This window comes from Acrocarpospora macrocephala (assembly GCF_009687865.1).
GTDB classification, from domain to species: Bacteria; Actinomycetota; Actinomycetes; order Streptosporangiales; family Streptosporangiaceae; genus Acrocarpospora; species Acrocarpospora macrocephala.
This window is the reverse complement of sequence record NZ_BLAE01000016.1, coordinates 115344-173014: the sequence shown is the minus strand read 5'-3', so window position 1 is coordinate 173014 and position 57671 is coordinate 115344. Positions and strand designations below refer to the sequence as shown.

The window sequence follows — 57671 nt, the reverse complement described above, 5'->3', positions numbered from 1 at the left end:
TGCCGTCCAGGGAGTCGGCGTCGCGGAGCAGCTCGTGGTGGGGCGAGTCCTGCTCGTCCGCGCCCTGCACGGTGGCCTGCAACGGCGTGTACCGCGCCTTCACCAGGTGGCCGGGACCCACCGGATCTTGTGGCAAACGGTCAGGAATCGCCACCACCATGGCGTAACCTCCCGTACCGAGGCCCATCGCGAGTGCGGTCGTGTTCAGGAGCACCGCGTCGCCGGGCTCCGGACGGCCCACCAGCGGGGGATAGGCCAGCGCCCGGCACTGGGTTCCGTCCTCGACGGACACCTCCAGTTCCACCGCGCCCGGCCAGTCACGCCTGATCCCCAGGACCTCGCCCTTGCGCCATCTGATCACCTGGAAAAGGGTAGCGTTCTTCATCGGAGAAGGAGGGGAGGGGCCATGTCCCGGCGGAAGACCGAGCGATTGCTCAATCTGGTGATCTGCCTGCTCTCGACCCGGCGGCCGCTGAGCGCGGAGCAGATCCGCCACGTCGTCCCGGGCTACGACCCGGACAACGACGAAGCCTTCCAGCGCATGTTCGAGCGGGACAAGAACGAGCTGCGCGAGATCGGCATCCCGATCGAGGTCAACAAGGACCCGTGGGAGGACGATCCCGGCTACCGCATCGTCCGGCAGGCCTACGAGCTGCCCGAGATCACCCTGGAACCCGACGAGGCCGCCGTGCTGGGTCTGGCCGCGCAGGTCTGGCAGCGGGCCAACCTGGCCGAGGCGGCCAGCGGCGCGATGCTCAAGCTGAAGGCGGGCGGGGTGGAGACCGATCTGGTGGAGGGCCCGCTGGAGCTGCGGGTGGACACCAGGGACGCCTCCTTCCCGACGTTGTGGGAGGCGGTCAGGGACCGGCGGGTGGTGGCCTTCGACTACCGCTCCTCCGGCAGCGAGTCGGTGCTGCGCCGGGTGGTCGAGCCGTGGGGCGTGGTCAGCCGCCGCGGCCGGTGGTATCTGGTCGGGCACGACCGCGGCCGCGACGACACCCGGGTGTTCCGGCTGAGCCGCATCGCCGGCCAGGTCGCCCCGGCCGGGCGGCCCGGCGCGGTCCGCGTGCCCGACGGCATCGACCTGCGCGCCCAGGTGGGTTACGCGGGCGAGGAGTTCCCTGAGCGTACGGCGCTGCTGCGGGTGCGCCCCGGCACCTGCCAGGGGTTGCGGCATCTGGCCAGGGTGGTCCGGCCGGGAGCCGAGTGGGACGAGGTGGAGCTCGCGTTCACCGACGCGGAGCGGCTGGCCGGGTGGATCGCCAGCCTCGCCGCCGACGCTCAGGTGATCGACCCGCCGGACGCGCGGGAGGCCGTCATCCGCCGCCTGAAGGGGGCTCTGCAGTGAACGACCGGCTGCCGCGGCTGCTGGCGCTCGTGCCGTACCTGATGTCCCATCCCGGGGCGCAGGTGCCGGAGGTGGCGCGGCTGTTCGGGCTGAACGAGAAGCAGCTCATCGACGACCTGCAGCTGGTCTGGATGTGCGGGCTGCCGGGGCACACCCCCGGCGACCTCATCGACGTCTCCTGGGACGGCGGCGAGATCCTCATCGACAACGCCGAGACCATCGCGCGGCCGCTGAAGCTGGGCGTGGACGAGGTCAGCGCCCTGCTGGTGGCCCTGCGCATGCTGGCCGAGTTGCCGGAGTTCGCCGGGACCGAGGCGCTCGGGCGGGTCATCGCCAAGCTGGAGCAGGCCGCCGGCGACGGCGCGGCGGCGGTCAGCAACCAGGTCGCGGTGGAGGTGGACGCCGCGCCCGGCGCGCTGGCCACCGTCACCACGGCGGCCAGGCACCAGCGGCGGGTGTCGCTGCGCTACTACGTGCCCGGCCGCGACGAGGTGACGCCGCGCGAGGTGGACCCGCTCCGGGTGGTGCTGGTGGACGGCCACCACTACCTGGAGGGCTGGTGCTACCGGGCCGAGGCGATGCGCATGTTCCGGGTGGACCGGATCCTCGCGGTGGACATGCTGGACGTGGCCGCCGACCCGCCCGCCGAGGCCGAGCCCATGGACGTCGCCGACGGCGTGTTCCGGCCGTCGGAGAGCGACGAGCTGGTGGAGCTGGAGGTCACCCCGGCCGGGCGGTGGGTGTCGGAGTACTACCCGGTGGAGAGCCTGGAGGAGCTCGGCGAGGGCCGCCAGCGCGTCACCCTGCGGGCGCGTGACCAGACCTGGCTGGTACGGCTCGCGCTCCGGCTGGGCGACTCCGGCCGCGTGATCAGGCCCGAGTCGCTGGCCGAACGCGTGACGGAGACCGCCAAAGAGGCCCTGGCCAACTATTACTGAGGGGCGTCATGTTCTGGATCTATGCCGCGGTCGGGCTGGGCGTGGCCGGGCTGGCCGTGCTCGGCGTGCTGACCGCGCGGGTTCTGGTGGCCGCGCGCGGGCTCGGGCGGGAGCTCGACCGGGCCAGGAAGCGTATCGAACCCGCGCAGGCCCGGTTACGCGCCGAGATCGGGAATCGTCCTTCCGAAGGATGACATAGCCGCTGTTGGAAGGGCAGGGTGATGAGTACTGCCCGCACGGCGTACCATCGGGCTGAGACGTGCAGGCGCACCATCGGCCCCGTAAGGAAGTGTCATGCCAAGCTTGGGACCCACTGAGCTGATAATCATCGGGCTCATCGTCATCCTTCTGTTCGGCGCGAAGAAGCTTCCGGACACCGCGCGGGCGCTTGGGCAGTCGCTGCGGCTGTTCAAGAAGGAAACCAAGAAGATGAACGACGAGGACGAGGAATCGACGGTCGTGAAGGCTCAGGCCGAGACCGTGCCGCCGCCCGCGGCGCAGATTCCCCCGGCCGTCCCCGCCGCCGCCAACCCGGCGACTCCCTCGGTCGAGGACCGGCTGCGCACGCTTGAGGAAGAGAACGCCAAGCTGCGCGCCGCGCAGGCCGACAAGCAGAACTGAACGCTCCTTCCCCTAGCCCAGGAATCGTCCAATGGCGCTGCTGAAACGGTCGACTCCCACGGCCGCGAGTGACGACGACGGCCGAATGTCGCTCATGGATCACATCCGTGAGCTGCGCAACCGCATCGTCAAGATCATTCTTGGCATTGTGGTGGGGACGATCGTCGGGTTCATCTTCTTCGACCCGATCTGGGATTTCATGACCGGGCCGTTCTGCCGGCTGCCTTCGAACCTCCGGCTGGGCAACAGCACCAGCACCGACTGCAACCTCAACCTCGTAGTCGGCAGCGTGACCGGGGGCATCTTCATCAACCTCAAGGTCGCGTTCATGTTCGGCCTGGTGGTGGCCGCGCCGATCTGGCTGTATCAGGTTTGGGCGTTCGTGACCCCGGGTCTGTACCGCAACGAGAAGAAGTACTCCTACACCTTCCTCGGCCTCGCCGTGCCGCTGTTCCTGGCCGGGTCCGCGCTGGCGTACCTGACCATGGACAAGGGCCTGTCGCTGCTGCTGGGGTTCGTGCCGGAGAACGCGGTCCCGCTGATCGATGTCAACGACTATCTGTCGTTCCTGATGCTGATGCTGGTCATCTTCGGCGTGTCCTTCCTGCTGCCGCTGCTGATGGCCTTCCTGAACATCATCGGCGTGCTGCGCTTCGCCGCCGTGGCCAAACACCAGCGCATGGTCATCTTCCTGATGTTCGTGTTCGCGGCCATCGCCACCCCGAGCCAGGATCCGTTCACCATGCTGGCCCTGGCCATGCCGATGATCGCGCTGTTCTACCTGGCGCTGGCGTTCATGTACTTCCGTGACCGCAGGCAGGACGCGCTGGACGCGCAGCGGGCGCGGGCGCTGGAAGAGGAGCTCGACGGCCCCAGCGTTCCGGCCGACGATTAGTGGCCGGCGAGCTCGTCGTCGTGGTGAACCCGGCCGCGCGTGGCGGGCGGGGGATCCGGTCGCTCGACCCGGTCCTGGCGCGATTACGGGCCGGTGGCCGGGAGGTCTCGGTCCTGATCGGAGATTCGGCTGAGGACGCGCTGGCCAGGGCCCGTACGGCTGTCGCCGCCGGGCCGGCCGCCCTCGTCGCGTTCGGCGGGGACGGGCTGGTGCATCTGGCCGTCCAGGCGGTGGCCGGCACCGGCGTGCCGCTGGGGATCATTCCGGCCGGGACCGGCAACGACATCGCCGACGCGCTGGGGATCCCGCGCCGTGACCCGCTGCGGGCCGCGGACGCGGTGCTCGGTGGCCGCGTGCGGGTGATCGACGCGGGCCGGATATCTCCGGGCTCGCGGTGGTTCGCCGGGGTTGTCGCGTGCGGCTTCGACTCCCGCGTCAACGAGCGCGCCAACCGGATGACCTGGCCGCCCGGCATGTCGAAGTACATCCTCGCCCTGGTCGAGGAACTGCGCTCGTTCACCCCGATCCCGTTCACGATCACGATCGACGACCAGGTGATCAAACGGGAGGCCATGCTGGTGGCGGTGGGCAACACGCGCTCGTACGGCGCCGGGATGCGGGTCTGCCCCGACGCGGCACCCGACGACGGCCTGCTGGACGTGATGATCCTGGCGGCCATGCCGAAGACCGCGTTCCTGCGCGCCTTCCCCAGGGTCTACAAAGGCACCCATACCGCCCTCCCGGCGGTGCACCTCCTGCGCGGCCGCACGGTCACCCTCGACGCGCCGGACACGATCGCGTACGCCGACGGCGAACGGGTCGGTCCCACGCCGCTCAGCTGCTCCGTGGAAGCAGGGGCGTTGCGGGTGCTGGTGCCGTGAGCATGCCGTACAAAAGGAATCTACTTTGTAAAGGCGCGAGGCCGGGCGCGGGACGGCCGTAACGCGGATATCGGTAGGGTTGACGGCATGAGCACGCCTGCGGAACGCTACGCCGTCTTCCGAGAGCAGCAGAGCGAGAGCGGCCCGGCGCTCACCTCGTTCCGCGAGCTGTACGACTTCGGCCTCGACGAGTTCCAGGTCGACGCCTGCCAGGCGCTGGAGGCGGGCGACGGAGTGCTGGTGGCGGCCCCCACGGGCTCGGGCAAGACGGTGGTCGGGGAGTTCGCCGTGCACCTGGCCCTGGAACAGGGCCGCAAGTGCTTCTACACCACGCCGATCAAGGCGCTCTCCAACCAGAAGTACAACGACCTGGTCCGGCGCTACGGCGCGGCCAAGGTCGGCCTGCTCACCGGCGACAACAGCGTCAACGGCGAGGCCCCGATCGTGATCATGACGACTGAGGTGCTGCGCAACATGCTCTACGCCGGGTCCGGCACCCTGGCCGGGCTCGGCTACGTGGTCATGGACGAGGTGCACTACCTGGCCGACCGGTTCCGCGGCGCGGTCTGGGAGGAAGTGATCATCCACCTGCCCGAGTCGGTGCGGGTGGTGGCGCTGTCGGCGACCGTCAGCAACGCCGAGGAGTTCGGCGAGTGGCTCGGCGAGGTGCGCGGCGACACCACGGTGATCGTGGACGAGCACCGCCCGGTGCCGCTCTGGCAGCACATGCTGGTCGGCAACCGCCTCTACGACCTGTTCGCCAACGAGGACGGCGCGACCAGGATCAACGCCAGCCTGATGCGCCTGTCCCGGGACGAGCAGCGGCTGGCCAACACCCGCGGCAAGCGCGGCTACCTGCGGCCGCGCCGCAACGGCCACGACCGGGCGACGACCATCGAACGGCTGGACGCGGAGGGGCTGCTGCCCGCGATCACGTTCATCTTCTCCCGGGCCGGGTGCGACGCCGCCGTCCAGCAGTGCCTGGCCGCGGGGCTGCGGCTGACCAGCGACAAGGAGCGGCACGAGATCCGCCAGCTGGTGGACGAGCGGACCGCCCACCTGCCGGACGAGGACCTGGCCGTGCTCGGCTACCTGGAGTGGCGGGACTGCCTGGAGCGCGGCCTGGCCGCCCACCACGCGGGCATGCTCCCGGCCTTCAAGGAGGTCGTCGAGGAGCTGTTCACCAACGGCCTGGTGAAGGCGGTGTTCGCGACCGAGACGCTGGCGCTGGGGATCAACATGCCCGCCCGCTCGGTGGTGATCGAGAAGCTCGACAAGTGGAACGGGGAGACGCACGCCGACCTGACGCCGGGGGAGTACACGCAGCTGACCGGGCGGGCCGGGCGGCGCGGCATCGACGTGGAAGGCCACGCGGTGGTCGTCTATCAGCCGGGCATGGATCCGATGAGCGTGGCCGGTCTTGCCAGCACCCGGACCTATCCGCTGCGGTCGAGCTTCCGGCCCTCGTACAACATGGCGGTCAATCTCGTCGGCCAGGTCGGGCGGGAACGCGCCCGCACGCTCCTGGAGGACTCCTTCGCCCAGTTCCAGGCGGACCGGGCGGTGGTCGGCCTGGCCCGGCAGCTGCGCAAGTCGGAGCAGGCCCTGGAGGGCTACGCGGAGGCGATGACCTGCCATCTGGGGGAGTTTCCCGAGTACGCGGCGATGCGCAGGCGGCTGTCGGACCGCGAGGCCGAGATGGCGCGGCAGCGCGGGGCCGCCCGGCGGGCGCAGGCCGTGCAGAGCCTGGAGGAGCTGAAGCCCGGGGATGTGATCCGGATCCCCGGGGGGCGGCGGGCCGGGCTCGCGGTGGTGCTCGATCCGGGGCTCGGGCCGCGCGGGGAGGGGCCCACGCCGACGGTGCTGACGGTGGGGCGGCAGGTCAAGCGGCTGGCGGCGGTGGACTTCCCGGTGCCGGTGGAGCCGGTGGACCACATCCGCATCCCGAAGAACTTCAACGCGCGCAGCCCGAAGGAGCGGGCCAACCTGGTCTCGACCATGCACGCCAAGCTGGGCGACCGGGATCTGGGCAAGCCGGCCCGGGCGCGCGACCACGCCACCGAGGACGAGGAGATCAACCGGCTGCGCCGGGAGCTGCGCCAGCATCCCTGCCACGGGTGCGACGAGCGGGAGGACCACGCGCGCTGGGCGGAGCGGTACTACAAGCTCCAGCGGGAGACCGAGACGCTGCGCCGCCGGGTGGAAGGGCGGTCGCACGTGATCGCCCGGACCTTCGACCGGGTCTGCGGAGTGCTGGACCAGCTCGGCTACCTGGACGGCGAGACCGTCACCGACCAGGGGCGGCGACTCGCCCAGCTCTACACCGAGCTCGACCTGCTCACGGCCGAGTGCCTGCGGGCCGGGATCTGGGAGAAGCTGGATCCGGCCGAGCTGGCGGCCTGCGTCTCCTCGCTGGTGTTCGAGTCCCGCCAGTCCGACGACACGCGCAGCCCGAAGATCCCGGCCGGGGGCGCCAAGGAGGCGCTGGCCGCGATGCTGCGGCTGTGGGGGGAGCTGGAGGGCATCGAGGAGGACCACGGCCTGTCGTTCATCCGCGAGCCCGACTTCGGGTTCGCCTGGGCGGCGTTCCGGTGGGCGAAGGGGCACACCCTGGACGCGGTCCTCACCGACGGCGACCTGGCGGCCGGGGACTTCGTGCGGTGGGTCAAGCAGCTGCTCGACCTGCTCGGGCAGCTGCGGGACGCGGCGCCGAAGGGCAGCAAGGTGCGCGACAACGCGGGCAAGGCGGTCGACGCGCTGCGGCGGGGCGTGGTGGCCTACTCCTCGGTCAGCTGATCCTGGTGAACCGGACCTCGCGCTTGTTCGGGTCCGCGCGCACCAGCCGGACCCGGATGCGCTCGCCGAGGGGGAGCCCGTCGCCGTCGCAGCGGGCGATCACGGCCGGGTCGGTGACCTGGACGTGGCCGCCCGGCTTGTCCTCGGCGACGTCGACCACGACCGCGTCGAACTCCTCGCCGACCCGCTCGTGCAGCACGAACGCCTCGACGAGGTCCACGCAGGCCCGGTCGGCCCCGCCGGTCCTGCGCCCGGCCGCCCGCATCTGGTCGGGCAGCACCACCAGGGCCTCCTCGACCCGTTCCGGCACGGGTTCCCCGGCCGCGACGGCCAGGCACACCTCGGTCGCGTAACGGTCCACCAGGCGGCGCAGCGGCGCCGTCACGTGCGCGTACGGCCCCGCGATGGCGGCATGCCCGGCCAGCCGGGGCGGTTCCCCGTTGAAGGAGACATACGCCGCGCCGCGCAGCAGCACCGTGGATTCATGCAGGAAGGCCGCGTGTCCGGGAATCTTCGGATCGAGGCCGTGCACGACCTCGCCGTAGGTCGCGCCCTCCGGCCAGGAGACGCCCAGCGCGAGCGCCACCCGGCGGATCTTGGCCAGGTCGCGCGGGTCGGCCGGGGGCAGCACCCGGAGCAGGCCGATTTCGGCGTCCAGCATCAGCTGCGCCGCCGCCATGCCGGTGAGCAGCGAGATCTGCGCGTTCCACGCCTCGCACGGCAGCGGCGTCCGGAACTCCAGCCGGTAGCCGCCGCTCTCGTGCACCACTTCCTGGTCCGGCGTGGGCAGGCTCACCCCGCCCCTGGCCCGTTCGAGCGCCAGCCGGAGCGGGCCGATCTCGGCGAGCAGGCGCAGCGTGCCGTCGGCCCGTCCGGTGTCGACCACGGTCTGCACGTAGTCGTAGTCGAGCCGCTCCCGGCTGCGGACCAGCGCCCGCCGCACGTCCACGCCGACGGTGCGGCCCTCGGCGTCCAGGTCCAGGCACCAGAGCGCGGCCGGGCGGACCTCGCCGGGCAGCAGGCTGGCCGCGCCCTCCGACAGCACGGCCGGATGCAGCGGGATCCGGCCGTCCGGCAGGTAGACGGTCTCGCCGCGGGTCCTGGCCTCCAGATCGATCGCGCCGCCCGGGCGGACGAAGGAGCCGACGTCGGCGATGGCGTACCAGACACGGTAGCCGCCTCTGGGGCGTTCCTCCAGGCAGAGGGCTTGGTCCAGGTCCATCGAGCCGGGCGGATCGATGGTCAGGAATGGCAGGTCGGTGCGGTCCTCGCCGGCCGGAGGGCGGGAGGCCACCTGTTCGGCCTCGGCCCGGACCGGCGCGGGGAAGGCGGCGGGGAGGTCGAATTCATCGCGGATCCGCTCGAACCCGTCGACGAGCCGTGGTTTCTGCGCGTCCGGGACCCGGATCGTTCTGTGCGGCACGCCCATCAACGTAGCGGAGCGCGGACCCCGGGCGGGCGCGTTGCCTCGCCGGGGATGGTCCGAGCCGGGCTTCGGGCCTCCCCGTTCGCCCTGGGCTGGGGCCGGAGAACGTGTCGGAGCCCGGAATTCAGCCGTGCGAGTTCCGGCCCGGGACGGTCGGGTGTGGCGGAGCCGGGATGCCGGGCGTGACCGCCTGGGTACGTGTTTACCCGGCCTGGGCTCGGGCCAGCACGGGCAGCAGGCGGTTGAGCGGGCCGTCCAGGCCGTAGCGGTCGGCGAGTTCGACCAGGCGGGCGGGGTCTTTGGGTTCGGCCGGGACGCGCAGGTCCACGTCCGGGATCGGGGCGTCGTGGGCGACCTGGACGACCGCGGGCGCGACCGCCAGGTAGTCGCGGGCGGCGGCCAGCTTGTTGCGGGCGCCGGCGGGGAAGCCGTCGTCGCTCGCGGCCGCCAGCAGGGCGTCGAGCGAGCCGAACCGGGTGATCAGCGCGGCGGCGGTCTTCTCGCCGATGCCTGGCACGCCCGGCAGGCCGTCGCTCGGGTCGCCGCGCAGCGTCGCGAAATCGGCGTAGGCGCGGCCGGGAATGCCGTACTTCGCCGTGACGAACGCCTCGTCCACCGTCTGAAGATTACGAATCCCCCTTACAGTGTAAAGGACCCGGCATGGTTTCGCGTCGTCCACCAGCTGGAACAGGTCCCGGTCACCGGTGACGATCTCGACCGCGCCCTGGTGCCGGACCGCCAGGGTGCCGATGACGTCGTCCGCCTCGTACCCGGCGACGCCGAAGCTGGCGATGCCCAGCGCGGCCAGCACCTCCTCGATCACCGGCACCTGCGGCGCGAGCGTGTCCGGGATCTCCTCCTGGTTCCCGTACGCCACCCGATGCGATTTGTACGACGGGATCGCGGCCACCCGGAACGCGGGCCGCCAGTCGGCGTCCATGCAGGCCACCAGCTGGGTGGGGGAGTGCGACCGGACCAGCGTGGCGATCATGTCGATCAGTCCGCGTACGGCGTTGACGGGCATGCCGTCCGGCGCGGTCATCGATTCCGGGATGCCGTAGAAGGCCCGGAAGTACAGCGACGGGGTGTCGAGAAGCATCAGCACCCGTCTATCGTCCCAGCACCCCCACGGCGAGGAGACACGTATCGTCCTCCGGGCTTAGACCGCCCGCCGCGTCGATCAGGAACCCGAGCGAGGCGTCGAGATCGTGGTGGCCGATCTTCTCGGCCGCGCGCATGATCAGCTCCAGCCCTTCGTCGATATCGCGGTCACGCCGTTCCACCAGCCCGTCGGTGAACATCAGCAGCAGGTCCCCAGGGCGTAGCCGTACCTTCGAGACGGTGAACGGCGGGTCGGGCGAAGCGCCCAGCACCAGGCCGCGCGGGGCCCGGAGCTGGCGGGCCCGCCCGTCCCTGACCATGATCGGCGCGAGATGCCCGGCCTGGGCCCAGGTGAGCAGCCCGGTCGCGGGGTCGAGCAGGCCTACGATGACGGTGGCGATGGTGTCGTCGAGCCGGTTGAGCACCAGCGCGTTCAGCCACGCCAGCAGCCGGTTCGGCGGGCGGCCGGTCATCGCCAGGCCGACCAGCGCGTGGCGTAGTTGCGCCATCTGGGCGATGGCGGCCATGCCGTGCCCGGAGACGTCGCCGACGGCGAGCAGGACCCGGCCGTCGGGGAGGGTGGCCGCCTCATACCAGTCGCCGCCCAGCGTGGCGCAGGGCGGCGCGGCGGCGTCGCCGCGCGGCTGGACCGCCGGCGCGTAGCGGACGGCGATGCGGGCGGTGGGCAGGTCCATGTTCGCGCCCGGTTCCGGCAGAATGGCCTCACGCAGGGCGGCGCTGACGCCGCGTTCCTCGGCCAGCCACTCCTCCTGCCGGTCGAGGCGCTCGCGCAGGTCCTGCACCATCTCCGCGGCGGTCAGGGGAGCCCTCATCGAGGGGATGCGGTCGTCCGCGGGGTGGAGGGGCAGCGGTTCGCCGCCCACGACGCCGACCATGGTGGGGCTCACTCTCAAAACAGCATCTATCCGGACAATCGGGAACTGGCCGTGATCGGCCTTGCGCGGAGCGTAGCATTCATTTCCCGATGATGCGAAATATTTGGGCTGAGCGGCGGGTCGGAGACTGTCGGCGGGCTCTGCTTAGATGGGGACTTGTGACAACGGAGTCCTCTGAGCTGTATCCGGTGACCAGAATCGACGAGGTCCGGGCGGCCACCGCCGCGGCCGGGCTCGGCGCGCTGCTGCTGACCCCTGGCCCGGATCTGCGTTATGTGAGCGGTTACCACGCGCATGCCTTGGAACGCCTGACCTGTCTGGTGGTGCCCGCCGCCGGGGAGGCCTTCATGATGGTGCCCCGGCTGGAACTGCCGGCCGCGCAGACGTCGCCCGCCGGGCGGATCGGGCTGGAGTTCGTCCCGTGGGATGAGACCGACGATCCCTATGCGGTGGTGGCCAAACGCCTCGGCGGCGTCGGGTCGGTGGGGTTGTCGGACCGGATGTGGGCGATGCAGTCGCTCCGGTTCCGCGACGCGCTGCCAGGAGTCGAGCAACATCTCGCCGGGCGCGCGCTGGCTGAGCTGCGGATGCGCAAGTCGCCCGCCGAGGCCGCGGCCCTGCGCGAGGCCGGGGCGGCGATCGACGCCGTGCACGAGCAGGTGCCCGGGTTCCTGCGGGCTGGACGCACCGAGCGCGAGGTCGGCCGCGACATCGCCGACGCGATCATGACCGCCGGTCACGCGGTCATCGACTTCGTCATCGTGGCGTCCGGGCCGAACGGCGCGTCACCGCATCACGACCTCTCCGACCGGGTCATCCAGCAGGGCGACCAGGTCGTGGTGGACATCGGCGGGACCATGCCGAGCGGCTACTGCTCGGATTCGACGCGGAACTACTCGGTGGGCGAGCCCGGCTCCGTCTACGCGGCCTATTTCGACGTGCTCCGCCGGGCGCAGGAGGCCGCCTGCGACTTCGTCCGGCCCGGGGTGACCTGCGAGGCCGTGGACGCGGTGGCCCGCCAGGTGATCGAGGAGGCCGGATACGGCTCCTACTTCATCCACAGGACCGGGCACGGCATCGGCCTGGAATCCCACGAGGAGCCCTACATCGTGTCGGGCAACACGCGGGTGATGGAGCCCGGTTTCGCGTTCTCCATCGAGCCCGGCATCTACCTGCCCGGCGAGCACGGCGCGCGGATCGAGGACATCGTGGTGTGCGGAGAGAGCGGCGGCGAACGCCTCAACCTGACCACGCGGGATCTCGTGGTCGTCTAGGAGCGTCGCGATGAACGTGGACAGGGTCTCGCCGACGGCCGAAGGCCACGACCTGTTCGACCTGGTGCGGGAACTGGCCGCCAAGGAGGTCGCGCCCCGGGCCGCCGGGGACGAGGCGGCCGGCCGGTTCCCGCGTGAGGTGTTCCGGCTGCTTGGGGCGTCCGGGTTGCTCGGGCTGCCGTATGCGGAGGAGTACGGCGGGGGCGGGCAGCCGTACGAGGTGTATCTGCAGGTCGTCGAGGAGCTCGCCGGGGCCTGGCTGGCGGTCGGGCTGGGCGTGTCGGTGCACACGCTGTCGTGTTTCCCGCTCTCGGCGTTCGGGTCGGCCGCCCAGCGCGCCGAACACCTGCCCGAGCTTCTCGGCGGCGAGGTTCTGGGCGCGTACTGCCTGTCGGAGCCGCAATCCGGTTCCGACGCGGCCGCGCTGACCACCCAGGCCGCGCCCGTCGACGGCGGCTACTCCGTCGACGGGGTGAAAGCCTGGACCACCCACGGCGGCGTCGCCGACTTCTACACCGTCATGGCCAGGACCGAGGACGGCATCTCCTGCTTCCACGTCCCCGCCACCACCGCCGGCCTGTCCTTCGGCGCCCCGGAACGCAAGATGGGCATGCGCTCCTCCCCAACCGCCCAAGTCCGCTTCGACGACGTCCGGCTCCCCGCCGACGCCCTCATCGGCGACTCCGGCCAGGGCTTCCGCATCGCCATGGCCGCCCTCGACGGCGGCCGCCTCGGCATCGCCGCCTGCGCCGTCGGCCTCGCCCAGGTCGCCTTCGAGACCGCGACGTCCTATGCCAAGGAACGCCGCCAGTTCGGATCCCGGATCGCCGACTTCCAGGGCATCGGTTTCCTGCTCGCCGACATGGCCACCCAGATCGCCGCCGCCCGCGCCCTCTACCTGGACGCCGCCCGCCTCCGCGACGCCGGCCGTCCGTACGGAACAAAGGCCGCGATGGCCAAACTCTTCGCCACCGACATGTGCATGAAGGTCACCACCGACGCGGTCCAGGTCCTCGGCGGTTATGGCTATGTCGAGGACTTCCCCGCCGAACGCTATATGCGCGAGGCCAAGGTCTTGCAGATCGTGGAGGGCACGAACCAGATCCAGCGTCTAGTGATCAGCCGTGCGCTCACTAAGGATCAGTAGTTCGGTGTTTCCGCCGGTCAGCTGGCTGCTATCCGATCTTTCCTCCGACCTGTGATCACCGCCAAGATCGTCGACGTGATCGTGATCACGAGGCCAAATGCCGGTTATTTCCCATTTATCCCCGTCGATTACGGGCCCGGTGCTGACTTGGTGCTGACCCCCCACCGGCTATTCGATCATGCTGCCCCGTCATGGCCGCGCCGTAGAGCCGCCGCCTGCGCCTAATATCGACGGTTACTTTGCGGCTTGTGGCGGGCGCATTCAGACGCGATCCTGGCCGCCGGGTACACCGGCCTGACCGTGCCCGAGCCTGCGGGCCAGCGGCAGCATCCCAGACGATAACCCGGTCCTGGCCAGCCGACTCCGCAAGAAACATATCCGCTCGCGCACCGCACGGACGATCGGCCACTAACCCGCGGACGAGGTCGCGTCCAGGATGCGGTGTAAATAGGAACGAGCGTAGGTTGCCGTGTTGAACCGACCAAAGTTCGCACGACAGAAGGACCTACGCTCGTGGCACGCACACTACCGCCCGTTCAAGCCATCCGCGCCGAGATCGACGCCCTGTTCACCCAAGGCCGCGACCTGGTCGAGGTCATCGACGGTCAAGACCACCTCCGGCCCGATCACCATCGCCCGGTCCAAACTGCGCGGCACCGGCGAGAAGTTCACCTCACGCCTGTTCGGCACCGGCGTCACCCGCACCAACGCCCTGGAAACCCTGATCATCGCCTCCTTCGTGCGCGGCCTGTCGGTCCGGGATGTCGAAAGACGCGGCCTTCGCTGCGCGCTCGCTATGCGACAAGACCGTCGATGAACTCGCCGTAGGTGTGGGTGTGCTGCCGGTTGTCTCCGGCGCTGTTCGAGCACGCAGACGGCAGACGGCAACCCCACGAGCAACGCCGCAGCCGCTGCCAGTAGCGCTGTTCTCCCTAAAGCGTTCTTCGACGCAGTTTGTTGTGCCCTAGCCATTCCGAGACTACTGACCTACCTGTGCCTTCCGACCACAGCGATCCGCCGACGTCCAGTGGTGCGTGTCTACCCAGTGAGCTGACGATGAAGTGACTCGGCGTCGTGTACGGACGACAGGTGCACGAACCGACCCTCGCGAACCTCGTAGACGGCGAACTCGACGATTCTGAACGAGTTCCCGTTCGGTTTCGCCCCGAGCCACTCCTTGATTGGCGTGCCGGTGTTGATTAGTCGGGCTGCGAGCCGGTTACCGTCGATCACGACTTCTTGGGTCGTCCACTGAAAGTCGGGCACTGCGTCCGTGATGCCCGAGAGCACGGCGATGATTTCGTCGCGCGTGCTCGGCATGCTGTTCAGCGTGACGTGGTCCTCGACAAAGTCGACCATCCGATCGAATTCGTGCCGGTTAAGTACCTCGATATAGCGTTGGTAGAAGTTGTCTAAAGCCGAGTCCGACATCAACCGTCCTCCTGTCGTCCGAGAACCGTGCCCGGGTCATCGCGGCCGATCACCTGTCCGCCGAGATCGGGTCCGGCGCCCTGCGGATCCCGGGCCCGAGCATTATGTGACGATCAGTACACAATAGAGGCGCGGTCTGCGGGCTGCGACCTGACGGAGTCCAGTCTGTGCCCGCCCTCGCCCCACCGCCGAGTCCGTTCTGCTCTGAAGAACCAGGCACTGCTGGGAGAGGGTGAGTCGCCACCATGGGAGCGGTGGGTCGCCACCAGGCATCGTGCTGATCGGGCGCCGCGCCACATATGAACGGAAGGAACCACGAATGAATGCACTTGCCGGTAAGCGGGCTCTGGTCACGGGCGGGTCACGCGGCATCGGGGCGGCGATTGCTCTCATGCTCGCTGACCACGGCGCCGACGTGGCCATTACCTTCGAACGATCCGGCGAGCTCGCTCAGGAAGTCATTCGCGGAATCGAGAAGGCCGGTCGCACCGGCGCAGCCATCCAAGCCAACTTTGCCGACCCGACCGCCGTCCGTGACTCTGTCGGCGAAGCGGCCCGGGTCCTTGGTGGCTTGGATATCCTTGTCAACAACGCCGCGATCGTTCGGTACAGCTCCATCGAGGCCGTAGAGGCCGGTGACATCGAGGCGCTCTTCCGCGTGAATCTGCAGGCGCCCGTCCTAGCTGCGAGTGCCGCCATTCCGCACTTGACGGCCGGCGGGCGGATCATCAGCGTCGGATCTGTCGGTGCTGAACGGACCGTCGGCCAAGAGGGCACAGGCGGCGTGGTTTATGCCATGACGAAGAGGGCACTGCAGTCGTTCACGTGGGGGCTGGCCCGCGAGCTGGGTTCCCGCGACATCACAGTCAATCTGGTCCAACCGGGATCCACCGCCACGGAGATGAACCCAGACGAAGGGGACTTCGCCGCCTACCAGCGGGGCCTCATCCCACTGGGTCGGTACGGAGCGCCGGAGGACGTGGCGGCAGCCGTGGCCTTCCTGGCCAGCCCCGCTGCCCGCCAGATCACGGGCGCGATTCTCAACGTCGACGGCGGTCTGACGACTTAGAGGACGACCTAGCGATCTTTGGTCGCGGGTTTCTGTAGGTTTGTGTCAACTTTCACGACGCCCGAGGAAGTCGAGCTTGGGTGGCGTAGTCGTCGACGTGGCGGGTGATGGTCTTGAGCACGGTGGGGTGCGCGATCCGCTCGAAGGCTGGACTCGCAAGGACGCAACCCTGGCCGGCACGTTCGACCTCCAGTATGCGCCGGTTGGCGGCGCGGGCCTTGTCCTGAAGCTCTTCAAGGTTGGGCAGACGGGCGTTGCAGCCCAACTCGCGGGGGCGCGTTGACGACGGTCTCGATCCGCATCGCCCGGCCGTCCTTGAGGTACTGCTTGATCCGGGAATGTTTGTAGAAGAGGTTGACGATGACACCGCCGTTGTCGCGGCGGTCGATCGCGGTACGGAAGGTTCCCCGTGTGTCGCGGCGGATCTTCCGGCCGAAGATGATTTCGACGTTGTGCGGGCGGCCGATGTCGAGGTTGTCGGCGATCAGCGCTTCGAAGAAACCGCGGGCGTGGCGGGGAGCGTCGAAGACGAGGGTGCGGGACACCAGGGCAGTTCCGCTGCGCAGAACACGAGCGACCGGCTCCGCGAACTAGCAGCGGTAACCCCTGTAGGCCTTCCTCCGACCGACCGCGTCGTGGCGTCGTCAGCGATGGTCAGTCGACCAGACCACACGTTCTGCTGATTGCCACGGGATCCAGGTAGAACACGGCGAAGTCTCGGATGAGGCCGTCGTCGAGCGTGATGAACTGCGCCAGGTGAGCATCGACCTGCCGGCCCGTCGCGCGGGATGTGAGCAGGACTTTCATGCTCACAGCAGCGCCGTCCGAGCCCTGGAAGTACGTCACGTCCAATCCCTCTGCCGACGACCAGGTATCCGAGAGAACGGCGAAGAAGCGCTCTACCCCCTCAATGCCCTCCCACAGGCCAGGGAAGGGAGCCCAGGGTCCTTGACGCATCACGGCCTCTGGGTGGAAACACGCTGCCATCGCGTCGAAGGACGCGCCGCGTTGCGCACCCCCGGCGGCAACGTACTCCATCTCCGCGGCGTAGAACCTATCCAGCACCGCCAGATCATGCCGGGCCTCGGACTGCAAACCTTCCGTGTCCACGGTGTACTCCTAGTGCTCGTCTCGGCGTATGTCCATTCGTCGTGTCCACACGTCCGTACATGTTCGGGCACAGTAGCCCGGCCACTCATGGTGCACCAGCGGTGTTTCGCGGTGCGGAACCGCCACGGGTCCCTTGGGTCATAGTCGGCTAGGACGAGTATCGCCCGCAGGTCCCGAGTTCGACCTAGCAGAACACCCGTCTCCCAAGGGACAGGACGCGTGCACAGTGTCTGCATGAGGTCATACACGAGCTCTGTCCAGACGCCGGTGCGCGTGCAGCCGGTGGCGGCACCCGACCAACCCCAGGTCACACCTGCCCTCAAGACTCTCTACCGAGGCTTCGAGGACGAGTTCTTGGTCCCGCTGTGGACTGAGATCGGCGACCTGATGCCGACCCACCCTCGTCCGGGTGCGACTCCGCACGTGTGGCGCTGGGATCGGCTTCGTCGGCTGGCTGCGCAGGCTGGCGAACTCGTTCCCGTTGGTCGGGGAGGTGAGCGCCGAGCGATCGCGCTCGCCAACCCCTCGATGGGAGGCCGGCCGTTTGCCACGCCGACATTGTGGGCCGCGATCCAGTATCTGATGCCGGGCGAGGACGCGCCGGAGCACCGGCACACCCAGCACGCCTTTCGCTTCGTCGTTGAGGGCCAGGAAGTCTGGACGGTCGTGGACGGGGACCCCGTCCCGATGAGGCGCGGGGACTTCCTGCCGCAGGCGGGGTGGAACTGGCATGCTCATCACAACGCCACGGACGAGCCGATGGCGTGGATCGACGGCCTCGACATTCCACTCCAGTACGCAATTGAGAGCCAGTTCTTCGAGTTCGGACGTTCCGAGATCTCTGAGGCAGAGCGGGGCACCCCCGACCGATCGCGGTCGGAGCGTCTCTGGGCTCATCCGGGCCTCCGTCCCGTCGCCGGTCTGACGTCGGGTCGCGGTTCCCCACTCCTCGCGTACAAGTGGAAGCACACTGACCGGGCACTCTCGGACCAGCTAGCTCTCGAGGGCGAGGGGTACCAGGCTACGGTCGAGCCTGGACATGCGGCGGTGCGTTACACCAACCCCGTCACCGGCGGCGACGTGCTGCCCACTATCCGTGCGGAGATGCATCGGGTCGCGCGCGGCAGCGAGACGGCCCCGACGCGCGACACCGGGTCGTCGGTCTACCAGGTGTTCGACGGTTCCGGCACCGTCAGCGTGGGCGAGCACACCTGGAGCGTCAGCCGCGGCGACCTCTTCGTAGTCCCGTCCTGGCAGGAGTTCTCGGCGCGCTCGGAGGCCAGCGCCAGCGACTCTGACTCCGGAGCCCTTGACCTATTCCGCTTCTCCGACGCCCCCGTCTTCGAGGCCCTCGGCCTCCACCGGCACGACGCGGAGGACGCGGTCCGATGAGGTTAGCGACGATCCGCACGGCAGAGGGCACTTCGGCAGTGCGCCTAGAGGGAGATCGACACCTCCACCTCGGGTTCCCCGACGTTGGCGCTCTGCTGGCCGATCCGGGGTGGCCAGATCTCGCACAGACTCCCGACGTGACCTCTTCGCCAGCCTCTGGTGCGGACTTCGCCCCGGTGGTGCCACGCCCGGCGAAGATCATCTGCGTAGGCCACAACTACACCGGCCACATCCGCGAGATGGGGCGGGAGCTGCCGGAATATCCCACGCTGTTCACGAAGTTCGCCGACTCGCTCCTAGGCGCACACGACGACATCGCCAAGCCTTCCGAGACCGAGGCCCTCGACTGGGAGGTAGAGCTCGCAGTCGTGATCGGCCGCTCGGTGCGTCGGGCAGACGAAGCGGAGGCGGTGGCAGCGATCGCGGGCTTCACGGTGATGAACGACATATCGGTGCGTGACTGGCAGTTCCGCACCATCGAGTGGACCCAGGGAAAGATCTGGGACTCCTCCACCCCGCTGGGGCCGTACCTCGTCACGCCGGACGAACTCGACGGTGGCGTTCGCCCCGACCTCATGGTACGGACCCTCGTCGGGGGTGAGGCTATGCAGGAGGACCGAACCGGCACGCTGCTCTTCAACCCTGTTGACCTCGTTCGCTACGTGTCCACGATCGTCCGGTTGAACCCCGGCGACATCATTGCCACGGGCACCCCCGCGGGGGTCGGTCATGCTCGCGAGCCCCGCCGGTATCTGAACGACGGCGATGTGGTCGCGACCCACATTGAGGGCATCGGCGGCTGTCGCAACCTGATCGTAGGCGCACGTCCATGACTCGTCACCCGCGGATCGCGTCGCAAGAGTGGGTCCACGACGGGACCGTGCGACTCGGCGAGGCGTTGGCCAGGGTGGACGACGCCAGCCTCGGAACCCTGACTTGCCTGCCCGGCTGGACCAGGCGCCATGTGCTCGCGCACCTCGCGGCCAATGCCGATGCGCTGGGAAATCTCGTGCGGTGGGCCGAGACTGGCCACGTCACACCGATGTACGCCAGCCCCGAAGACCGCGCCAATGGCATCGAGAAGGGGCTCCTGCTGTCCGCGCAGGAGTTGGCGGCACGGGTCCTGGACTCGGCTGCGAGCCTGCACCGTGGCTGGGACGGGCTGAGCGAGGCCCAGTGGGTCCGCGAGGTGGTGACGGCTCAAGGGCGACCGTTGCCGGCTAGTGAGATCCCGTGGTTGCGGGCCCGGGAGGTCTACGTGCACCTGGTAGATCTCGATGTTGGTTACCGGTTCCAGGACCTACCTACCGACTTCTTGCGCGCGCTTCGGGATGATGTTCTCGCCAAGCGGGGCGACGTCCCGGCGATCACCGCGTCACTGGCCGATGAGGTGGCGTGGTTGACCGGGCGCCCGCACCAGGTCGTCGACGCACCAGCGCTGACACCCTGGCTCTAGCTTGGGTCGTCTGCGTTGCCGCCGACGTCCTTAGGCGCTCGGCTCTTCGGGCAGCATCACCCCGGGGTTGAGGATGTGTGCGGGATCAAGCGCGTCCTTGATCTGGCGCGTGAGTGCCATGCTGTCGTGGCCGAGCTGGTCTAGGAGCCACGGGGTCTTGAGCCGGCCCACGCCGTGCTCGCCCGTGATGGTGCCGCCGAGTTCGATCGCCAACATCATCACGTCGCCGAATGCCAGCCGGGCTCGCGCTTCGGCCTCGTCGTCGCCAGGGGGGTAGGCGATGACGGGGTGTGTGTTGCCGTCACCAGCGTGGGCGATGACGGAGATGATGGTGTTTCGCGCCTCCGCGATCCCGCGGATCCCGCGCACCAGCTCGGGCAGAGCGGGCACAGGAACGCCGACGTCCTCGATGAGCAGTACGCCCAGCCGCTCCATCGCCGGCAATGCCGAGCGACGTGCGTGGATGAAGGCGTCGCCCTCGTCCTGCTCGGTGGTCGTGTAAACCTCCCGCGCGCCGCTCGCTTGGCAGGCCGCCTCGATGATCGCCAGTTCGTCCGCTGCGGCCGCCCCCGGGGCGTCCGAACGCGCCAGAAGGAGGGCTTCGCTACTTCGGTCCAGGTCCATCCGGATCAGGTCCTCCACCGCGTTGATGGCGACCCGATCCATCAACTCGAGCATGGCGGGTCGTACTTGCCGAGTGATGGCGACGACGGCTTCCGCGGCGGCCTCAACCGAGCCGAACGTGGCGGTCAGGGTGGCGGGTGCAGGCGGCGGTGGCAGCAAGCGGAGGGTGAGCTCGGTGATCACGCCGAGGGTACCCTCCGAACCGACGAACAGTCTCAGGAGCGGCAAACCCGCGACGTCCTTGAGCCTGGGCCCGCCCAGCCGGATGATCCTCCCGTCGGCCAGGACGACCTCCATACCAAGGACGTAGTCACCGGTCACGCCGTACTTCAGACAGCACAGACCACCCGCATTCGTCGCCGCGTTGCCTCCGATGGAACTCATCTCGTACGACGACGGATCGGGTGGGTACCACAGGCCGTGGGCGGCCGCTGCGGTCTTGACGTCCGCCGTGATCGCGCCGGCCTGCGCCACGGCGACTCGGTTACCGACGTCTACCGAGACGTCGCGCATTAGCTCGAGGCTGAGCGTGACGCCACCCTCGACACCGGATGCGCCACCGGCCAGAGACGACCCGGCTCCGCGAGGCACGACCGGAACCCGGTTCTCCGAAGCCCAGCGGAGCACCGTCTGCACATCGGCCGTCGAGCGAGCACGGACCACCGCGGCCGGCACACCGGCGCTGGGATCACGCGCCCAGTCGAACCGGTAGTTCGCGACAATCGCGGGGTCGGTGACGACCGTGCCCGGCGACAGACATGACACCAGCTGCTCAACGGGTCCGTTCATGGCCGGCTCGACGAAGCCTCTCTCCCTCATCGCGGAGCCTCCGCCGGGAGGAGGCTCCGAAGCTGTCGGCGAGCCGCCGGCAGCCAGGCGTCGAGCGCTGCGGGATCGTCGAAGCGGTCCTCGTGGAGGAACACAGCCGACGTCGGACAGCTGGCACCCAGCTCCGACAGCACCGGCTTGAGGTGGACCTCGCCAGCAAGTGCGTGCCTGGGGTCGGCAGCCAACATCACCGGGATGGCAGTAACGCCAGCAAGCCGACCGGCGGCGATGCGGTCGAGGAAGATCTTCAACAGGCCCGTATACGAGCCCTTGTAGGTCGGGCTGGCGATGACGGCCAGGTCCGCCGACGCGAGGAGGTCCACCTTCTGCGCAACTGTCGACGAGGTCCAGTCCATCAGGTCGGCACCTAGGCCGATGATGTCGACGGCCTCGTCCGGTGGCCGACCGACCAGTGCAGCGACGACGGCCTCCGCGGCGCGGAACGTACGCGACAAAGGCTTGGGGTTCCCGACGACCGTGACGACACGCAAGGACGTCGTTCCCCAGCGGTCAACGTCGGTGGTCGACATCTTCCTACCAGCTGTAGTCACGACTGGCCGGTGGGGTGCGCATGCCTGCTTCCTCCAACTTGCCGAGCACCACGCCGAAGTTCCGCAGCTCGCGAGGACTCCACAGCGGGAAGTTGATGAGCACGCCGCCCGCCCCTGTGTTCCGCTTGAGTGACATGAGTTGCTCCGCCACCTGGCCGGGCGTTCCGATCAGCTGGAGCATGGCGTTGCCCGACCCGATCGCGCGAACCGCCTCTTCGCGACCGAGTCGGTCGAACATCGCCTGGGCAGTCTCGATGGATCCGAGGATGTCGCCGGCGATCTCCCAGGCTGCATCTGCGTTCAGGGAACGCAGGAGGTGGCGGTACTCCTCTTCGGCTTCGCCCTCACCATCCCGGACGATGCAGATGGCAAAGGGCCAACTCGTCACCCTCCGCCCGCGGAGCTGGGCCTGAAGGCGCTCGTCGAGTGATCGCACATCGGCCTCGGTGCGGGCGAGTGTGACGAGCGCGTCGCACCACTCGGCCGCGAATGCGGTGCCGGCCGTGGACGCGCCGGCACTGACGATGAGCGGTCGGGGCTGTTGGACGACACGCGGTGCCTTCACCCGACCTTGGGAACGGTAGAACTTGCCGATGTGGTCGATGGGCTCGTCCTCGCGCCAGAGCGCCTGGACCACCTGGACGAACTCGGTCGCCATGGCGTAGCGCTCGTCGTGCTCCACGAAGGGTTCGCCGAAGAGGGCGGCTTCCGCCTCAGCGTGGCCCGTCACCGCGTTCCAGCCCCAGCGACCGCCGCTGAAGGCATCGAGGGCTGCCCCCATGCGCGCCACGTGTGCCGGGTGGTGGTGAGTGGTATGCAGGGTGGTGATGACGCCGATGTGGTCGGTGACCGCAAAGATGCCCATCGCCAGCATCGGGGCATGGAAAGCCGGAGCCTGGTGGCCACCGCGCTCGGCCGCTCGCTGATGACCCGACCAGTTGTCCGCAATGAACATGGAGTCGAAGCCGACATCCTCGGCTGCCTGGGCGAGTGCCAGCAGGTTGCGGCGGTTCATGCGCGGCGTTCGCCTCGACGCCTCGTCAGACCAGACGTGGTTCGTCTGTCCGGCTGGGAAGAAGTAGCTGATGCTCAGGGCATCAGGGTCGGTGTTGATCTCTTTCAAGGTCTCGGCTCCTTCGTGCTCAGCCGGTCTGGGCGAGTTCGCGGGGGGTGCCCACCAGGCACTCGGCTTGGTCGGGGCGCACAACCATGAAGTCGGACAGCATGACGCCGACGTCGGGCTTCCACTTGGAGTCGTGGAGATCGATGTTGTTGCCGAAGGTCATCCCTTCCTCGAGCACCAAGTCGCCGATGTTGTGGCCGTTGAGCGACTTGGTGCCCCACCCGTCCTCGTACACGACGGTGGGAAACTCGGGAGACGCCAGACCCATAGCGTGGAAGCCGAGCTCGACCCAGTCCACGTCGGCCTTGCGAGCGGGTTCGCGCAGAATCTGCAGCGCCTCCCGGATGGTGCGGCCAGCCGTCAGCGCCGACTTGCTGGCCTCGAGGCACTCCCCAGCGATGTCCCACAGCCGCAGAAGCTGGTCGGGAGCGCGCTTGCCGACGAACACCGTGTACTCGGTGTGACACCGGTAGCCGGCGTACTTCGTGTGCCACTCCGCCACGATCAGGTCACCGTCCTGCAACGGTCGCATCGACGGCGTCAGCGGCTGGTCGCACCCATGCAGCAGGTGCCACAGCTCGTTAGGGTCGTGCTCCAGCGGGCCGGCCGAGAACAGGTTGAAGATGTTGGGATCGGCGCCGTTGGCGATCTGGGTACGGATCATCTCGGCGTACACGGCAGCATCGGGCACGCCGGGACGAGCCGTGGCGATCATCGCGTCCACCGTCAGACGCGAGATCTTGGACGCAGCGCGCAGCATGTCGATCTCGGCCTCACTCTTGACCACCCGCATCTCCTGGAGAAGATGGTTGGCCTCGACCCAAGTGACGTTCGGCAGCACCCGCTCGAGCTCGACCATGTCACGATGCAGCAGTGTCGGTGTGGTCTGCACACTCGACGAGAAGCTGACCAAGCCGATCCTGGCTCGGTCCAAGCCGCGCGCCCGGAGCTCCTCAGCAATGGCGCCCATGCCGCCGCGGTCACGGATATCGGTTATCCACTCCTGGAGCGACAGGTAGTGGCTGGTCGGCCGGTTCATGTGGGGCAAGGTGTTCCAGACCACCGGCTCACCATCGAGACAGAACAGTCCGTCCGCACCGATCTGTGAGTCGACCTGGAACACGTACTTGATGTTGGCCATCCCCATGCCCCAGTAGATGTCGTTGCCCAAGAACACCAGGGCTTCGACGTCCGCCATGATCATGCGCTTGCGAAGCCGATCCCAGCGACGATCTCGTTCCTCCAGCGGCATCTGGGGCACGTACTTCAGCAGCTCACGCGTGGCTTGGGCCTCCGCTGGGATGGCCCGGCGGGTCGGCGGAAAGCGGCGGGACTCACTAGACATACACTTCTTCTCTCTTTAGCCGGCCACGCGACGTGGCGACAGACGCACGAACTCGGTCTCGAGCATTTCGATGTGACGATGGAGAAGTGCCGCAGCCCTCGGGAGCTGGCTGCGTTGGAACCGCAGCGAGGGAGCGGAGATCGCCACGGCGGCGATCGGGTCGCCGTCGGGGCCACGGACTGTCGCCCCGATGGCGGTGATGCCGCGTTCCGTCTCGCCGGCGCTGATCCCATAGCCGCGACGACGAACGATCTCGAGCGAGCGCAGGAACGTAGTCCAGTCGAGCTCGGGGTCTGGCGAGCCGTCGGGGAACAGCCGCACGAGGTCTGCCTCCGAGAGAGCGGCGAGGAACGCACGACCACCCGAGGTGCGGTAGGCGGGCATCACTGCGCCAGCCCTCGACCCGACTCGCAACGGCTGGGTGCATTCGAGACTGGTGAGGAACTCCACGCTCGTCTCTCGAAGGACAACCAGATGGACGGTCTCGTTGGACTCCCGCTGGAGCCGCTCCAGGAAGGGTCGGGCGACCAGGGACAACTCCCCATGCCGTGACCCACTCTGTCGGACAGCGCTCAGGGCAGGGCCGCTGCGGTAGAGCCGGTCTCCATCCTTCGTGGCAAAACCCCGATAGCAGAGCATCCCCAGGAGTCGGTGAGCGGTCGACTTCGCCACTCCCAGCTCTGCAGCCGCACCACTCACCCGAACGGCGCCATCTCGGGCCAGCATCTGCACGAGGTGAAGAGCGTTGTCGACCGACGAGATCGCGTAGGCCGGCCGGATGTTGCCCGCGTCTGTCCCGGACGTTCCCGCTCCTTCGACGAGAGGCTCCGGCGCATGCGTCGCCGGGTTGAAGGTGCCCGCGCTCACGGTCGCCCACCCGGCAGGTAACGGTGGGCGAGGGCAGTGCGATGGCGCCGCAAATACCGAGGCGAGGGAGAGCCGAACGCCGTCATGGCACTGCCTCCGCTCCGCGTCGTTTCCGTCGAGTTTCACGTTCGTGAATCGATTACGTACGCTCCCGGACGGGCGCACGGTGCACCAGCAGCGTTCTGCTCTGCGGAACCGCCAGGTGGCGATGGCGAGACGCCCGCCCCTGGTCGCTCGTGTTCTGCACAGCGGAACGGGTCTGGTGTCGGCAGCGCTGCCGAGGAACCTTCGTAACTCAGGCGTCACGGTTCCCGACGAGCCACATGAAGGACGGAGGTCGACCATGCAGGCAGTGCAGGAAGCGCTTGCGACACTGCAGCGGGGCCAGATGGTGGTGGTCACCGACGATGAGGACCGCGTCACCACCCACAACCTTGCCTACCTCACCACGAAGCGCGATCGGATGGGCCACCTGATCACGTTGCCTGAAGACGGCTGAAGGAGACCGATGTGAACCCGACCTCGATGCGTGTTGCTCTCAGCCACTTCGGCTCAGGGCTGACCGTCATCACGGGAATGACCGAGGAGGGACCGGTTGGCTTCACCTGCCAGTCGTTCTCCTCGCTCTCGCTTGACCCGCCGCTCGTGACGTTCTCGCCCTCCCGCAGCTCCACGACGTGGCCTCGGATCAGGCCCCTCGATACCTTCGCCATCAACGTCCTGGCCGACGGGCAGACAGCGCTGTCAGTCTCCTTCTCCCGCAGCGGCAGTGACAAGTTCAGTGGCGTCGAATGGCGACCGAGTCAGCATGGCGCGCCGCTGATCGGTGGCGCGCTCGTCACCTTCGACTGCCGCATTTGGGGAGAGTACGACGGGGGTGACCACACCATCGTCGCGGCGGAGGTCGTCGCCATCGAGCTGGACGCCGAGACCAAGCGGGGTCCGCTCCTGTACTACAAGAGCACCTATGCGTCACTCAACCTGATTACCGAAAATGCTGCAGTACCGGTCTCGCCCTAGGAGCGTGGGCTGACAACTTCGATTCCCAGTGTCACGTTAGCGCGGACCCACATCCGGGCGCCGAAAGGAACATTATGAAGATGCGTCGCGAGAACCCAGACGAGTTGAGCTTCGGCTACTTCTTCCCGACAGGTCAGACCGACCACATCTGGTCGGAGGAGGCTGCGCAGGCAACACCGCCGCTCAACAAGCGCGTCTTCTGCGATATGGCGCAGGCTGCCGAGGCAACGGGATTCGACACCCTCTTCATCGCCGACACCTGGTCGGGGCACCAGCGTGCCGCCGAGCGTGGCGGGCACCAGTCGCCTAAGTACCACGCGCCGATGCTGGCGATGGGCCTGTTCGCCGTGACCGAGAACATCGGTGTCATCACGACCTTCCACACCACGCATCACAAGCCTGCTCACATCGCCCGCATGGGTGCGACCCTCGACGCCTTCAGTGAGGGCCGCTGGGGGTGGAACGTCGTCACGGGGTTCGGTGATCCGGAGGCCCGCCTATTCGGCCAGGACATCATGGTCGAGCACGACGAGCGTTACGCCATGGCGGGGGAGTTCGTCGAGATCGTGAAGCGCCTGTGGACGGAGGACGAACCGATCGAGGTCGACGGCAAGTACTACAGGCTGCGAGGGCGGATCAAGGCCCCCCGACCGATGCAGAAGCCCCATCCGCTCCTCGTCAGCGCCGGTGCTTCGCCGGCAGGCATAGAGTTCGCCGCCCAGCACTGCGACATGCTGGTGGTCGCGGGCAACAGCGTCGAGAAGGTGCTCGAGACGGAGACCCGGGCACAAGGAATCGCCACATCCGTCGGCAGGGAAGAGCCTCTGGGGCTGAGCCCCTTCGCCATCGCCATCGTGCGCGAGAACGAAGGGGAGGCCGAGGAGGAGTACGAGCGGCTCTGCCGAAGCCTGAACTACGACGCCACGATGGAGCTGACGGCAGACATCCTCGGCGACATCAAGTCGATCGAGGCGCTGTTCGAGGGGAAGACGCGCGAGGAAGCAGCTCAGGAGTGGGGTAGCGGACGGGGCATCCTCAAGTTCCTCGGGACGGCGGACCAGGTCGCGGAGCAGCTCATCGACATGAAGCGGCGCACCGCGACTAGCAACATCCTGATCAATTTCCCATTGTGGAGCCCGCGCGAAGTCCTCGACTTCCGTGCGGTTCTCGACCGGCTCCACGATGCCGGCGTCTGGTCGCCTCCGGAAGATCGCAACTATTCATGGTGAATGGGTCGCGCGGGCGGCTGCGGCCTGTGATGTTGCTGGACTCCCTCCCGTGGTGGGGAGCCCGATGAGTGGCGCACAGGTGACGGTGCAGTCAGGACGCCTCGACGGCAGCGTCTCGTCCGATGACCGCGTCCGCAGGTTCCTCGGCGTACCCTACGCTGCGCCCCCTATCGGAGACCTGCGGTGGAGGCCCCCGACCGCGGTCGATCCGTGGCGCGGTGTGAGGTCCGCACAGCGCTACTCCCCGAGTGCCCCACAGCCGGCGGTCTCCCCGCGTTCGCTCTACTGGGGCGGCGAGAACGAGTTCGACGAGGACTGCCTCTACCTGAACGTGTGGACGGGGCCCGAGGGCGACGCTCAGCGGCCAGTCCTCGTATGGTTTCACTTCGGCGGGTTCCATTTCGGGTCGGCGGCCAATCCCCTCTACGACGGCACGGAACTGGCGCGCTCTGGCGTGACGGTGGTGACGGTCAACTACCGACTGGGGCGGCTCGGTTTCCTGGCACATCCGGCGCTCTCCGCAGAGTCGGACGAGGGCGTCTCCGGCAACTACGGGCTGCTCGACCAGGTCGAGTCGTTGCGCTGGGTGCGGGACAACATCGAGGCGTTCGGCGGCGACCCTGGACGGGTGTCAGTGGGAGGTGTGTCCGCGGGCGGGCACAGCGTGCACAACCTTCGTGCGTGTGACCACGCGCGCGGGCTTTTCCACCGAGCAGTCGTCCACAGCGGACCGGGACTTGCCCCCGCTCTCGACGGCCCTGGTCATCCCGCCAACCCGCAGACGCTAGCGGCCGGGGAGGACGCGGGGACAGAACTCGGCCGAGTCCTCGGGGTTCGCACGGCCGCGCAGCTTCGGGAGATCCCGGCCGACGTATTGGTGGACGCGACGCTTCCCAGGGCCATGGGTGCCTGGATCAACGTGCTCGCCCCGGGTGCGCCCACCAGCATGCATTCCTTCGACTGCGGCTACCCCGTCGTCGACGGCCACGTGCTGCGTGAGTCGCCTCTCGAGGCGTATGCGAGTGGTCGTGCCATCGATGTGCCGATGCTCGTCGGCGGCGTTGGGAACGAGGGGGCAGGCTTGCCGTTCCTGTCTAGCGTCCGCCACTACGAGCAGTACGTGAGGTCGACGTACGGGTCTTGCGCCGAGGACATGCTCCGTCTCTACCCGGCGGACTCCGATGCGGAGGTCCCCAACGCGAGTCGGCAACTGGAGGCGGATCGCGTGTTCAACTGGTCGACCTGGACTGCGGCGCGGCTGCAGTCGCGACACGGCTCGAGTCCGGTGTGGCACTTCCGCTTCCAGCGCGAGTTGCCGATTCCTTCGGACAGCAGGGTACTCGAGAAGGAGTTCGGCGGTGCGGTCCACGGAGCCGACCTCCCCTACCTGTTCGGCTCCTTCTCGTCGATGGACTTCCCCTGGACCAATGCGGACCGGCAGCTCGGTGAGCAGCTGCGTACGGCGTGGTCGGCCTTCGCCGCGAACGGTGACCCGAATACCGCACCCTTGCTCATTGGAGTGGAGTCGGGTTGGCCCGCGTTCGCAGAAGATGCCCCGAACACAGTCGAATGGGACTCGCCCGTACCCACCGTGTCCACCTGGGTGCAGGACGACCGGATGAGGGCACTCGACGCGTTCAACCGACTGACGGATGTGACGTCTCGTTGACGGATGGACGACGGGTCGCCGACGTCCCCTGCTCACTGGTCGACAACGTCTCGAAATGTCGAGGCACCGGAGATGAAAGGATGATCAAAATTGATCAAGATGGTCGGAATCTTTAAGAAGCGAGAGGGGCTCACGGACGAGGAGTTCCGCGACTATTACGAAAACGTCCATTGTCCGCTCTTTAATGAGTACCTGAGCAAGCCTGGCGTCGAGCGGTGGACGCGGCGGTACCTGACTCCCATCGCTCCGCCCGTCACCGGTGAGGTTCGAGACTTCGGATTCGACGTGATCGTAGAGATCTGGTGTAACGAGGAGTTCTACCAAGGATTCTTCGTCGAGCCGATGCCGGACGAGTTCCGAGCGATGGTGATCGAGGACGAAGAGAAGCTGTTCGACCGGAGCCACATGTACATGTGCCTGGTGGACGAGTATGACACGGACCTCAGCAGCCTCTGAGGGACGTCGACCGGTGAGAACGAACTGTTACGGCTAGACGGTATGACGTGACCCGAGGGGTAACGTCATACCGTCTAGGTGTGCGTTCATCTGGTGCTCGGTCAGGCGTCGATGGTCGCCATGTTCTCCTCGTCGTAGCGCGCCCCGACCGCGGGCTCAAGAGCGTTCAGCCTCGCGACCTGATCCTCGCTGAGGCTGACCTCGTCCGCAGCCGCGTTCTCCTCGAGTCGCGACATCTTGGTCGTTCCCGGGATTGGTGCGATGTCACCACCCTGCGCGAGCAGCCATGCCAGTGCGACCTGGGCAGAGGTCGCGCCGACCTCGCTGGCCACAGCCTCGACCTCGTCGACGATGCGCAAGTTGCGCTCTAGGTTGCCGTCAGCGAATCGCGGGTTCGTACGCCGCCAGTCATCGGCGTCGAGCCCGTCGAGCGAGCGCAGGCTCCCGGTCAGGAAGCCGCGTCCGAGCGGAGAGTAAGGCACGAAACCGATGCCGAGTTCTCGCAGGGCGGGCAGGATCGCAGACTCGGGATCGCGTGACCAGAGCGAGTACTCCGACTGCACGGCCGCGATCGGATGTACCTGATGGGCTCGCCGAATCGTTTGCACGCTCGCCTCCGAGAGGCCGATGTAGCGCACCTTGCCTTGCTCGACCAGGTCGGCAAGCACTCCCACGGTCTCCTCGATGGGCGTGTCGGGGTCCACGCGGTGCTGGTAGTAGAGGTCGATGCGGTCGGTGCCGAGTCGCGTCAGCGATCCCTCGACGGCCCTGCGGACGTTCTCCGGCGAGCTGTCGGGGGCCGAGCCTCCGGCGTGCGCCACCAGGCCGAACTTGGTTGCCAATACCACCTCGTCGCGCCGGCCCTTCAGCGCTCGCCCGACGAGCTCCTCGTTGGCGTACGGGCCGTACACCTCCGCCGTGTCGATGTGGGTGACTCCCACGTCAACCGCCCGCTGCAGGACACGAACCGCCTCATCGTCGGCCTTGCCCGCGCCTGTGTAGAACGCGGACATGCCCATCGCCCCGAGCCCGATGCGAGCCACCTCAAGGTCACCAAGGTTGTGCTTTCTCATCTTTCCTCCCTACATATATGTACCGATCGGTACTGAACCTATCACGACGCCAACAGCCGAACGGCTGCGGCGAACCTCGCAGGGCATCCACTGCGCTGGCCTCGTCAAGACCGGGGTTGTCCTGCGATCTGGCGGGGCCCACTCACAGCTCGACCCGCCGCCCGGTCTCAGCGGACTCCGCGATCGCGCCCAGTAGCCGGTGACGAGTGGCGGCGTGGGTGAAGCCCGGCACGGTCTTGGCGTCCCCGAGCAGGTTCTGGCGAACTCGGGCGTAGGCATGCGTGAGGGTGTGGATGGGAGATCGGGACAAGCTGGGGAAGTCGTCGTAGCCGTCGGGGAGCAACATGGGAGCCAGCGGCTGGGTCCCCCGCGACCCCCGAACCGAGACCGGCACGATGTGCGGGTGGTTGCTGGCCGTCGCCTCGAGCGTTCCCTCGGTGCCGTCGATGCGCAGCCAGAACGCCGAGCCCGCGGCGATGCCGCCGCGCTGGTGGGCCGAGAGCACGGCTCCACTGGCCAGCGTGCCTGAGATGGCGATCTGGTCCTCGGACGTCATGGGTACGTAGGTCCCCGTCCGTCCGAGCGGCACTTGGGGATGGCGTGTAGCCGTCGTCGCCACAACATCTCGCAACTCGCCGACCACCATGAGGACGGGGTCGATGGCATGGCCGAATGCGATGCCCATCATGCCAGCGCCCGACCTCTTGTCGAGGGTGTAGAGCGTGCCCTCGTCAGTGGGCGACCCCCACTCCTGCGCCGATGAGTTGAGGGTCGCGGAGATGACGTCGCCCACGAATCCCTCGCGCACCAGGTCGGCGAGCCACCGGAATGAGGGCGAGGACTGCCCCTGCAGTCCGACGAACGTCTGGAGCTGCCCGGCTGCACGGGCCATCTCCTCTGCTTCGCGGTGATCCACCGCAAGTGGCCACTCGCAGAACACCGGCTTCCCCGCGGCCAGCGCTGGCAGGACGAGTTCGCGGTGTCTGGGCGTCTTTACGGTGACTACGACGAGATCGACGTCCTTGGCGTTGGCCAGTTCCTCGGCTGACGTGAACCACGGTGCTCGGTGGCGCTCGGTCGCGGCGCGAGCCGTGCTCTCGGAGCTGGCGACGAGGCCTCGGAGCTCGAAGCCGCCTGCGGCCGACATGGCCGGAAGATGCGCGCCGGCTCCCCACCCACCTCTAGCACTGAGGCCGACGACGCCCACGCCAATGGGACGGGAGAGCCGTTGGGGGTTGGTGGCCTGCTGGGGTCCGTCAGTCGTGGGCGGGCGTGGTTCCTTGGTCGTCATCGCGGCTCCTCGCGTCCGGATCGTCCTTGATGGGCGATGTGCGGCCGACCTTCGGCGCACGGTCGACCAGAACTGACCGCCGGAGGGTTGTATTCCGATCGGTACAAAAATGGCCCGCGTGAAGCAGGCAACACCCCCTGTCGAGGGGGCGGCTTGCCCGGGCCTCGACGCACGTCGGCCCCCGCTGCCAATTGGTGCTGGCAGCGGGGGCCGTGGCTGTCTAGGTGGTGACGCCCGAGTCAGGGGCGCCAGTGAAGCATGGTCTGCTCGACGACCCCGGCAAGCTCGTCCGCAGGGACGTCGCCGGCGGCCTGCACGGCCACCCCGAACGACAACGTGATGACGTACCGAGCCAGCCTGGCCGGATCGACGTCGCCGTCGAGGTCGCCCTCCTCCACGGCTCGCCGAAAGCGGACCTCCAAGAGCGCGCGCGCTCCGTCCCGCCACTCGGCAAGCAGGTCGTGGATCCCCCGTCCTTCGTCGCTGGCGGCAAGAGCGCCCTGCACCCCCAGGCAGCCGTGCGGCGACAGAGCCTTCGTCGTCGCATCGACGGCGCCGAGGAGGAACGCCTCCACGACCTCCTTGGCCGTGGACTTCTCGACCGCCCTGGCGGCATAGGATCCGGGACCCTCCGTGTAGCGCTCCAAGGCACTTCGGAAGAGCTTCTCCTTGTTCCCGAAGGCCGCGTAGAGGCTCGGTTTGTTGATCCCCATCGCGAGCGTCAGATCAGTGAGGCTGGTGGCCTCATATCCTTGGCGCCAGAAGACCTCGACGGCACGGTCGAGCGCCTGATTCACGTCGAACTCCCTCGGCCGGCCGAGCGCGGCCCCCGCTGCCGTTCCCATGCGGCCATGGTACTAGATATGTACCAAGCCGGACATTAGTGCGGATTCAACATAAGGGTGTGTAGCGATAGGTCCGGCGGCCAGCCCTGTACCGCCCCAGAGGAACGCGTAGGCTCACAAGCCCCGGCGAGTGTCCGGAGTCGCGGTCGTACTTCTGAACCCGGCAGGATTCGGGTGCCACCATGTATGTCCGACCGAGCGCGATCAGCTGGAGCAGTTGAGCATGGCTCTCGATCTCGGGGCCCGGCCCGGCCTGGTAGCGGCCGTCGGGATCGGGCCACCTCGGGGCGGGCAGGTCGGCGGACTCGCTGAGGTCGCGGAGCTCCAGGCTGCTGTGCGATGATCCAGCCGACGCGGTGCCGCCGCATGCTCAGCAGCCGACCTTGGAAGTGGGGCGGGCGTTACGAGGGCTCTCCGTACGTCAACAACCCACTGCCACCAGGCCCTCATGGCCGGGTACGCCTTCTAGGCGGTGAAGCCGCCGTCCACGTTCCAGTTCGCGCCGGTTACGTACTTGGACTCGCTGCTGCACAGGAAGCTGACGACGGCGGCGACATCGGCGGGCTGGCCATACTCGCCGAGTGCGATGAAGCTCCGCGCTTTGTCGGCGTGGGCTCCGATCTCCGGGTTCATCTCCGTCGCGACCGGTCCGGGCTGCACGTTGTTGACCGTGATCCCGCGCGGTCCGAGCTCGCGGGCGAGGGCTCGCGTCAAGGCAGCGATCGCGCCCTTCGTCATCGCGTACGCCGACAGCCCATCCTGCTGGACGCGATCGGCGTTGATGCTCCCCACATTGATGATTCGCGACCCGGCACCGAGGTGCGGGACGGCGTTCTGGACGTACCAGAACGGTCCGGCCACGTTGACCGCGACGAGTCGGTCGAACTGGTCGCGCGGGTAGGAGTCGACCGGAGCGATGTGGGTGACGGCGGCGTTGTTCACCAAGACGTCGAGTCCGCCCAAGGAGTCGACGGCCGTTCGGACGGCCGCGGCCACTGCGTCGGGATCGCCGCTGTCTGCCCGAATCGGCACCACGGTCATGCCCCGGTCGCGGTGATCCGTGACCAACTCGTCGACCTCGGGCGTGTCGGTCGTGTAGGTGAAGGCGACCGCGGCGCCGTCGTGAGCGAGGCGGCGCACGATCGCGGCGCCGATGCCGCGTGAGCCGCCGGTGACCAGGACGCGTCGGTGAAGCAGACCAGATGCTGAGTTGGTTGTCATGGCAATTCCTAGCGGTGTGGTACGGGATGTTCCGCGGGGCGGGAGTCACCGGCGGTCGGTTCCTCTGCAGGATCCGACCATAGGGCGAGTCAGTTCGCTGTCCCCGAGATTCTGGACACCGGAACGTAAGTGGTGGAGGTCGGAACCTGTGATGGAGGCCGATTCGTTTGACGCGAGGCCCGACACCTTTCGATGGGGTGTGTCGATCGTGACCGGTGTCGCGGCGACCGGTCCGGTTGGCTTCACGTGCCAGACCCTCTACTCGGTCGAACCAGGGGCCCCGTCCCTGGTGATGGTCGGCTCGTCGGCAGCTGCGGTGGGCCATCGGTGTTCTGTGGAGCAGAACGCGTGTGGATCGGGGTTCCGGGCTGATGGATCGTTGGTGCGACACCCAAGGCCGATCCCTGAGATGAGGTGGTGCAAGTGAGCACGCAAGTTCGTGAGAGTTACGCATCGATGTGTGACGAGACCACGGATCAGGCGATCCCATTCGCCCAGCATCGCGAGTTGCCCTCGACCCGCGCGGAGCTTCCCCCGGGAACCATCCTCGCGTCGGCCGACAGCCACCTCCTCGAGCCCGCCGACTGGACGGATCGGATGCCCGCGAAGTTCCGGGACCGCGCTCCGCGCGCCTGGGTCGATTCCGATGAGTTGATGCGCTACTCCTACGACGGCGCGGAGGTGATCGATCCCTTCGGCGCCTGCGTGTCGACTGGGCGTGAGGGCATTCACGACCTGTCTGCGCGCATCGCGGACATGGATGCCGAGGGCATCGACAAGGACCTGCTGTTCCCACAGTGGTCGTTCGCCATCCTGGCTGGAGTGAGCGAGGCTCACAAGGACGCGCCGGGTCGGAACCCGGAGTACGCCATGGCGTACATCCGGGCGTACAACAAGTACGTCGCCGAGACCTGCGCCCACTACCCCGACCGCCTCTACGGTCTCGGCATCCTCAACTTCTGGGACTCCGAGACGGCCGCTGAGAACATCGCGGAGATCAAGGAGCTCGGGCTCAAGGGACTCGTCATGCCCACGAACCCGCCGTCGGTCAAGTACAACGAGGCCAGGCTCGAGCCCCTGTGGACGGCGATCGAGGAGAGCGGCCTGCCATTGAGCTTCCATGTCGGCGAGAGGGTCGACATGAGCGGTGCCGGCACCCTCGGCACGGCGCTCATGCAGAACTTCCATCCCTATCGGCGCCTGTGGTCCCTCCTGACCTTCTCCGGCATCCTCGAGAGGCATCCCGAACTGAAGGTCGTGTTCACCGAGGGGCAGCTTCACTGGATCCCGGGCGCTCTCCAGGACGCGGACCAGTTCTACGAGAGTTTCGGGTCGCTGCTGGAGCCGAAGCTCGCTCACACTCCGAGTCACTACTGGTTCCAGAACTGCTACGCCACCTTCCAGGAGGACGAGGTCGGCCTTGGCATGCTGTCCCAGATCGGAGCCGATCGCGTCATGTGGTCGACCGACTACCCGCACAGCGAATCTGTCGTCGGACGATGCCAGGACGCGGCGAAGGCCGTCGCGACGATGGCCTCCGCCGAGGACACTCGGGCGATCCTCGGTGGCACCACTATGCGGCTGTGGGACATGGCTGACTGATCTTGGTGATCGCGGCGGCCGGTGCATCGGCCGCCTGCGGTGCCGTATGACCGGCGTCCGTCCCCAGATCGTGTTGGCTGACACCCCCGTTCGGAGAACAGCATGAGTCATTTACAGGAGCGCGTCGCCCTGATCACGGGCGGCGCGAGCGGGATCGGCAAGGGCATCGTGGAGCGCTTTGCACGCGAAGGTGCGCGCATCGTCGTGACCGATGTCGATGTCGCGCGGGGCGTGGACGTGGCGTCGTCGGTCGACGGCATTTTCGTTCGCTGCGACGTGACGGTTGAGAGTGATATCTCGGCCTCGGTGGCAGCAGCCCTTGATCACTTCGGCCGCCTGGACTGCTATGTCGCGAATGCCGGCTTCGCCTTTGCGGAGGGTCCGATCACCGATCTGGAGAACGAGCTGTTCGAGAAGGACTTGTCGCTGCTCGTCAGGGGCGTCGCCTTCGCGATGAAGCACGCTATCGGCGTCATGCGGGACCAGGGCGGCGGCTCCTTCATCACGACGTCATCGGTGTCAGCCTTGTCGGCGGGCATGGGCCCCCACATCTACTCGGCGTGCAAGGCGGCTGTGAATTCTCTGACGCGGACGGTCGCGTACGAGGAAGGAGTGCACGGGATCAGGGTCAACTGCGTGTGTCCCGGCAGCATTGCAACAGCCTTCCCGGCGAAAAGGGTCGGTATCGATGGCGACGAGGAGCGTATGCGTCGGCTCGATGACGCGATCGCTGCGGCCTGGACCCCGGTAATTCCGCTGGGCCGGCGTGGCACGTCGGCCGACATCGCGAACGCCGTCGCCTGGCTGGCGTCCGATGATGCTGGCTACGTCACCGGCCAGGAGATCGTGGTGGACGGCGGCATGATCCTTGGGAGGACGCTGCCCGACGTCCCCGACGTCTGAGAGCGTCCGCCGTAGTCGACGCGTCGGCAGGGTTGCCGGCAGTCGTGGCACCACTGGTTGCCGAGTTGGCGGGTGCCGCAGTCGGCGCATTCGTAGACGGTGACCGCGCCGTGGATCGCGGACGTCGTCCTTGAACCCCGGCGTCCACCCACGCCTTGGCCACCGTCGGGGTATGCGCGACGACCCGATCGAGCAGCCGGACCCCGATCTGGTTGTCGGTGGCCGAGGCCGCCATCACCACCACCGCGATGATCAGCCCGAGCGTATCCACGGCCAGACCCCGTTTGCGGCTCGGTACTCGTTTCGCGGCGTCTTTACCGGTGGTGTTCGCTGGGATGTGGTTGGCCGCGCGGATCGACTGGGTGTCCAGCACGACCGCGGTCGGATCCTCGGCCCGGCCGGCCTGTTCCCGAGCTTGGCGGCGCAGCAGGTCGTGGATCGTCTGGTCGGTGCCGTCGTCACGCCACAACGCGAAGTAGTAGTAGGTCGCGGATTTCGGCGGCAGGTACGCCCACTGACAGCCGGTCCGGTTCTGGTAGAAGATCGAGTTCACGATCTCCCGCAACGCGTAGCGGCCCTGATGCCCCGACACCGACGGATGCCGAGCCTTCCACGCATCCAGGAACGGGCCGATCACCGCCCACTGCTCATCGCTCAGATCGCTCGGATACCGCTTCCGCTCGCCCACGACCAGCCCAACGTGCACTCCCACCGGCCCGACATCGGCGCAGCCCGAACATCACAACATCCAGCGATGACAAACTCCGAAAACCTCACAAACGTCCATGTTCCGGTGTGCAGAACGCTCCTTGTGGGCCCCGTCACTCTGGTCCCAGGATCGAAAAATGGCCTCAGCGGCGGGCAGCCTCGGCGCTCACCTCGCATCCATGGGCCCATGAACAACCGAGGAGACAAGAATGAACGTCAAGGGCCGCACAATCAACGCCAAGGCTCTCGCGCTCGTGGTGAGCGCCGCTGTGCTCACCGTGACCGCTGCCTGCGGAGCGGCGGAGAAGACCTCTGATGCGGGGTCCGAGGCGTCGGCAGAGTTCGTGAAGACCATCGACGACTACGTCGCGAAGATGAAGGAGGGAGTCGTCGTCCCGCCGCCGACCGAGGGCCCCACGGCGGTTCCCGGCAAGAAGATCGCCATCGTCACGATCACCCAGACCGATCCAGGTGCGAACTCGGCCCTCCAGGGTCTACAGGAGGGCGCCGAGGCGATCGGCTGGAAGCAGACGACCTACAACGCCAACGGCAACCAAGCTGACGCCAACCGCTTCATGCAGCAGGCCATCACGACGAAGCCGGACGCGATCGTCGTACTCGGCCTCAACAACACGCAAACGGGCAGCGGCCTGGCCGCAGCCAAGAAGGCCAACATCCCGGTCGCCTGCCTTGCCTGTTGGGACGAGAACGACCCTGACGCGCTGGGGACCTACGTCACCGTCGACCCGGGCCGGGAAGCCTTCGCTAAACTCGGCTACGGCGATGCGGCCTATGCGTTCCAGGCGACTGATGGCAACCCTCGGTTCCTGACGTTCAACGACCCGTCGTTGTCCAACCTCGCTGCGCGACAGGAAGGCTTCGACCGGTTCCTGAGCGAGTGCAAGGAGGCTGGTGGCAGCTGCGAGGTGGTCGCTGAGAAGAAGTTCCAGGTCGCTGAGACGACGACGGCCCTCCCCGGCCAGGCCGCCGCGTTGGCCCGTGCCAACCCGGACTTCAATGTTGTTTGGGCGAGTTTCGACAGCGCCGGCATCTACGTGATGAACGGTCTCCGCCAGGCGGCAGCGTCCGATGACGACGCCTTCATGGTCGCGGCTAACGGCGACCCCGAAGCCTTGGACATCCTCAAGCAGGGCAGTTTCCTGAAGATGACGATGGCCTTCTCGTCCACTTGGTCAGGCTGGTCGTTGATCGACAACTTGAACCGCCACTTCTCGGGGGAGCCAGTGGTCGAGCAGGTTCCCCCGTTCCGCATCTTCGATGACACCAACATCGACGAGGCAGCGACCTGGGATGGCGGGGCGGACTACCGGGCCGACTTCAAGAAGATTTGGGTCCGATGATGACCAGGCTTGAGGCCGCCGGCCCGACGCTTCTGCCTGGCTCTGAGTCGCCCGCTGCCCTGGCGGTGGCGGGGTTGACCAAGGCGTTCGTCGGTCGGGTGGTCCTGGACAACTTCGATATCAAGGTCAAGAGGGGCGAGATCCACGCTCTACTGGGACAGAACGGCAGCGGCAAGTCGACGTTCATCAAGTGTCTTGCCGGCGTGTATCGCGCAGATGCCGGTTCGATCTCGGTGGCGGGCATGGCGCTCCCCAAGGCGTTCCCGCCGAACGCCGCAAGGAAGTTCGGGCTTGGGTTCGTGCATCAGGACCTCGGCCTTGCGCTCGACATGACGATCGCTGACAACTTGGGGCTCGTTCGCGGCTTCCACACCGCCGGGCCGTTCGTCCGTCAACGCGAACAGGCTCGGTCGGCTCGCGAGATTCTGGACTTCGTTGGTGTCAAGGCAACGCCCCAGACGCTCGTGCGTGACTTGCCCGTAACGGCCCGAACTCTGCTTGCGATCGGTCGAGCCGTGGACCTGCAGGACTCCAGCAACCTGAACTGCCTCGTCCTCGATGAGCCGACGGCATCGCTGCCCGACACGGATGCCCATCTCCTCTTCGACGCCGTCCGCCAACTGTCCAGTCTCGGCGTTGCGGTCATCTATGTCTCACACCGGCTCGAGGAGATCGAGAGGCTCGCGGATAACGTCACCGTTCTGAGGGACGGCCGCAAGATCGCGACCCACCAGGTTGCGAATACGACGCGGGCCCAACTCGTGGAGGAGATTCTCGGCGAGACGAGCGGTGGACCTCGCGGTAGGACGGCCACCACCCGAGCTCTCGATCTCATAGCTCCACCTGAGAAACGCGCACTTCGCGCCGAGAACATCAGCGGTGTGAGGGTTGCAAACGTGTCTTTCGCCGTTGAACCGGGTGAGATCGTCGGTGTTGCCGGGCTGGCTGGCAGCGGTCGGAGCGAACTGTGCAGGCTGTTGTTCGGAGCCCAGCGATTGACAGGAGGTCGAGTGTGGATCGGTGACACCCCAGTCGAGGACCCGACTCCAGCGAAGTCGATCCGCGCCGGGGTGGCGTACATCCCGGAAGATCGGCGGGGGCAGGCCTGCCTCATGACCATGACAGTCCGAGAGAACATCATGCTACTGCGCTCACCGATCCGCCGCGGTCTCATCGACCGTCGACGAGATCGCCAGGTCGCCTCGGACGCGATCGACCAGTTCGACGTGAGACCCCGTGACCCCGAAGCGCTCGTCGCTTCACTCTCGGGTGGAAACCAGCAGAAGGTGATGCTTGCCAAGTGGTTCGGGCTGCAGCCCTCAGTGATCGTCCTGGACGAGCCTGTCCAGGGCGTCGACGTCGGCGCCAAAGCTCAGGTCTTCGAATACCTGCGAGCAGCGGCTTCGGCGGGTGCCGCCGTCCTCGTTGTCGACAGCGATTTCGACAACCTGACCGACGTATGCGATCGCGTGCTCATCATCCGGCAGGGCGAGCTTGTCGGAGAAGTGGACGGCGACTCGATTGACACATCTGAAATCACCCGCGCCACATTCGGCGTGAGCGCAGTGGCCGACCACGTTGCAGCAGCCAACTGCAGGACGGGGTACAGCAATGTCTGAGCACGGCATGACGTCGGACGACGTCCAGATCAACGGTCCGTCTCAAGAATCCTCGACACCGCCGCCGGCGGTTCCGACTTCCCGACGCCCGTCGAGGAACGAGGTTGCGCAATGGGCTAGGTTCGCGCTTCCTGCACTTCTCGTGGTGCTGATTGTCGTGTTCTCGATCCTTGCTCCCCAGACGTTCGCCACGTTCGGCAACGCGACGACCATCCTCTCCACTCAATCTGTCCTGGCGCTCCTGGCACTGAGCGCCCTCTGCACCTTGGTGGTGGGGCAGTTCGATCTGTCGCTCGGTGCTCAGCTCGGGCTTGCGCAGGTGATCCTCCCTGGTGTGCTGAGTCGGCAAGAGGTCGACCTCGTGGTAGGTATCCTGGTCGCGGTCGCATGCACGACTCTGGTGGGCCTGCTCAACGGACTCCTCGTGGCGAAGTTGAAGCTGGACTCGTTCATCGTCACGCTCGGAGTGGCAACGATTCTCTCGGCGGTTGTGCTGTGGTATACGGATTCTCAGACCATCTTCCAGAATGTTCCCGCGTCGCTTGTCGAGATCTCCACGACCGAGCTCTGGGGAATCCCCATGCCGATCATCTACCTCGCCATCCTCACGGTCATCGTGTGGCTGGTGCTAGAGAGGACAGCATTCGGCCGGAGGATGGAAGCTGTTGGCGGTAGTCAGAACGCGGCTCGCTTGTCAGGGATCGATACGGACCGTGTCACCGTCATCGCGTTCATGATGGGCGGCGCTCTCGCCGGTATGGCGGGGGTGCTGCAGTCCAGCCAGGTCGGGAGTGGCAACCCGGCGCTCGGTCCGGAGTTCCTGCTGCCGGCCTTCGCCGCCGCGTTCCTCGGCGCAACGAGCTTCCGCGTCGGTCGGTTCAACGTTTGGGGGACGATCATCGCGGTTCTGACGGTCGCCACCGGGGTAGCCGGTCTGAACCTGCTCGGGGTCCCGCAGTGGGTCAACCCACTCTTCAATGGTACCGCGCTCCTCGTTGCGGTGACGGCAACCAGGTTCCTCCGGGGGGCCGGCACGACGACGTGAACGGGCACTAGAGCTGCGGCGTCCCGCATATCATCGAGCCTATGCAGCCGCGTCATCCGTCAGTCGTGGGGGCCGCGGATCATGTGCTGTCCCTGTTGGAGATACTGAGGCGCGACGGGGCGTTCACGATCACCGCGGCCGCGCGAGAAATTGGCGTCGTTCCTTCGACGGTGCACCGGCTAGCGCAGACGATGGTCTACCGCGGGTTTGCGGTCCGGCGCCTGGATCACACCTACGGGCCCGGGCCAGCTCTACCTCAGTTACCGGAGGCGAAGCACTGGAGTGACGACGTGGCCTACTGGGGGCCCGTTCTCACCGGTGCCGCGCAGATCACGAACGAGACGGCGCACCTCATCGCCCTCGAAGGTGCCAGCGCGGTCTTCCTGGACAGCATCGTGTCGTGGCAAGCGCTGACTGTGGGCTCACGCATCGGAGCGCGGTTGCCCGCCGAACGCAACTCGGGAGGGAAGGTGCTGCTCGCCCACGAGTCGGACGACGCCGTGCGCGCGATCTTCGCCGACCGCTCCGACGTTGATGTCGAAGCGCTGCTCCGCCAGCTTGCTGCCGTACGTCGTGACGGATTCGCCGTGACCGTCGCCGAGAGCGAACGCGGCATTACGGCGATGGCATTGCCGGCTCGACGGGCGCAGCGACCTGGGGTGGCCATTGCCGTCTCCGGCCCTTCGCTTCGCTTCGGCCGGAGGCAGGCGCTCGCCGCACTGCCGCGACTGAGAAGCCTCATCGACGAGCGGACCTAGCCGCGTTCTGCACTGCGCACTGAGCACGGCAGGCTCGGTACTGCGCTCTTAGCGTTCTGGTGTGTCCACCTCGTTCACGGCCGGAGTCCGGATGGGCGGCGGTTCGACCTGGGTGCGAACGTCGTCGGCACCGCGGTCGGCGTTCTCCTCCTGTGCCGGGGACGGTCGGTCCTCGTCGCCGTGGTGGCTGCTGTCGTCGTGACGGCGGCCCTGCGATCTGTGGGGTGACAGGGTTCTGGAACGCGGAACGCGGCTTCGTCGAGAGGGCCGGGCGCTTAGAGTGCTGACGAAAGTGTGGTTTGTCCAACCCTTGAAGGCAGGCGCGTCCTTGCCGACAGTCCCCGTCGAGGAGGGCCGTGGAACACGAAGGGGCAGCCGAGGCCAGTCGGGTGGATCCCGCGGCGATGATGGAGCGCTTCTTCAATGCGGAGGTCAGGTACATCGAAGCCGGTGGGGCCGCGGCCGGAGCCGACTTCAGCGAGATGGCAGCGTGCTTCCACCCCGACGTCGTGATGCATCAGGGTCCGTCCGTGCCCTTTCCGGGCGACTGGGTGGGTTCTGATGAGTTGCAGCGGTTCTTCGCACTGTTGTCGGAGACCTGGAGCGACATGGCCATCTTGGATCGCACGAATTACGTGGGGGAAGAGGGTGTCGCGATCACCGTGCGCGCTGTGCTCACCTCTCGGGCTACCGGCCGGACAGTCGAGATGGACGCCAGCCACATCATCTTCATGAGCGAAGGGCTCATTCGTGATTGGACGGTCTTTTACGACGACCCAGTCAAGATCGGTGAGATCTGCCGCGCGTGAAGCACTGATTCGGCAATGCAGAGGCAAGCGCCGCGGGTCTCGCCGCACGGACCACCGGGGCTGGGTTCCCACGCTCCGGGGCGATGCGGGCGCAACTCCCTAACGAGAGGCTCCGAGTGCGGGTAGCCCTGATGGTCACGTGCATCAACGACGCGTTGTACCCGCGCACAGGTCAGGCCGTGGTGAGGCTACTGCGACGGCTCGGCGTCGACGTCGATTTCCCGGAGTCGCAGACCTGCTGCGCGCAGCCGATGGTCAACACCGGCTACCTCGACGAGGCGGTGCCCGTCGTGCGCAATTTCGTCGACTCCTTTGCCGGGTACGACGGTTGCTGGCGGGTGAGCGGTTCACCTCCGTCGCCGGCCCTCGCCGCTCTCCCGTCGCTGCGGGCGCGGCTGTGACGGAACCCCGCCCGGTCATGCCGGGCCGGGTTCCGTCGTCCCTCCGTGCCTTTGCGGTCAGCCGCGGTAGAGCGGGTTGCCCACCTCGACCTCGTTGATCTGCTCACCGGTGAGTACGTCGAACGCGCGCACCACCGTCCGGTCCGGGTAGACGGCCATGGTCAGCGCGCTCGGCGACTCGGGCCGGTCGGTCACCGAGTCCTCGTCCCACGGGTTATCCGGGCTCGGGCCGAACTCCATCGCCAGTGCCCCGGTGTTGATCGCGGTGAAGCCGTCCGGGTCACCACCGGTGGTGCGCACCCGCGCCGACCAGTCCCGGAGGTACGGCGACCAGTGGCTGTGCCCGCCCAGATAGATGACGTTGGGATAGCGGCCGATGATCTGTTCAAGCTGCTCGTCCCGCGGGCCGTTGCCGTAGAAGTCGCCGTACGTGCCGGAGACCGACCAGGCGAACGGGTAGTGCCCCATCACCACCACCTGCTTGCGCTGGGCCGACCAGTACGCCAGCCGCTGGGTCAGGAACGCCACCTGCGCGTCGCTGATGTCCTGCTGCTGCGGGTCGGTACCCGTGCCCTCCGCGCCGAGGACAATGATCGGCACCCCGCCCACGACCTTCTCGTAGTACGGCTTCGAGATCTTCGCGCCCCACTTGTTGGCGAACGCGACGAAGTTGTCGACCTGCTGCTTGCGGGTCAGCACCGTGCTACGCACGTCGTGGTTGCCGATCGCGGGTAGCAAGGGCGGCAGGTGCTTCTGAGCGGCGAAGATCGAGCTGACCTCGTTGTACTCCTGGATCTGCTGTTCCTGGTTGTTCTCCCTGGGCCCGCTGATCACGTCGCCGGCGAGCAGCATCGCCCCGGCGTTGGGGGCCTCGCGGTGCAGCAGGTCGAGGGCACCGTCCAGGTACGGCAGACCCTCGCCCTGGACGTCGCTGAACACCTGGAGCGTCGTCGCCTTCGCCTTGCCCGACAGTCGGGTGAGCGGGGCGCGGACCACCACGTCGTCGACGGCCCAGTAGAGCTGGGGCCGGTTGCTGGTGTAGCCGAAGCGGAAGACGGCGGTCTTCGCCCAGTTCGGCACCTCGACCTTGACGACCTCCTGGCCGGAGATCACGTCGCCGCCGTCGTTGGCGCTGATCCGGGCAGGCGAGTAGCGCAGGATCTCGGTCTCCGCCCCGCCGTCGAACGACACCGTCACCCGGCCGACGGCCTTGTGCGCCTGCCGGTAGTGCGAGGAGAAGACCAACTCGATCTCGCGCTGTCCGGAAACCGGCACGCCGGGGCTGGTCAGCGTGGTGCTGACCGGGTTGGCCGCGTCGACGGCCGCGCCCTTGGCGGCCGCGATGCCGTTGTCGACGGCCGCGATCACGCCGCGGGACCGGGAGAACTGGTTACGCTGGTCGAGGAAGCAGCGCGGGTCGAGCGGAGCGTCCTGCTCCGGGTCGCAGCCGACGCCGGCCGGCTTGGCAGCGGCGAACCACGCGTCGCGCTCGGCGAACCTCCAACCGCGCCACTCGGCGGCCGTGCCGTCGGTCTGGATCGTCCAAGCGGCACTGTTGGTGTCGAAGTCACCGCGCCAGATGGAGTGCTGGCCGGGCGTCGCCCGGCCACCGGACTGCGCGGACATGGTCTGTGCGGGGATGGTCTGTGCGGTTGCAGCGTCAACGGCCGGGATCAGGGCCACCAGCGTCATCGCGGCGGCGAGCAGGTAGCGGGTACGGGAGGTGCGAAGCGACACGTTGTTCTCCATGGAGCGGGAACTGATGGCCGCAGCCTGTCGGCGATAACCAGCCTTCGGGTGAACGCTGCGCTCCTGTTCGCCGTCGACGCGATGATGTTCGTTTGATGCAATTGGAACGTGATGTCCTCTTCGGGTGAATGCTGCGCTTCTGTTCGTCGTCGGCGCGATGATGTTCGTTTGACGCCATTAGAAACGTGATATCGGCTAGCTTGGCTGGATGCCCTGAACATTGGCGGCCTGACCAACGTGTTCGAGGTCGTACCACTACCCACGAAACCGACTCGTTGGCGGCCACCTCCGGGTGACAGGGCATTCGCGGCATCAGGGGCGCTCACGGTGACGCTGCGATATCGTCTGCGACATCGCAGGCTCATCGCAACATGCAGCTTGACCTGCACGAATGAACTTTCGGCAGGCGCACTGCTCGCATGGTGGCCGGTACCTCTGGCGTCGTTCAGTTCGGTTGCCGATCGGGCCCGGCCGATCCGCCAGGAGGGTCGGCTACCGGCCTGCCGGGGCTTGGTGAACGCCCGGTGGCGGATTCGTCACGAATGCGGTCAGCGCGAACTATGGGTGACCACTCCCTATCTCTCCAGGTGTGAAGAAATCGGCCCTGGCCTGGATAGGTCACCCGCTCACCGTCGCCTCCGTGTTCGGCCTGCTCTGCAACGACCACCTCTTCAAGGCGCTCTGGCCGGGAGTGGTGACCGGGAAGCTGAGCGACCTCGCCGGACTGGTCGTGGCTCCGCCGCTGCTCAACCTGGTGATCCGCGTCCCGTACCTGTCCTTACTGCTCACCGGGGTGCTCTTCACACTGGTGAAGACCACCGCCGTGGGGGCCGCCGCCGCCACCCAGGCCTGGACCCTGGTCTGGGGGCCCGCCGAGGTCCTGGCCGATCCCACCGACCTGCTCGCCCTGCCCGCGCTGGGCGTCGCCTGGTGGATCTGGAAGCACCCCGCTTCAAGGGCGGACCGGCTGGCCCGGGCCGTGGCCGTGGTCCCCATCACCGTGCTGGCCGTGGCCGCGACGGCAGCCCCGGAGGTCTTCCGGCCGTACAGCGCCTACTCGGTCGGCGTGATCGGCGAGTGGATCGTGGTCGCCACCCGCGGCGGCCTCAGCTACCACAACCCCGTGCCGGGCTTCGCCTCCCGCGACGGCGGAAGATCGTGGTACCGGCGCGAAGTCGTGAGGCCGCCCGCCACGAGGACGTCGGCTTGTGCGGTGGACCGGTGCTACCGGATCGTTCCCGGCCGGCTCAAGGTGGAGGAGTCCGCGAACGGCCAGTGGATGACGTCGTGGGAGATCTCGCCCAGCGACCAGGACCGGCTGACCCGGGCCTACCCGCCCGACCGGCCCGAGGACGCCGTGGCCGCCGAGTCGCTGGCGATTGCGGTTCAGTCGCGTCCCGGCGGGCACGTGGTGGTCGTCGCCAACGGCGCGGACGGGATAGCGCTGCGGGACGTCTCGGGTGCCTGGCGCCGGCTGGGCCGGACGGATTACGGGTTCGACGCCGAGAAGGCGGTGTCGCTGTCGGCGCCGGGGCGATACGACGACTCCGTCCCCGTGGCGGCGATGCTGGCGGCCCTGGCGGCCGGGCTGCTGACGCTCGCCTGTGGCGTGCGCCGGCTCGGCTTCGTCGCCGGCGCGATGATGCTGTGGGCCGGTGCCTGGCTGCTCATGCGGGAATCGGATCCGTACCTGCTGTTCGACGTGTATCCCCTCCTGGGCCTGGCCCTGCTGCCCAACGGGCTGGCCCTCATGATCGTGTCCAGCGTGCGGAGCCCGCCGTTTGGCCGAGGCCGGGTGTGGGTGATCGGCGTGACCACGGGCGTCGCCGTCTACTTCGCGATCATGATGCCGGTGTACGGGTGGAGTGTGGGCGTGCTGGAGGACTACTCTCGCGCCATCGGCCTGGCGATCGGTCAAGGGATCGCGACCGCCGCCACGGGTGTCCTGGTCATGCTCAAGACGCCAACTACCAGGGAGTTCCACTTTTGTACCGATGCGGCGCGCTGACGCTCCTCACCGAAATCACGCGTCCTCGAGCACCGGTTGCAGTGGCGCCCGACCGGCTGCCAAAGCCGCTGCTCACCCCCGGAGTTCGAGTTTCGGGCGGCGCAGGGTGATCAGAATGCCTGGTCCCAGTTCAGCTCGCCCTTGTCCACGGCCGGTCGCCAGCCTCGGATGGGCTTACCGGTCTCCAGCGATCGGGCCGTCGCTTTGAGCAGCGCGAGGTAGGACGGCCAGACCACGTCGCCTTCGTAGGTCAGGCCCGTTTCGTTGAAGTAGTCGCCGGTCTTTCCCGTACGGCTGTCGATGAACAGGTTGCCGCCGTCGTGAGCCGCGGCGAAGGGGATCAGGTGTCCGTCCCACCAACTGGTGTCAAGCTCCCCGGACGCCCCGTCGAGGACGATGCCGCAGAGCATCTTCCAGTCCGAGTGAATGTACTTGGCCGACATCAGCTCATAGAACGGGGCGGGGCCGAAGCCCCAAGAGCCGCCGCCGTCGTGACGGAGCAGAGAGGCGCGCAGGTCGTCGGGGAATCGCATCCCCATGGCCGCCTCGGCTTTGGCGATGGCCCGCTGAGTGGCAGGGCGTGCGAGCTTCTTATAGGTTGCGGGCGCCTTGCGGGCGAGCCACCGTTCGATACGCCGCCAGACCGCGTTGACCTGAGCGGCGACGTTCGGAGCGACCGGACGGATCGTGGGTGCGCGGTGGGCGGGACGGCAGCCGGTGGCCGCGATCTCCTCGGCGCTGGGCGGTTCGGGGGCCGGCTCTACGGTGGGCGTCGGGGTCGGGCGGGCCGGATCGTCTTCTCGAAGTAGCCCGTGCCGTCAGTCCTCAGGGCCGCGCTCGATGCACCAGGTCAGGTGATACGCAGACCGGACTCGACATGCATCCCGGGTCGCTGCGCTGGCACAGCAGCAGAAACCGGCCGATCCCGAACGAGCGCGATGGATGTCAACGAGGCGAATACGAGACCTGATCCTGCCTGATAAACGGCCTAGTCGTGCGATAGCACCGCAGGTCATTGCTCATTCGCCGTGCTGGAGCGGCGCCTCCCACCTGTCCCACCTGCGCACGTCCCGGCGTCGTGTCCCCTGCGCGGTAACCGGCTCCCTTGGATGGCGGTGAAAGATCTCGGCGCCATCGCCGCCTGATCCAGATGAACCACGTGATGCTCAAACCGCTCCCTATCCCGAATCTAGACATCAACCAGGCCGACCCGAATCCGCCGGTTGTCATAAACCAACCGCTTCCTATGGACGACCCAGCGCGACCGCTCCTCATTGGTCCGCGATGGCTTCCCATACGCGTCGTAGACAATGTTTGCGATCATCGCCCAGGATCTGCCCAGATCATGCCCACAAAAAGCCCAGCTCAGCGTATTGATCGTTTGTCCCTTATGGGCGGCTGGATCGGTCTTGGTTGGTGTCGGTGGAATCGGTGGCCGCCTGTGTGGGCCATCCGCCATGAACGATCATCTTCTCTGCTCCAGCCCTCCTGCCTGCCCACCCGTACGGGACGACTACGCCCCGTGCGACCACGAGGACGGCGCCGGAGCGACGCTCTCGGTGTGGCCGTGCGGCAAACCCCACGCTCGGCTGTGCAAACGGCTGTTCAGCTCCCGCCTGGCTGCTGGACCTGTGGGCCACAACAAGGGATGAAGCGGCACGAAACGGCACGGCTCTGCGCTGCGGGATCGGGCCAGCTGATTTTCCGCGACCATGCCGCTTACAAGATCGTGACACACGAGCACACCGCGAGCACACCGGAGGACAAATCGGGGTATTCGATCAGCTTAACGATCTCCGTTAGGATGGGCTCCAAATAAAGAAAGCCCACGTCACATGGGGTGACATGGGCCTTCTTTAGGGGCGCGCCGCCAGGGACTCGAACCCCGGACCCGCTGACTAAGAGTCAGCGGCCCTACGTGATCAACCGTCCGCAGGGCCGTCTGGGCGTCCCGTGTTGTGCCGTTTCGTCCCTGACTCCGCTGATTTTCATGCCGGTTCGTCCGCGCCCGTGCCGGATAGGTTCCCGACATCCGAGCACACTACGAGCGCACCGAACCCACCCGGCGTTGTCGTGATCTGTCACCGAACGTAAGGGGTGCAGCTTTCGCCGCGCCGCCGCCGATGGGGCGTGACAGACAGGGCTCTGGTGTTGGGGGACGGCCGGGACGCGGCCGGTGGGGGTAGGTCCATTTCCTGGCGACCAGCAGGCGATGCCAGCGCAGCAGCGTCGCCGGGGTGACCGGGAACACCACCTCCCAGTTGGCCCGAGGGATCAGCCGGGCCAGGGCTGAGAACCACAACCGGTCGGCGGGCTCGTAGCGGGGACGGAGCACCTGACGACGCAGCACGGTGTTCTCGTGCCGCAGCACCAGCAACTCGGCTTCATTAGACAGCTCGGAACGAACCAGCACGACGATCAACTCGAACATGCGCCGAATGATCATGTAGGCAAGGGACAGCAACACCTCGCAAGGCTTTCAGATCAACTCACGTACCGGCTTCCAAAGCCCCAGCTCACACCCCAAGTTTGCGTTTTCGAGCGGCACAGGCAAGCTGATGGCGCAGGACGATGATCTCGACGTCCTTACTCGTGTCGGTGCGCAACCGCAGCAGAAGGAACTGTCCGATTCGGATGATCGACAGGTAGAGCAACGAGACGAACGCGAGCCGAGATCCTGCCAGGACAACCATCCTGATCGTGCAAAAACCGCAGGTCACAAGACGAACCCGGATTTTCGAGCCCGACAGGGTTCACGGATGCGATCTGGCGGGGGTCAGCCCAGGCTGACGCACACCGAGCCGACCCCCATCAGGTCCCCCCGGACATGGTCGCCGGGCCGGGCGGCGACGGGCGTGTGCAGTGAACCCGACAACACCACCGTCCCGCGTCGAAGGACGTTGCGGTCCTGGGCCTGTTCCGCGGCGAACCAGGCCAGGGCTTCCACCGGGGGACGCCACATGTCGGCTGGTTCTCCGGCCGCGAGGATGACGCCGTTGCTCTTGACGGTAACCAGCATGTCGTCGAAGCCGACCCGCGCCAGGGTTCGGGAGGCGCTGCCCAGCACGATGTGGCGGGTCCTGAGCGGGGCCCGGCCGGAGCCGGCCGGTTCGGTGATGCGGAGCGCCGGATAGATCGCCGCGGCTGCTTCCAGGACACCGGCCGAGTCGCCGAGGTCCTGGCCGAGAAGGAAGGCGACATGGGTCTCGACCTGGACGGTCGTCGGTGAATCCAGGTCGACCCGGCCACAGTCGCTGACGAACAGCTCCTCGCCCAGCGTTTCGATCAAGGGGCGGGTGGTGTGGGGACTCCCGATCGCCAATGCGTATCCGGCGATGCCGGTTCGCGGCCAAAGGCCGCGCGTGCCGCTGACTGTCAAGCCGCCTCCTGCTCCTCTGCGGATCACGGGCAATGCTCGTGCGGCGTTGTTACCACCGGCGTTACCACCCTTCGGGGGTGGTCGGGGAGATTGTGGCGTCGGTAACATGAGCGGCAGATTAGTGCACAAGTAGTGACGGATTGTAGCAATTAGTCTATTAGGTGCAATATGAAAGAAAGCATAGGAAACCTGGTCAAAGTTCACCATGGGACCGACCTCGGGACCCGACTCGTATCCGGGCGCCTGATCCCCCGTCCCCGCCTGGACGAGCTGTTCGCGGTGTCGCTCAACCAGACCGGAGGGGTCCTGTGGGTGGTCGCCGGTGCGGGCGCCGGCAAGTCCGCCCAGGCCGAGTCGTTCGCGCGCTCGACGACGGCCCCGGTGTCCTGGGTGCGGCTGGGGCCAGAACGGCCCACGTCCGCGTATGTCGCCGAGCTGTTCGCGGCGGCGCTCCAGGGGGAGGGGCCCGGCCTGATCGTGGTGGACGACTGTCATCTCCTCTTCGGTGAGCCCGCCACGCTCACCCTGCTCGCGGATCTCCGGATGTCCGTCCGAAGGGGATGGCGGGTCATACTGCTAACTCGCGACGAGCCGCCCCAGGAGCTGACACACCTTGCCATCCGCGACAGTGACCTGGCCATGTCGGTCGACGAGATCAGAACCTTCGCCACGGCACGCGGCGGCGACGCGTCCCAGGCCGAGGAGATCAGCCGCGCCACAGGCGGATGGGCGCTGGGTGTCCTGCTGCACACGCAGGCCGCCTCGGCCGAGGCGGAGGCCGCGGTGGCGGAATACCTGGCGTCCGAGGTGCTCGACCAGCTCCCCGAGGACGAGCAGCGGGTCCTGCTGGCCGCCTCCGTCGCCCCGAGGGCGACCGCGCATCTGGCCGAGGTGTTGTGCGGTGAACCGATGGAGGACGCCTGGGACCGGCTCACCCGGCGGCACCTCCCGACGATCAACGTCAGAGGAGCCGAGCTGGCGTTCACGCCCGTCCTGCGGGCCGCGCTGCGCTACCAGCGGCTGAGCCGCCGGCCGGGACACCACACGGAGCTGGTACGCCGCTACGCCACCTACCTCGGCTGGATGGGCCAGGCCGTGGAGGCCGTCGAACTGCTCCTGGCCGAGAACGACCAGGCCGAGGCCGTCCGCGTGGCCGAGCAGGCGGTGCCAGAGCTGCAGGCCCGGCGCGAATGGCGCACGCTGGAGAAACTCACCAACGCTCTGGGAGAGGCCGCGACCGGGGCGAGCAACATCCTGCTGGGCGCGCGAATCCACGCGTTGAACGCCGCCCACCAGTTCGCACGGGCGCGTTTTCTGGTCCGGACGGTCGAGGCCGGAGGCCGTCTGCCCGCGGTGCTGGCGCAGGACGCCGGGCTGGTGGCCTCGGCTGCAGCGGTGATGCTCCCGGACGCGGCGGCGGCGACTCGGCTACTCGACCTGCACGGCGGTGACCATCGCAAGGAGGCGGTCCGGTTCCTGGTGGAGGTGTCCTGCGGCGAGTCCCCGGCCGAACCGCCGCAGGGCGACGACTGGGACCTCCACGAACAGTCGTTGAGCTGGGCATTGTTCGTCCAGGGACGCATCGGCGACATCACCCGGCTGGCCCCGGGGGATGGCCGCCCCCTGTACAACCCGGACGTCGTCCTCGCCTACGCCTACACCGGGCGACTCCCCCTGGCCCGCCGGATGTGGTCGCGCATCCCCCACGAGGTCAGGGTCACCGCCCATGCCCGCTTCGCGGAGAGCCTGCTCGTCTACGCGGAAGGCGACCGCGACCACGCCCTGGAACTCCTGGAGGACACCGTTGCCGAGGGACGCCGGATGGGTTCCTTCCTCACGCCGTATTACGAGGCGATGACCGCGATGGCGCTGATGAGGCATCACCGCGCCGAGTCGGCGCGGGCGCTCCTGGAGGATCGGGTCCGTCGCTGGGCCCGCGGCGACGACGCCGCCGTCCTGGAGTGGGGCCGCATGCTTCTCGGCTGGTCCTATCTGGAGGCCGGCCGCAACGAAAAGGCCCGTGCCCTCCTGGTCGAGGCGGTCGACGGCATGCACCGGGCGGGCCGCCACCTCCAGTTGCCGCTCGCGGCGGCCTGCCTCGCCGAGGCGCACGCGCGGTGCGGTGACCTCGATGCGTCCCACCGCGCGGCGGCGATGGCCTACGACGTCGCGTCCTCGACCGGTTTCTTCCTCGGTCTGGTACGCGCCGCGTGGTGTTACCCCGACATCCAGCGGCGGGAGCAGGCCCGCGATCGTCAGGACACCCGCTGGCGCCGTCTGGTGGTCTGCCCGTCGGCGCCAGCCGTCCCGAAACGACGCAGGCTGGGGCCCGCCATGGTGGAGTTGCACGTCCAGACCTTCGGCGGCAGGCCCGATCTGGTGCTCGACGGCCGCGCGCTGGGCGTAGGCCGGCTCAAAGTCATCGAACTTGTCGCCTGCCTGGCGTTGCATCCCGGCGGGGTGGTGCGCACGGAGTTGCAACGCCTGCTGCTCCCCGAGGCCGACGCGGGGACGGGCGGCAACCACTTCCGCCAGATCATGCACAAGTTCCGCGACGCCACCGGCATCCGGCTGGTCTCGACCGACGACGGCTGGGTCAAGGTGCCCGGAGACGCGTCCATCTACGCGGCCGACCAGTTGTTCGAGCAGGAGGCCGCCTTCGCCCGGGGCCTGCACGTCAACGCGCGGCTGCCCCAGCTCCAGGCGGCCCTGTCCCTGGTGACGGGCCAGTACCTCGGCCGCAGCGAACTAACCTGGGTCGTAGAGCGCCGGGAACATCTCGAGGTGGTACGCGAGGAGGCCCAGCTCGAAGTGGTGCGGTTGCTCATCGAGGGTGGTCGTCTCGAGGAAGCGCGCCAGGAGAGTGAGGACGTGCTCGGGCGCAACCGGTACTGCGATCCGGCCTACCGGCTCCTGGCGTACATAGAGAAAACCGCCGGTGCCGAGGAGACGGCCTACCGGCGAGCGGCGAGCGCCCTCGGGGAGCTGGGCCTGCGGCCTGGGGACACGCGGCGGTTCCTGGAACTCGGCGCGAGCGGTTCGATCACATAACGGCGCTGGTAACAGCGGCTCCCGACGATGACGGGTATCTGTACCAGTTGCGAAGGGACACGCGATGACCAGCGACGCGAACGGAACCAAGGTCGAAATCCCCCGGATCATCAGCGTCGACGATCACGTGATGGAGCCGGCCGACCTGTTCGAGGGCCGGCTGCCGAGGAAGTTCCAGGAGACGGCGCCGCGGGTGCACCGCGGCAAGATCACCAAGATCACGAGAGTCAGCGGTCAGGACTGGCGGGTCGACTTCGGTGAGGACGGCACGCTGGGGGACTACTGGATGTACGAAGGCGTGCCCATCCCGCTCAAGCGCATCAACGCCTCGGCGGGGCTGCCGCTGGACCTGCGGGAGAACGTGCCCGTGACCTTCGGGGACGTGCGTCCTGGTTGTTATGACATGACGGCGCGTCTCGCGGACATGGACATGAACCATATGGAGGCGTCCCTGTGCTTCCCGACGATGCCGCGGTTCTGCGGGCAGACGTTCGCGGAGGGCAAGGACAAGGAACTCGGGCTGGCCTGTATCCAGGCCTACAACGACTGGATGTTCGAGGAGTGGTGCGGGCCGTCCGGGGGACGGCTGATCCCGCTCGGGCTGGTGCCGCTGTGGGACGCCGAGCTGGCCGCGGCCGAGGTGCGGCGTAACGCCGAGCGAGGGTTCACGGCAGTCGCCTTCTGTGAGATTCCGGCCTTCCTCGGGCTGCCGAGCATCCACTCGGGGCACTGGGAGCCGTTCTTCCGGGCGTGCCACGAGACGAAGACCGTCGTGTGCATGCACGTCGGCTCGTCGTCGAAGATGCCGGCCACCTCGAAGGACGCTCCGGCGGCGGTGGGCATCTCCCTGTCGTTCAACAACGCGATGGCGTCGCTGGCCGACTACATCTTCTCGGGTCTGCTGATCCGGTATCCGGACCTGAAGCTGGCCTACTCCGAGAGCCAGATCGGCTGGATCCCCTACGCCCTGATGCGCATGGACGACGTGTGGAACCAGCACCGGGCCTGGATCGGGCTGGGTGACTCCATCCCGGAGCCGCCGTCGACCTACTACTACCGTCAGGTGTACGGCTGCTTCTTCCGGGACGACGTCGGCATCAGGGCGATCGAGCAGGTCGGCGTGGACAACGCGACCTTCGAGGTCGACTACCCGCACACCGACTCGACCTGGCCGGACACCAAGCAACTCGCCGAGGAGCACTTCGCGCACCTGCCCCAGGACGTCATCTACAAGATCGTGCGGGGGAACGCGATCAAGATGTTGCGGCTGGACCTGGACACCGACCTCGACGACTCGGGCCGTCCGCTGCCGATCCTGGGTCGGTGACGGGGCCGGTCCCGTCCGGAAAGGCGTGGACCTGGTTGTGGATCTATCTGGTGGGACACGCCGTGTCCACTACCGGCTTCTGGACGCACACCACCGCGTTCGCGTGGCTGGTGCTGACCCTGTCGGGGGACGGGCGGGCGATCGGGGCGGCGATCGCTCTCCAGTTCCTGCCGGCGCTGCTGCTCGGGCCGGCCGCCGGGTTGCTGGCCGACCGGCTGCCCAAGCGGCGGGTGCTGATGGCGGCGCAGGTCGCGGGGGCCGTCTGTACCGGGAGCCTCGGGTGGGCGACGGCCACCGGGAACGCCTCGCTCCCGCTGGCCTTCTGCCTCGCGTTCGTGTTCGGGTGTGTGACAGCGGTCGAGAATCCGGCGCGGATGTCGCTGGTGCCCGAACTCGCCGACGAGGAGAAGCTGCCCCGGTCGTACTCACTGAACGCGCTGGCCTTCAACTCGGCCCGGGTGATCGGGCCAGCGCTGGCCGGAGCCCTGATCGCGGCGTCGGGGGAGACGACGGGGTGTTTCGCCGTGGCGGCCGGGACCCGGTTGTTCATGGCGGTGGCGCTCCGGGCCATCACGCTGGTGGAGGTGTCCTCCGGCCGGGCCGATTCGCAGCCGGGGGAGATCCGGGCGGGGGTGCGTTACGCGTGGCGTACGCCCGCCATCCGGTGGCCGCTCGTATCGATGGCGGTCATCAGTGTGCTGGCGTACCAGCATCAGGTTCTGCTGCCGTTGCTGGCTCAGCGCACCTTCGACGGTGACGCCGCGACCCTCGGGATGATGACCGCCGCCATGGGACTGGGCGCCATCGCCGGAGGGCTGGTGGGCACCCGCGTGTTGCGGACCGGGCGGCGGGCCATCGCGGTGCGTGCCGTCTTCATGGGCCTCGCGCTGGCGCTCTGCGCTGCCGCGCCGACGCTTCCGCTGGCGGTGGCCGCCCTGGCTGTGCTGGGTGCGATGACGACCGTGCTGGCCACGACCGCGATGAGCACCATCCAGGCCGCCTCGGAGCCGGGTATGCGGGGTCGGGTCGCGGCCTTGTGGTTCGTGGTCATGCTCGGCAGCGCGCCGATCGGCGGGCCGATTATGGGCGTGCTCGCGGAGCTGGCCGACCCACGCTGGGGGTTCGGCCTCGGGGCCGCCGCGGTGCTTCTGGTCGGTGTCGTGGGAATCGCCACCTCCCGCCCGGGCGGTAACGGCCGCCGTAATGAGAAGTGACGTGAGATCGGTCCCAAGCTGAGAGGAACGACCGAGATGCCAGACAAGATCCAAGTACATGGAGTCGAGCGGGTCTTCGGAACGGGGCCCGCGGCCGTCGCCGCGCTGGGCCCCATGGACCTGAACATCCGCTCCGGCGAGTTCGTGTGTGTCGTGGGGCCCTCCGGATGCGGGAAGTCCACCCTGCTCAGGGTGATCGCCGGATTGATCCCCCCGACGGCCGGCGAGGTGACGCTCCAGCACGAGGATCTGCGCACGACCCTGATGTCGGTGGTGTTCCAGGACTACAGCATCTATCCGTGGAAGACCGTCGAGGACAACGTGCGGCTCGGGCTGGACATCAAGGGTGTGGGCAAGGCGGAGGCCAAGCCCATGATCGAGGGGTGGTTGCAGCGGCTCGGACTGCTGAACTTCCGGTCCGCCTATCCGCACACGTTGTCCGGTGGCATGCGGCAGCGGGTCTCGATCGCGCGGGCGATGGCGGTCGAGCCGGAGATCCTGCTGATGGACGAACCCTTCGCCGCGCTCGACGCGCAACTCCGCCTGGTCATGCAGGAGGAACTGCTGGCCCTCTGGCAGCAGGACCGCCGAACGGTGGTGTTCGTGACCCACAACCTCGACGAGGCGATCCTGCTCGGCGACCGGGTCGTGGTCATGAGTTCCCGGCCCGGCACGGTCATCGAGGAGTTCGTGGTTCCCTTCCCCCGGCCCCGCTCCACCGAGCTCCGGGGCACCAAGGAGTTCGCCGCCCTGGAGGCGGAGATCTGGAAGATGTTGCGCCAGGAGGTCAGGGACATGGTGCTGGAGCAGGAAAGGGCAGGCGCATGAGCATCAACCAGACCGCGCCTTCGGTGGGCCTCCGGGCGTCCTCCGGCGGGCAGGTCGTCACACGTGTTCCGGGTGCCGTCGAGACGGACCGGGTCCGGTTCGCCCGGCGACGCCGTATCAAGGACAACCTGCTCCGGTGGGGCACCCCCGTGCTGGTGTTGTCGCTCTGGCAGCTCACCACCGCGCTCGGGGTGCTGGACGAGCAGTTCTGGCCCGCTCCCGCGAGCGTGTTCGCCAAGGCGTGGGAGACCATCCAGTCAGGGCTGCTGCCCGAGCACCTGGGGGTCACCGTCCAGCGGTTGCTGACCGGGTACCTCGCCGGGGCGATCGCCGGAGTGGCGCTCGGCCTGATCTTCGGAACGGTCCGGTCCATCCGGGTCGCCCTCGAACCGATCATCTCGGCGCTCTACACCGTGCCGAAGCTGGCACTGTTCCCGTTCATGCTGCTGGTGTTCGGGCTCGGCCCGGCGCCGAAGATCATCATGACCGCCCTGGCGGTCTTCTTCATCACCTGCATCTCCACCAGCGCGGCCGTGCTGGGAGTCTCGGACGCCATGCACGAGCCCATCCGCTCGTTCGGGGCCACCCGAATGCAGACCTTTCGGCACCTGATCGTGCCCGCCGTGCTTCCGGAGATCTTCGTCGCGCTGCGACTGGGGTCGGGAACGGCCGTGCTGGTGCTCATCGCCATCGAGATGATCCAGGGGTCCGACGGACTCGGATTCGTGATCTGGAGTTCCTGGCAGGTCTTCGACACCGAGCGTATGTACGTCGGCATCATCGTGGCCGCGCTCATGGGTGTCATTTTCCAGATGGGCGTCAAAGCGATCGGGCGGCTACTCGTCCCGTGGAAACCGCGCTAACGATAAGTACGACAAATAACACGATAGCATCACAATACGTTCTTATATGTCTAAAGTGTGTCATATGTGTTAAAACGAGGGGTGGTGGGGCGGTTTCTTCTCGTGGTGTCACCGCTCCACTCG

53 protein-coding genes and 1 pseudogene (1 of these 54 only partly in view) are annotated in these 57671 nt (G+C 67.6%); 33 read left to right on the top strand and 21 right to left on the bottom strand.

Going from position 1 to position 57671, the window contains the following annotated elements:
* Positions 1-361 carry the start of a DUF3866 family protein gene (locus Amac_RS16105; protein WP_218041114.1) on the bottom strand. Its footprint begins 710 nt before the window's first position, so only the first 361 of its 1071 coding nucleotides appear in the window; it begins with the start codon at positions 359-361; the stop codon falls past the left edge of the window.
* A 45-nt stretch (positions 362-406) separates the two neighbouring features.
* Here Amac_RS16105 and Amac_RS16100 point away from each other — a divergent pair, with 45 nt between their 5' ends.
* The 7 genes from Amac_RS16100 to Amac_RS16070 all read left to right on the top strand — a co-directional run bounded on the left by Amac_RS16100 (position 407) and on the right by Amac_RS16070 (position 7479).
* Complete coding sequence (locus Amac_RS16100; RefSeq protein ID WP_155355185.1) at positions 407-1348, top strand: helix-turn-helix transcriptional regulator; 942 nt, start codon at positions 407-409, stop codon at positions 1346-1348.
* A gap of 41 nt (positions 1349-1389) precedes the next feature.
* Positions 1390-2286, top strand: a complete 897-nt coding sequence (locus Amac_RS16095) for a helix-turn-helix transcriptional regulator (RefSeq protein ID WP_155355220.1) — start codon at positions 1390-1392, stop codon at positions 2284-2286.
* An 8-nt stretch (positions 2287-2294) separates the two neighbouring features.
* A complete protein-coding gene (locus Amac_RS16090; protein ID WP_155355184.1) occupies positions 2295-2480 on the top strand; it encodes a hypothetical protein in 186 nt (61 codons plus the stop codon).
* 100 nt (positions 2481-2580) lie between these two features.
* Positions 2581-2907: a Sec-independent protein translocase subunit TatA gene (tatA, locus tag Amac_RS16085; protein WP_155355183.1), complete on the top strand. Its 327-nt coding sequence runs from the start codon at positions 2581-2583 to the stop codon at positions 2905-2907.
* 94 nt (positions 2908-3001) lie between these two features.
* Complete coding sequence (gene tatC / locus Amac_RS16080) at positions 3002-3802, top strand: twin-arginine translocase subunit TatC (RefSeq protein WP_246268376.1); 801 nt, start codon at positions 3002-3004, stop codon at positions 3800-3802.
* The gene (locus tag Amac_RS16075; RefSeq protein WP_155355181.1) at positions 3802-4683 is read left to right on the top strand and encodes a diacylglycerol/lipid kinase family protein; all 882 of its coding nucleotides are present in this window, start codon (positions 3802-3804) and stop codon (positions 4681-4683) included. Before tatC ends, Amac_RS16075 begins: the two co-directional genes overlap by 1 nt.
* Before the next feature lie 87 nt (positions 4684-4770).
* Complete coding sequence (locus Amac_RS16070; protein ID WP_155355180.1) at positions 4771-7479, top strand: DEAD/DEAH box helicase; 2709 nt, start codon at positions 4771-4773, stop codon at positions 7477-7479.
* Here the strand turns inward: Amac_RS16070 and Amac_RS16065 are convergent.
* The 3 genes from Amac_RS16065 to Amac_RS16055 form a co-directional block, all read right to left on the bottom strand.
* The gene (locus Amac_RS16065; protein ID WP_155355179.1) at positions 7472-8908 is read right to left on the bottom strand and encodes an RNB domain-containing ribonuclease; all 1437 of its coding nucleotides are present in this window, start codon (positions 8906-8908) and stop codon (positions 7472-7474) included. The two genes, Amac_RS16070 and Amac_RS16065, sit on opposite strands and share 8 nt — an antisense overlap.
* A 199-nt stretch (positions 8909-9107) precedes the next feature.
* Entirely contained in the window at positions 9108-10004 is an 897-nt protein-coding gene (locus Amac_RS16060; protein WP_155355219.1) for a 5'-3' exonuclease, read from the bottom strand.
* 10 nt (positions 10005-10014) lie between these two features.
* The gene (locus Amac_RS16055; RefSeq protein ID WP_246268375.1) at positions 10015-10914 is read right to left on the bottom strand and encodes a PP2C family protein-serine/threonine phosphatase; all 900 of its coding nucleotides are present in this window, start codon (positions 10912-10914) and stop codon (positions 10015-10017) included.
* Positions 10915-11090: 176 nt separating this feature from the next.
* On the opposite strand from Amac_RS16055, the gene Amac_RS16050 reads away from it, so the two are divergent.
* From Amac_RS16050 to Amac_RS58370, 3 genes and pseudogenes are all read left to right on the top strand, one after another.
* Positions 11091-12176, top strand: a complete 1086-nt coding sequence (locus tag Amac_RS16050; protein ID WP_307729729.1) for a M24 family metallopeptidase — start codon at positions 11091-11093, stop codon at positions 12174-12176.
* Positions 12177-12186: 10 nt separating this feature from the next.
* Complete coding sequence (locus Amac_RS16045; protein ID WP_155355178.1) at positions 12187-13323, top strand: acyl-CoA dehydrogenase family protein; 1137 nt, start codon at positions 12187-12189, stop codon at positions 13321-13323.
* Between the two features lie 513 nt (positions 13324-13836).
* A pseudogene (locus tag Amac_RS58370) lies at positions 13837-14092 on the top strand (hypothetical protein); the annotation flags it as partial.
* A gap of 269 nt (positions 14093-14361) precedes the next feature.
* Here Amac_RS58370 and Amac_RS16035 read toward each other — a convergent pair.
* Positions 14362-14754 carry an ester cyclase gene (locus Amac_RS16035; protein ID WP_155355176.1) on the bottom strand — a complete coding sequence of 131 codons (393 nt, stop codon included), beginning with the start codon at positions 14752-14754 and terminating at the stop codon, positions 14362-14364.
* A 319-nt stretch (positions 14755-15073) separates the two neighbouring features.
* Here Amac_RS16035 and Amac_RS16030 point away from each other — a divergent pair, with 319 nt between their 5' ends.
* Positions 15074-15823 carry an SDR family NAD(P)-dependent oxidoreductase gene (locus Amac_RS16030; RefSeq protein ID WP_155355175.1) on the top strand — a complete coding sequence of 250 codons (750 nt, stop codon included), beginning with the start codon at positions 15074-15076 and terminating at the stop codon, positions 15821-15823.
* Between the two features lie 233 nt (positions 15824-16056).
* On the opposite strand, the gene Amac_RS16025 is transcribed toward Amac_RS16030, so the two are convergent.
* The gene (locus Amac_RS16025) at positions 16057-16368 is read right to left on the bottom strand and encodes a hypothetical protein (protein ID WP_218041113.1); all 312 of its coding nucleotides are present in this window, start codon (positions 16366-16368) and stop codon (positions 16057-16059) included.
* A 109-nt stretch (positions 16369-16477) separates the two neighbouring features.
* A complete protein-coding gene (locus Amac_RS16020) occupies positions 16478-16933 on the bottom strand; it encodes a nuclear transport factor 2 family protein (RefSeq protein WP_155355174.1) in 456 nt (151 codons plus the stop codon).
* Between the two features lie 234 nt (positions 16934-17167).
* On the opposite strand from Amac_RS16020, the gene Amac_RS16015 reads away from it, so the two are divergent.
* From Amac_RS16015 to Amac_RS16005, 3 genes are read left to right on the top strand one after another with little or no spacing between them, the layout of a single operon-like run.
* A complete protein-coding gene (locus Amac_RS16015) occupies positions 17168-18325 on the top strand; it encodes a cupin domain-containing protein (RefSeq protein ID WP_155355173.1) in 1158 nt (385 codons plus the stop codon).
* Complete coding sequence (locus tag Amac_RS16010) at positions 18322-19158, top strand: fumarylacetoacetate hydrolase family protein (RefSeq protein ID WP_155355172.1); 837 nt, start codon at positions 18322-18324, stop codon at positions 19156-19158. Before Amac_RS16015 ends, Amac_RS16010 begins: the two co-directional genes overlap by 4 nt.
* Positions 19155-19781, top strand: a complete 627-nt coding sequence (locus tag Amac_RS16005) for a maleylpyruvate isomerase N-terminal domain-containing protein (RefSeq protein ID WP_155355171.1) — start codon at positions 19155-19157, stop codon at positions 19779-19781. Before Amac_RS16010 ends, Amac_RS16005 begins: the two co-directional genes overlap by 4 nt.
* A gap of 30 nt (positions 19782-19811) precedes the next feature.
* Here the strand turns inward: Amac_RS16005 and Amac_RS16000 are convergent, their stop codons facing one another.
* The 5 genes from Amac_RS16000 to Amac_RS15980 are packed head-to-tail and all read right to left on the bottom strand — an operon-like array spanning position 19812 to position 25119.
* On the bottom strand, positions 19812-21224 hold the full coding sequence (locus tag Amac_RS16000) for an FAD-binding oxidoreductase (RefSeq protein ID WP_246268374.1): 1413 nt from the start codon (positions 21222-21224) through the stop codon (positions 19812-19814).
* Entirely contained in the window at positions 21221-21763 is a 543-nt protein-coding gene (locus tag Amac_RS15995) for an NADPH-dependent FMN reductase (protein ID WP_155355170.1), read from the bottom strand. The genes Amac_RS16000 and Amac_RS15995 overlap by 4 nt, the downstream gene beginning before the upstream one ends.
* A gap of 4 nt (positions 21764-21767) precedes the next feature.
* Positions 21768-22907: an LLM class flavin-dependent oxidoreductase gene (locus Amac_RS15990; RefSeq protein ID WP_155355169.1), complete on the bottom strand. Its 1140-nt coding sequence runs from the start codon at positions 22905-22907 to the stop codon at positions 21768-21770.
* 19 nt (positions 22908-22926) lie between these two features.
* On the bottom strand, positions 22927-24252 hold the full coding sequence (locus Amac_RS15985; protein ID WP_155355168.1) for a M24 family metallopeptidase: 1326 nt from the start codon (positions 24250-24252) through the stop codon (positions 22927-22929).
* 15 nt (positions 24253-24267) lie between these two features.
* On the bottom strand, positions 24268-25119 hold the full coding sequence (locus Amac_RS15980) for an IclR family transcriptional regulator (protein ID WP_218041112.1): 852 nt from the start codon (positions 25117-25119) through the stop codon (positions 24268-24270).
* Between the two features lie 343 nt (positions 25120-25462).
* Here Amac_RS15980 and Amac_RS15975 point away from each other — a divergent pair, with 343 nt between their 5' ends.
* The 5 genes from Amac_RS15975 (at position 25463) to Amac_RS15955 (ending at position 29493) form a co-directional block, all read left to right on the top strand.
* A complete protein-coding gene (locus tag Amac_RS15975; protein WP_155355166.1) occupies positions 25463-25618 on the top strand; it encodes a hypothetical protein in 156 nt (51 codons plus the stop codon).
* Positions 25619-25629: 11 nt separating this feature from the next.
* Positions 25630-26139, top strand: a complete 510-nt coding sequence (locus tag Amac_RS15970) for a flavin reductase family protein (protein WP_218041111.1) — start codon at positions 25630-25632, stop codon at positions 26137-26139.
* 74 nt (positions 26140-26213) lie between these two features.
* A complete protein-coding gene (locus Amac_RS15965) occupies positions 26214-27368 on the top strand; it encodes an LLM class flavin-dependent oxidoreductase (protein WP_155355165.1) in 1155 nt (384 codons plus the stop codon).
* Positions 27322-29037, top strand: a complete 1716-nt coding sequence (locus Amac_RS15960; protein WP_307729728.1) for a carboxylesterase/lipase family protein — start codon at positions 27322-27324, stop codon at positions 29035-29037. Before Amac_RS15965 ends, Amac_RS15960 begins: the two co-directional genes overlap by 47 nt.
* 99 nt (positions 29038-29136) lie before the next feature.
* A complete protein-coding gene (locus Amac_RS15955; RefSeq protein WP_246268381.1) occupies positions 29137-29493 on the top strand; it encodes an EthD domain-containing protein in 357 nt (118 codons plus the stop codon).
* Between the two features lie 101 nt (positions 29494-29594).
* Here Amac_RS15955 and Amac_RS15950 read toward each other — a convergent pair whose 3' ends face one another.
* From Amac_RS15950 to Amac_RS15935, 4 genes are all read right to left on the bottom strand, one after another.
* Positions 29595-30566, bottom strand: a complete 972-nt coding sequence (locus Amac_RS15950; protein ID WP_155355162.1) for an aldo/keto reductase — start codon at positions 30564-30566, stop codon at positions 29595-29597.
* Between the two features lie 142 nt (positions 30567-30708).
* Positions 30709-31857, bottom strand: a complete 1149-nt coding sequence (locus tag Amac_RS15945) for a Gfo/Idh/MocA family protein (protein ID WP_155355161.1) — start codon at positions 31855-31857, stop codon at positions 30709-30711.
* Between the two features lie 239 nt (positions 31858-32096).
* Positions 32097-32702 (bottom strand): TetR/AcrR family transcriptional regulator, encoded by a 606-nt coding sequence (locus Amac_RS15940; protein WP_155355160.1) that lies wholly within the window; start codon positions 32700-32702, stop codon positions 32097-32099.
* 465 nt (positions 32703-33167) lie between these two features.
* Entirely contained in the window at positions 33168-33923 is a 756-nt protein-coding gene (locus tag Amac_RS15935) for an SDR family NAD(P)-dependent oxidoreductase (RefSeq protein WP_155355159.1), read from the bottom strand.
* 423 nt (positions 33924-34346) lie between these two features.
* On the opposite strand from Amac_RS15935, the gene Amac_RS15930 reads away from it, so the two are divergent.
* Both Amac_RS15930 and Amac_RS15925 read left to right on the top strand, forming a co-directional pair.
* A complete protein-coding gene (locus tag Amac_RS15930) occupies positions 34347-35525 on the top strand; it encodes an amidohydrolase family protein (RefSeq protein ID WP_155355158.1) in 1179 nt (392 codons plus the stop codon).
* 102 nt (positions 35526-35627) lie between these two features.
* Positions 35628-36428, top strand: coding sequence for an SDR family NAD(P)-dependent oxidoreductase (locus Amac_RS15925; protein ID WP_155355157.1), 801 nt, complete (start codon positions 35628-35630; stop codon positions 36426-36428).
* On the opposite strand, the gene Amac_RS15920 is transcribed toward Amac_RS15925, so the two are convergent.
* A complete protein-coding gene (locus Amac_RS15920; RefSeq protein WP_218041110.1) occupies positions 36355-37140 on the bottom strand; it encodes a transposase in 786 nt (261 codons plus the stop codon). The two genes, Amac_RS15925 and Amac_RS15920, sit on opposite strands and share 74 nt — an antisense overlap.
* 205 nt (positions 37141-37345) lie before the next feature.
* Between Amac_RS15920 and Amac_RS15915 the strand changes: the two genes are divergently transcribed.
* The 6 genes from Amac_RS15915 (at position 37346) to Amac_RS56165 (ending at position 43129) form a co-directional block, all read left to right on the top strand.
* Positions 37346-38497, top strand: a complete 1152-nt coding sequence (locus Amac_RS15915; protein WP_155355156.1) for a sugar ABC transporter substrate-binding protein — start codon at positions 37346-37348, stop codon at positions 38495-38497.
* Positions 38494-40116 carry a sugar ABC transporter ATP-binding protein gene (locus Amac_RS15910; protein WP_155355155.1) on the top strand — a complete coding sequence of 541 codons (1623 nt, stop codon included), beginning with the start codon at positions 38494-38496 and terminating at the stop codon, positions 40114-40116. The genes Amac_RS15915 and Amac_RS15910 overlap by 4 nt, the downstream gene beginning before the upstream one ends.
* A gap of 145 nt (positions 40117-40261) precedes the next feature.
* Positions 40262-41161, top strand: coding sequence for an ABC transporter permease (locus Amac_RS15905; RefSeq protein ID WP_170322510.1), 900 nt, complete (start codon positions 40262-40264; stop codon positions 41159-41161).
* A 41-nt stretch (positions 41162-41202) separates the two neighbouring features.
* Positions 41203-41919 (top strand): IclR family transcriptional regulator, encoded by a 717-nt coding sequence (locus tag Amac_RS15900; protein WP_155355153.1) that lies wholly within the window; start codon positions 41203-41205, stop codon positions 41917-41919.
* A 356-nt stretch (positions 41920-42275) separates the two neighbouring features.
* Positions 42276-42728 (top strand): nuclear transport factor 2 family protein, encoded by a 453-nt coding sequence (locus Amac_RS15895; protein WP_155355152.1) that lies wholly within the window; start codon positions 42276-42278, stop codon positions 42726-42728.
* Between the two features lie 83 nt (positions 42729-42811).
* Positions 42812-43129 (top strand): heterodisulfide reductase-related iron-sulfur binding cluster, encoded by a 318-nt coding sequence (locus Amac_RS56165; protein WP_307729727.1) that lies wholly within the window; start codon positions 42812-42814, stop codon positions 43127-43129.
* 57 nt (positions 43130-43186) lie between these two features.
* On the opposite strand, the gene Amac_RS15885 is transcribed toward Amac_RS56165, so the two are convergent.
* Positions 43187-44866, bottom strand: a complete 1680-nt coding sequence (locus Amac_RS15885) for a metallophosphoesterase family protein (protein ID WP_170322509.1) — start codon at positions 44864-44866, stop codon at positions 43187-43189.
* Between the two features lie 601 nt (positions 44867-45467).
* Here Amac_RS15885 and Amac_RS15880 point away from each other — a divergent pair.
* Positions 45468-46886 (top strand): hypothetical protein, encoded by a 1419-nt coding sequence (locus Amac_RS15880; RefSeq protein ID WP_155355150.1) that lies wholly within the window; start codon positions 45468-45470, stop codon positions 46884-46886.
* Positions 46887-46996: 110 nt separating this feature from the next.
* Here the strand turns inward: Amac_RS15880 and Amac_RS15875 are convergent, their stop codons facing one another.
* The 3 genes from Amac_RS15875 to Amac_RS15865 form a co-directional block, all read right to left on the bottom strand.
* A complete protein-coding gene (locus tag Amac_RS15875; protein WP_281356298.1) occupies positions 46997-47518 on the bottom strand; it encodes an SMI1/KNR4 family protein in 522 nt (173 codons plus the stop codon).
* 1409 nt (positions 47519-48927) lie between these two features.
* Complete coding sequence (locus Amac_RS15870) at positions 48928-49317, bottom strand: hypothetical protein (protein WP_155355148.1); 390 nt, start codon at positions 49315-49317, stop codon at positions 48928-48930.
* 345 nt (positions 49318-49662) lie between these two features.
* Entirely contained in the window at positions 49663-50175 is a 513-nt protein-coding gene (locus Amac_RS15865; RefSeq protein WP_155355147.1) for a fumarylacetoacetate hydrolase family protein, read from the bottom strand.
* Between the two features lie 258 nt (positions 50176-50433).
* Here Amac_RS15865 and Amac_RS15860 point away from each other — a divergent pair, with 258 nt between their 5' ends.
* From Amac_RS15860 to Amac_RS15840, 5 genes are all read left to right on the top strand, one after another.
* Positions 50434-53316, top strand: coding sequence for an AfsR/SARP family transcriptional regulator (locus tag Amac_RS15860; RefSeq protein ID WP_155355146.1), 2883 nt, complete (start codon positions 50434-50436; stop codon positions 53314-53316).
* A gap of 64 nt (positions 53317-53380) precedes the next feature.
* Positions 53381-54643, top strand: a complete 1263-nt coding sequence (locus Amac_RS15855; RefSeq protein ID WP_155355145.1) for an amidohydrolase family protein — start codon at positions 53381-53383, stop codon at positions 54641-54643.
* Positions 54640-55857, top strand: coding sequence for an MFS transporter (locus tag Amac_RS15850; protein ID WP_170322507.1), 1218 nt, complete (start codon positions 54640-54642; stop codon positions 55855-55857). The genes Amac_RS15855 and Amac_RS15850 overlap by 4 nt, the downstream gene beginning before the upstream one ends.
* Before the next feature lie 36 nt (positions 55858-55893).
* A complete protein-coding gene (locus Amac_RS15845) occupies positions 55894-56685 on the top strand; it encodes an ABC transporter ATP-binding protein (protein WP_155355143.1) in 792 nt (263 codons plus the stop codon).
* Entirely contained in the window at positions 56682-57548 is an 867-nt protein-coding gene (locus Amac_RS15840; RefSeq protein ID WP_155355142.1) for an ABC transporter permease, read from the top strand. Before Amac_RS15845 ends, Amac_RS15840 begins: the two co-directional genes overlap by 4 nt.
* Positions 57549-57671 lie beyond the last annotated feature (123 nt).

Excerpts from the sequence above, each read along its gene's own strand:
- Amac_RS16100 (WP_155355185.1), top strand. The coding sequence starts at position 407 with ATGTCCCGGCGGAAGACCGAGCGATTGCTCAATCTGGTGATCTGCCTG.
- Amac_RS16095 (WP_155355220.1), top strand. The coding sequence starts at position 1,390 with ATGTCCCATCCCGGGGCGCAGGTGCCGGAGGTGGCGCGGCTGTTCGGG.
- Amac_RS16090 (WP_155355184.1), top strand. The coding sequence starts at position 2,295 with ATGTTCTGGATCTATGCCGCGGTCGGGCTGGGCGTGGCCGGGCTGGCC.
- tatA (WP_155355183.1), top strand. The coding sequence starts at position 2,581 with ATGCCAAGCTTGGGACCCACTGAGCTGATAATCATCGGGCTCATCGTC.
- tatC (WP_246268376.1), top strand. The coding sequence starts at position 3,002 with ATGGATCACATCCGTGAGCTGCGCAACCGCATCGTCAAGATCATTCTT.
- Amac_RS16070 (WP_155355180.1), top strand. The coding sequence starts at position 4,771 with ATGAGCACGCCTGCGGAACGCTACGCCGTCTTCCGAGAGCAGCAGAGC.
- Amac_RS16065 (WP_155355179.1), bottom strand. The coding sequence starts at position 8,908 with ATGGGCGTGCCGCACAGAACGATCCGGGTCCCGGACGCGCAGAAACCA.
- Amac_RS16060 (WP_155355219.1), bottom strand. The coding sequence starts at position 10,004 with ATGCTTCTCGACACCCCGTCGCTGTACTTCCGGGCCTTCTACGGCATC.
- Amac_RS16045 (WP_155355178.1), top strand. The coding sequence starts at position 12,187 with ATGAACGTGGACAGGGTCTCGCCGACGGCCGAAGGCCACGACCTGTTC.
- Amac_RS16035 (WP_155355176.1), bottom strand. The coding sequence starts at position 14,754 with ATGTCGGACTCGGCTTTAGACAACTTCTACCAACGCTATATCGAGGTA.
- Amac_RS16030 (WP_155355175.1), top strand. The coding sequence starts at position 15,074 with ATGAATGCACTTGCCGGTAAGCGGGCTCTGGTCACGGGCGGGTCACGC.
- Amac_RS16015 (WP_155355173.1), top strand. The coding sequence starts at position 17,168 with ATGAGGTCATACACGAGCTCTGTCCAGACGCCGGTGCGCGTGCAGCCG.
- Amac_RS16010 (WP_155355172.1), top strand. The coding sequence starts at position 18,322 with ATGAGGTTAGCGACGATCCGCACGGCAGAGGGCACTTCGGCAGTGCGC.
- Amac_RS16005 (WP_155355171.1), top strand. The coding sequence starts at position 19,155 with ATGACTCGTCACCCGCGGATCGCGTCGCAAGAGTGGGTCCACGACGGG.
- Amac_RS16000 (WP_246268374.1), bottom strand. The coding sequence starts at position 21,224 with ATGAGGGAGAGAGGCTTCGTCGAGCCGGCCATGAACGGACCCGTTGAG.
- Amac_RS15995 (WP_155355170.1), bottom strand. The coding sequence starts at position 21,763 with ATGTCGACCACCGACGTTGACCGCTGGGGAACGACGTCCTTGCGTGTC.
- Amac_RS15985 (WP_155355168.1), bottom strand. The coding sequence starts at position 24,252 with ATGTCTAGTGAGTCCCGCCGCTTTCCGCCGACCCGCCGGGCCATCCCA.
- Amac_RS15975 (WP_155355166.1), top strand. The coding sequence starts at position 25,463 with ATGCAGGCAGTGCAGGAAGCGCTTGCGACACTGCAGCGGGGCCAGATG.
- Amac_RS15965 (WP_155355165.1), top strand. The coding sequence starts at position 26,214 with ATGAAGATGCGTCGCGAGAACCCAGACGAGTTGAGCTTCGGCTACTTC.
- Amac_RS15960 (WP_307729728.1), top strand. The coding sequence starts at position 27,322 with ATGCCGGCGTCTGGTCGCCTCCGGAAGATCGCAACTATTCATGGTGAA.
- Amac_RS15955 (WP_246268381.1), top strand. The coding sequence starts at position 29,137 with ATGGTCGGAATCTTTAAGAAGCGAGAGGGGCTCACGGACGAGGAGTTC.
- Amac_RS15950 (WP_155355162.1), bottom strand. The coding sequence starts at position 30,566 with ATGAGAAAGCACAACCTTGGTGACCTTGAGGTGGCTCGCATCGGGCTC.
- Amac_RS15945 (WP_155355161.1), bottom strand. The coding sequence starts at position 31,857 with ATGACGACCAAGGAACCACGCCCGCCCACGACTGACGGACCCCAGCAG.
- Amac_RS15940 (WP_155355160.1), bottom strand. The coding sequence starts at position 32,702 with ATGGGAACGGCAGCGGGGGCCGCGCTCGGCCGGCCGAGGGAGTTCGAC.
- Amac_RS15935 (WP_155355159.1), bottom strand. The coding sequence starts at position 33,923 with ATGACAACCAACTCAGCATCTGGTCTGCTTCACCGACGCGTCCTGGTC.
- Amac_RS15925 (WP_155355157.1), top strand. The coding sequence starts at position 35,628 with ATGAGTCATTTACAGGAGCGCGTCGCCCTGATCACGGGCGGCGCGAGC.
- Amac_RS15915 (WP_155355156.1), top strand. The coding sequence starts at position 37,346 with ATGAACGTCAAGGGCCGCACAATCAACGCCAAGGCTCTCGCGCTCGTG.
- Amac_RS15910 (WP_155355155.1), top strand. The coding sequence starts at position 38,494 with ATGATGACCAGGCTTGAGGCCGCCGGCCCGACGCTTCTGCCTGGCTCT.
- Amac_RS15900 (WP_155355153.1), top strand. The coding sequence starts at position 41,203 with ATGCAGCCGCGTCATCCGTCAGTCGTGGGGGCCGCGGATCATGTGCTG.
- Amac_RS56165 (WP_307729727.1), top strand. The coding sequence starts at position 42,812 with ATGCGGGCGCAACTCCCTAACGAGAGGCTCCGAGTGCGGGTAGCCCTG.
- Amac_RS15870 (WP_155355148.1), bottom strand. The coding sequence starts at position 49,317 with ATGTTCGAGTTGATCGTCGTGCTGGTTCGTTCCGAGCTGTCTAATGAA.
- Amac_RS15860 (WP_155355146.1), top strand. The coding sequence starts at position 50,434 with ATGAAAGAAAGCATAGGAAACCTGGTCAAAGTTCACCATGGGACCGAC.
- Amac_RS15855 (WP_155355145.1), top strand. The coding sequence starts at position 53,381 with ATGACCAGCGACGCGAACGGAACCAAGGTCGAAATCCCCCGGATCATC.
- Amac_RS15845 (WP_155355143.1), top strand. The coding sequence starts at position 55,894 with ATGCCAGACAAGATCCAAGTACATGGAGTCGAGCGGGTCTTCGGAACG.
- Amac_RS15840 (WP_155355142.1), top strand. The coding sequence starts at position 56,682 with ATGAGCATCAACCAGACCGCGCCTTCGGTGGGCCTCCGGGCGTCCTCC.